Raw genomic sequence first — 57,671 nt, forward strand, 5'->3', positions numbered from 1 at the left:
GTTATGGTATTCGGCAACTGATTTGGCAGGGCGATACGCAGATATTAAGTTTGACGCCGGGCGCACAAGCCAATAGCGCGGAGGGCTGGACGCTGATCATGCCTGACTGGCAAAACGGGGAAGGGGCAAGCAATCGCTGGCGATTGTCTGTAGTGGTGGAAGATAACCAGGGGCAGCGTGTCTCCTCCAATGAGATCACGCTAACGCTTGTCGAACCGTTCGACGCATTGTCAAACGACGAACTGCGCTGGGAACCGTAATCAGAAAATGCGCTCCTGATGCACCCATACTGCTGCTTCCACGCGAGACTTGAGCTTCATTTTCTTCAGCATGTGCTTGACGTGCACTTTTACTGTGCTTTCGGTGATGTCCAGGCGGCGGGCAATCATCTTGTTCGGCAAACCCTGGGCAATCAGCTTGAGAATATCGCGCTCGCGTGGGGTTAACTGGTTAACATCGCGTTCAGTAGTGGCACGGTTAGCGCGCAAGCTGGCGGCCAGAACAGGCGTTAATGCTTCGCTTAATACCATTTCGCCAGCAGCTGCCTGATGCAATGCTTTCAGCAGATCTTCCGGTTCCATATCTTTTAACAGATAGCCATCCGCGCCGCGTTTCAGTGCGGTGACCACATCTTCTTCATGATTAGAGACGCTGAATACCACAATGCGCCCGGAGAGGGACTTTTCGCGCAGTTTATCCAGCGTTTCCAGACCGTTCATGCCGGGCATATTGAGATCTAACAGGATCAGATCGGGATCAAGAGACTCCGCCAGTTCAATACCCTGTTCGCCATTACTCGCTTCGCCAACCACGGTGATATCTGGTGCCATACTAATAAGCTGTTTTACGCCAGTTCGCAGCATCGGGTGATCGTCGATCAGCAGGATAGTAGCCGGTTCCTGATTACTCATGGGTATCTCCTTGGACGTCTGTGAAAGTTTTTTCGGGAATAAAGGTGACCACCACTTCGGTGCCACCTGATTCACGACGGCGGACGCGGCAATCGCCCCGTAAACTTTGCGCACGGTCGCGCATTATTATCATGCCGTAGTGATTGCTGCGGATGGCATTTTCAGGCACGCCGCAGCCGTTATCCTGGACGGTCAGTTTGACCTGATTATCGTTTTGCGCCACTGTCACCACGACCTCACTCGCTTGCGAATGTTTGAGGGCGTTACTTAATGCCTCACGGGCAATTTGCAACAGATGGATTGCCTGATGCGAAGGCACCAGACGAGGCGGCAATTGATAATCCAGCTTCACCGGGAAGCCAAACCTGGCGCTGTACTCTTCGCAACTCGCCTCCAGCGCCGGACGTAATCCAGGCTCGGTGAGCTGCAAGCGGAATGTGGTGAGCAATTCACGCAACTGCGCCCAGGATGCATTCAGTTCGTTACGGATCTGACTTAACAGTTCGCGGCTGCTTTCTGGCAGCGCATCGCCCTGCATCTGTAAACAACTCACCTGCATCTTCATGCAAGAGAGAGATTGGGCAATAGAATCATGCAGTTCGCGCGCAATGGTGGCACGCTCTTCCATCACGATCAACTGTTGCTGACGTTCCTGATGGCGATCCAGCGCAAGCGTGGCGGTGAGTTGTTCAACCAGGGTATCCACCAGTTGTTGTTGATCATGACTAAGATGACGCCCCTGCGGCAGGGTTGCCAGCAAAATACCGTACTGCGTATGAGAGTCAGCCAGCCGCCACTTCAGGGTTGTGCCGCGATCGCCAACGGGGAGTACACCGCGCGGGCAGAGCTGACAGCCTTTATCATCGCAGGTCATATCTGGCTGGCAGGTAAACTCCTGATGATTCTCTTCATCATCAGTGTCATACACCCGCAGTTCGATATCACGTAGCAGGGTTAAATTCTGTAAGCCGTTGAGTACAGGTGACAGGCGTTCACACAGCGGGGCGCGGGAATGCAAACGGCGGTTGGCCTGCCATAAAAAAGAGAGGATCTGATTTTTATGTTCCAGCCCGGCGGTTTTCTCCTGAACCCGCTGCTCAAGTACGGCGTAACTTTCCGCCAGTTCTGCAGACATATTGTTCAACGCAGTTCCAAGCATAGCCATTTCGTTGCGCCCGCTGATGTTCGCGCGTTGGGTAAAATCGCGATGGCTGACGGCACTCGCCATTGCCAACAACTGCCGCCACGGTTGTAGCAGTCGCGCCCGCAACCAGATAATAGTGAACACCAGTAACAGTGCCATAAATACCGCCATTACCCGATGGACCAGCACCACTGTCTCAATGCGCATTTCCGTGGTGCGGTCAAAACCAGATACCAGTTGATCAAGCCCCGCAACAAACTGGCTGACATCCGCTGACACCGTTTTGCGGTTTTGTGCACGCAGCAGCGCAGGGATCAGTTCATTACGCCAGTAATCTTGTAAACCCTGTAGTTGCGCCAGTTGTCCGTCTCGTTCTGCTGCTCGGGTTAACTCGGCGCTAAATGCCGTTTGTTCCATCTCTTTAATTAAGGGCTTGTCTTTCTCGCTTAATGGCACTGCCGCCAACAGACGGTAACTTTGCATGCGCAGCGATCCCGCTTTGTTGATCGCATGGGCGCTGCCCTGAACGCCTTGCACCAGCCAGCCAGAAACTGCCATCCCTGCCAGTCCAATAGCAGTAGAAAGCAACACAATAAGCGCAACCTGATTAACCAGGGTGAGCGGAGAGAGACAACGTTTAAGCATGCAAACCTCTTCCTTCAGGCTTTAAATGAGCAATAACCTTAATGAATGTGACGATACATTCTGGAATGGCAGTATTCTCGGCTATTGGCTGAAGTATACCCATACCCGGAAAGAGTTACTCCTTATTTGCCGCGTGGTAAGTCGCTTTACATCGGTAAGGGTAGGGATTTTACAGCACCGTGAAAAATCTCATAATTTTTATGAAATCACTGTACTCACTATGGGTAATGATAAATATCAATGATAGATAAAGTTATCTTATCGTTTGATTTACATCAAATTGCCTTTAGCTACAGACACTAAGGTGGCAGACATCGAAACGAGTATCAGAGGTGTCTATGAGTCACTCATCCGCCCCCGAAAGGGCTACTGGAGCTGTCATTACAGATTGGCGACCGGAAGATCCTGCGTTCTGGCAACAACGCGGTCAACGTATTGCCAGCCGCAACCTGTGGATTTCCGTTCCCTGTCTGCTGCTGGCGTTTTGCGTATGGATGTTATTCAGTGCTGTTGCGGTGAACTTACCGAAAGTCGGTTTTAATTTTACGACCGATCAGCTATTTATGTTGACGGCGCTGCCATCGGTTTCTGGCGCGTTGTTACGTGTTCCATACTCCTTTATGGTTCCTATCTTCGGTGGTCGTCGCTGGACGGCGTTCAGCACCGGTATTCTGATTATTCCTTGCGTCTGGCTGGGTTTTGCCGTGCAGGATACCTCCACGCCTTATAGCGTCTTCATCATCATCTCTCTGCTGTGCGGCTTTGCTGGCGCGAACTTCGCATCCAGTATGGCAAACATCAGCTTCTTCTTTCCGAAACAGAAGCAGGGTGGCGCGCTGGGTCTGAATGGTGGTCTGGGCAACATGGGCGTCAGCGTCATGCAGTTGGTTGCTCCGCTGGTGGTATCACTGTCGATTTTCGCAGTATTTGGTAGCCAGGGTGTCAAACAGCCGGATGGGACTGAGCTGTATCTGGCGAATGCGTCCTGGGTATGGGTGCCGTTCCTTGCCATCTTCACCATTGCGGCGTGGTTTGGCATGAACGATCTTGCTACCTCAAAAGCCTCCATCAAGGAGCAGTTGCCGGTACTCAAACGGGGTCATCTGTGGATTATGAGCCTGCTGTATCTGGCAACCTTCGGCTCCTTCATCGGCTTCTCCGCGGGCTTTGCGATGCTGTCAAAAACGCAGTTCCCGGATGTTCAGATTCTGCAATACGCTTTCTTCGGGCCGTTTATTGGTGCGCTGGCGCGTTCTGCAGGTGGTGCATTATCTGACCGTCTGGGCGGAACTCGTGTCACACTGGTGAACTTTATCCTGATGGCGATTTTCAGCGGCCTGCTGTTCCTGACCTTACCGACTGACGGACAGGGCGGAAGCTTTATGGCGTTCTTCGCAGTCTTCCTGGCGCTGTTCCTGACAGCTGGGCTGGGTAGTGGTTCCACTTTCCAGATGATTTCCGTGATCTTCCGTAAACTGACAATGGATCGCGTGAAAGCAGAAGGGGGTTCTGACGAACGTGCGATGCGTGAAGCGGCAACCGACACGGCGGCGGCGCTGGGTTTCATCTCTGCGATTGGCGCGATTGGTGGCTTCTTTATCCCGAAAGCGTTCGGTAGCTCGCTGGCATTAACGGGTTCGCCAGTCGGCGCAATGAAAGTATTTTTGATTTTCTATATCGCCTGCGTAGTGATTACCTGGGCGGTATATGGTCGGCATTCTAAAAAATAAATCTTAATATTTGATTATCCTTTGCGCGGCATGATGTCGCGCTTTTTTTATGCATCATTTAGTTACAACATACTAATGTTATATGGCTTATTTCGCCGGATTTCATTAAGAGCCATTAATATGTTACCCATGGGGAATACTCCTTAATACCCATCTGCATAAAATTCTTAATAGTTTAAATAACTACAGGTATAAAATGCCTTAATTTACAGTCTTTTATGCTGTAACTGTTAATTATCCTAAAGGGGTATCTTAGGAATTTACTTTATTTTTCATCCCCATCACTCTTGATCGTTATCAATTCCCACGCTGTTTCAGAGCGTTACCTTGCCCTTAAACATTAGCAATGTCGATTTATCAGAGGGCCGACAGGCTCCCACAGGAGAAAACCGATGAGTAAATTCCTGGACCGGTTTCGCTACTTCAAACAGAAGGGTGAAACCTTTGCCGATGGGCATGGCCAGCTTCTCAATACCAACCGTGACTGGGAGGATGGATATCGCCAGCGTTGGCAGCATGACAAAATCGTCCGCTCTACCCATGGGGTAAACTGCACCGGCTCCTGCAGCTGGAAAATCTACGTTAAAAACGGTCTGGTGACTTGGGAAACCCAGCAAACTGACTATCCGCGTACCCGTCCGGATCTGCCAAACCATGAACCTCGCGGCTGCCCGCGCGGTGCCAGCTACTCCTGGTATCTCTATAGCGCCAACCGTCTGAAATATCCGATGATGCGCAAACGCCTGATGAAAATGTGGCGTGAAGCGAAGGCGCAGCATAGCGATCCGGTTGAGGCATGGGCTTCTATCATTGAAGACGCCGATAAAGCGAAAAGCTTTAAGCAGGCGCGTGGACGCGGTGGTTTTGTTCGTTCTTCCTGGCAGGAAGTGAACGAACTGATCGCCGCCTCTAACGTATACACCATCAAAAACTACGGCCCGGACCGCGTCGCTGGCTTCTCGCCAATTCCGGCAATGTCGATGGTTTCTTACGCATCGGGTGCTCGCTATCTTTCGCTGATTGGCGGTACTTGCTTAAGCTTCTACGACTGGTACTGCGACCTGCCTCCTGCATCTCCACAAACCTGGGGTGAGCAGACTGACGTACCAGAATCCGCTGACTGGTACAACTCCAGCTACATCATCGCCTGGGGCTCTAACGTGCCGCAGACCCGTACCCCGGATGCTCACTTCTTTACTGAAGTGCGCTACAAAGGCACCAAAACCGTTGCCGTCACGCCGGACTACGCTGAAATCGCCAAACTGTGCGATCTGTGGCTGGCACCGAAACAGGGCACCGACGCAGCAATGGCGCTGGCGATGGGCCACGTGATGCTGCGTGAATTCCACCTCGACAACCCAAGCCAGTATTTCACCGACTATGTGCGTCGTTATACCGACATGCCAATGCTGGTGATGCTGGAAGAGCGCGACGGTTACTACGCTGCGGGTCGTATGCTGCGCGCTGCCGATCTGGTGGATGCGCTGGGCCAGGAAAACAATCCGGAATGGAAAACAGTCGCCTTTAATACCAATGGAGAAATGGTTGCACCGAACGGTTCTATTGGCTTCCGCTGGGGCGAGAAGGGCAAATGGAATCTTGAGCAGCGCGATGGCAAAACTGGCGAAGAAACCGAGCTGCAACTGAGCCTGCTGGGTAGCCAGGATGAGATCGCTGAGGTGGGCTTCCCATACTTTGGTGGCGACGGCACGGAACACTTCAACAAAGTGGAACTGGAAAACGTGCTGCTGCACAAGCTGCCGGTGAAACGCTTGCAACTGGCTGATGGCAGCACCGCACTGGTGACCACCGTTTATGATCTGACGCTGGCAAACTATGGTCTGGAGCGTGGCCTGAACGACGTTAACTGTGCAACCAGCTATGACGATGTGAAAGCTTACACCCCTGCGTGGGCCGAGCAGATTACCGGCGTTTCTCGCAGCCAGATTATTCGCATCGCCCGTGAATTTGCCGATAACGCTGATAAGACCCACGGTCGTTCAATGATCATCGTTGGTGCAGGTCTGAACCACTGGTATCACCTTGATATGAACTATCGCGGTCTGATCAACATGCTGATTTTCTGCGGCTGCGTCGGTCAGAGCGGTGGTGGCTGGGCGCACTATGTAGGTCAGGAAAAACTGCGTCCGCAAACCGGCTGGCAGCCGCTGGCGTTTGCTCTTGACTGGCAGCGTCCGGCGCGTCACATGAACAGCACCTCTTATTTCTATAACCACTCCAGCCAGTGGCGTTATGAAACCGTGACCGCAGAAGAGTTGTTGTCGCCGATGGCGGATAAATCCCGTTATACCGGACATCTGATCGACTTTAACGTCCGTGCAGAACGTATGGGCTGGCTGCCGTCTGCGCCGCAGTTAGGCACTAACCCGCTAACTATCGCTCGCGAAGCGGAAAAAGCGGGCATGAATCCGGTGGATTACACCGTGAAATCCCTGAAAGAGGGTTCTATCCGTTTTGCGGCAGAACAACCAGAAAACGGTAAAAACCACCCGCGTAACCTGTTCATCTGGCGTTCTAACCTGCTCGGTTCTTCCGGTAAAGGTCATGAGTTTATGCTCAAGTACCTGCTGGGGACGGAGCACGGTATCCAGGGTAAAGACCTGGGTCAGCAGGGCGGCGTGAAGCCGGAAGAAGTGGACTGGCAGGACAACGGTCTGGAAGGCAAGCTGGATCTGGTGGTGACGCTGGACTTCCGTCTGTCGAGCACCTGTCTCTATTCCGACATCATTTTGCCGACGGCGACATGGTACGAAAAAGACGACATGAATACTTCGGATATGCATCCGTTTATTCACCCGCTGTCTGCTGCGGTCGATCCGGCCTGGGAAGCGAAAAGCGACTGGGAAATCTACAAAGCCATCGCGAAGAAATTCTCCGAAGTGTGCGTTGGTCATCTGGGCAAAGAAACCGACATCGTTACGCTGCCGATCCAGCACGACTCTGCCGCTGAACTGGCGCAGCCGCTGGATGTGAAAGACTGGAAAAAAGGCGAATGCGACCTGATCCCAGGTAAAACTGCACCGCACATTATGGTCGTAGAGCGCGATTATCCGGCAACTTACGAACGCTTTACCTCTATCGGTCCGCTGATGGAGAAAATCGGTAACGGCGGTAAAGGGATTGCCTGGAACACCCAGAGCGAGATGGATCTGCTGCGTAAGCTCAACTACACCAAAGCGGAAGGTCCGGCAAAAGGCCAGCCGATGCTGAACACCGCAATTGATGCGGCAGAGATGATCCTGACGCTGGCACCGGAAACCAATGGTCAGGTAGCCGTGAAAGCCTGGGCTGCCCTGAGCGAGTTTACCGGTCGTGACCATACGCATCTGGCGCTGAATAAAGAAGACGAGAAGATCCGCTTCCGTGACATTCAGGCGCAGCCGCGCAAAATCATCTCCAGCCCGACCTGGTCTGGCCTTGAAGATGAACACGTTTCTTACAACGCCGGTTACACCAACGTTCACGAGCTGATCCCGTGGCGTACGCTCTCTGGCCGTCAGCAGCTGTATCAGGATCATCAGTGGATGCGTGATTTCGGTGAAAGCCTGCTGGTTTATCGTCCGCCGATCGACACCCGTTCGGTGAAAGAAGTGATGGGTCAGAAATCTAACGGTAATCCGGAAAAAGCGCTCAACTTCCTGACACCGCACCAGAAATGGGGTATCCACTCCACCTACAGCGACAACCTGCTGATGCTGACTTTAGGTCGCGGTGGTCCGGTGGTCTGGTTGAGTGAAGCCGATGCCAAAGAGCTGGGTATCGCCGATAACGACTGGATTGAAGTCTTCAACAGCAACGGTGCACTGACTGCCCGTGCAGTTGTCAGCCAGCGTGTTCCGGCAGGGATGACCATGATGTACCACGCGCAGGAACGTATCGTTAACCTGCCGGGTTCAGAAATCACCAGCCAGCGCGGTGGTATTCATAACTCGGTCACCCGTATCACGCCGAAACCGACGCATATGATCGGCGGCTATGCCCATCTGGCATACGGCTTTAACTACTACGGCACTGTAGGTTCTAACCGCGATGAATTTGTTGTAGTGCGTAAGATGAAGAACATTGACTGGTTAGATGGCGAAGGCAATGACCAGGTACAGGAGAGCGTAAAATGAAAATTCGTTCACAAGTCGGCATGGTGCTGAATCTGGATAAGTGCATCGGTTGCCACACCTGTTCAGTGACCTGTAAAAACGTCTGGACCAGCCGTGAAGGCGTGGAATACGCGTGGTTCAACAACGTGGAAACCAAGCCGGGCCAGGGCTTCCCGACAGACTGGGAAAACCAGGAAAAATACAAAGGCGGCTGGATCCGTAAAATCAATGGCAAACTGCAACCGCGCATGGGTAACCGCGCCATGCTGCTGGGTAAAATCTTCGCTAACCCGCATCTGCCGGGGATCGACGATTATTACGAGCCGTTCGATTTTGACTATCAGAACCTGCATACCGCGCCGGAAGGCAGCAAATCGCAGCCGATTGCCCGTCCACGTTCGCTGATTACCGGCGAACGGATGGCGAAAATCGAAAAAGGACCGAACTGGGAAGATGACCTGGGCGGTGAGTTTGACAAACTGGCGAAAGACAAGAACTTCGACAACATCCAGAAGGCGATGTATAGCCAGTTCGAGAACACCTTCATGATGTATTTGCCACGCCTGTGCGAACACTGCCTGAACCCGGCATGTGTGGCGACCTGTCCAAGCGGGGCTATCTACAAACGTGAAGAAGATGGCATCGTCCTGATCGACCAGGACAAATGCCGTGGCTGGCGTATGTGCATCACCGGATGCCCGTACAAAAAAATCTACTTCAACTGGAAGAGCGGTAAGTCTGAGAAGTGCATCTTCTGCTATCCGCGTATTGAAGCGGGTCAGCCGACAGTATGTTCAGAAACCTGTGTCGGCCGTATCCGTTATCTTGGCGTGCTGCTGTACGATGCCGACGCCATTGAACGTGCAGCCAGCACCGAGAACGAGAAAGATCTCTACCAGCGTCAGCTGGAAGTGTTCCTCGATCCGAACGATCCGAAGGTCATCGAGCAGGCGATTAAAGACGGTATTCCGCTGAGCGTTATTGAAGCCGCACAGCAGTCGCCGGTTTATAAAATGGCGATGGAATGGAAACTGGCGCTGCCGCTGCATCCGGAATATCGCACACTGCCGATGGTCTGGTACGTGCCGCCTCTGTCGCCGATTCAGTCTGCGGCAGATGCGGGCGAGCTGGGCAGCAACGGTATTTTGCCAGACGTCGAAAGCCTGCGTATCCCGGTACAGTATCTGGCGAATCTGCTGACCGCCGGTGATACCAAACCGGTACTGCGCGCGCTGAAACGTATGCTGGCGATGCGTCATTACAAACGTGCTGAAACCGTTGACGGTAAAGTTGATACCCGTGCGCTGGAAGAGGTCGGTCTGACCGAAGCTCAGGCACAGGAGATGTACCGTTATCTGGCGATTGCCAACTATGAAGATCGCTTTGTAGTGCCGAGCAGTCATCGTGAACTGGCGCGGGAAGCCTTCCCGGAGAAAAATGGCTGCGGCTTTACCTTTGGTGACGGCTGCCACGGTTCAGATACCAAATTCAATCTGTTCAACAGCCGCCGTATCGATGCCATCGACGTGACCAGTAAAACGGAGCCGCACCCATGATCGAACTTGTGATTGTATCGCGTCTCCTTGAATATCCGGATGCTGCCTTATGGCAGCATCAACAAGAGATGTTTGAGGCGATTGCTGCGTCGGAAAATCTGTCGAAAGAGGATGCCCATGCGCTGGGCATTTTCCTGCGCGATTTAACAGCGCTGGATCCGCTGGATGCTCAGGCCCAGTACAGCGAACTGTTCGACCGTGGTCGCGCCACGTCGTTGCTGCTGTTTGAGCATGTTCACGGTGAATCCCGCGATCGCGGCCAGGCAATGGTTGACTTGTTGGCACAGTATGAGCAGCACGGTTTGCAATTGAACAGCCGCGAATTACCGGATCATCTGCCGCTGTATCTGGAGTACCTGGCGCAGTTGCCGCAAAGCGAAGCCGTGGAAGGTTTGAAAGACATCGCGCCGATCCTGGCGTTGCTGAGCGCACGTCTGCAACAGCGTGAAAGCCGTTATGCCGTGCTGTTTGATCTGCTGCTGAAACTGGCGAATACCGCTATCGACAGCGACAAAGTGGCGGAAAAAATTGCCGACGAAGCGCGCGACGATACGCCACAGGCGCTGGATGCTGTCTGGGAAGAAGAGCAGGTTAAGTTCTTTGCTGACAAAGGTTGCGGTGATTCAGCAATCACTGCTCATCAGCGTCGCTTTGCCGGTGCCGTCGCGCCGCAATATCTGAATATCACCACCGGAGGACAGCACTAATGCAATTCCTGAATATGTTCTTCTTTGATATCTACCCGTACATAGCCGGGGCCGTCTTCCTGATTGGTAGCTGGCTGCGCTATGACTACGGGCAGTACACCTGGCGCGCGGCATCCAGCCAGATGCTGGATCGCAAAGGGATGAACCTGGCGTCGAACCTGTTCCATATCGGTATTCTGGGGATTTTTGTCGGCCACTTCTTCGGTATGCTGACGCCGCACTGGATGTATGAAGCGTGGTTGCCAATTGAAGTTAAACAGAAAATGGCGATGATTGCTGGTGGTGCCAGCGGCGTGCTGTGTCTGATTGGCGGCGTGCTGTTGCTAAAACGCCGCCTGTTCAGCCCGCGCGTGCGTGCAACGACTACCGGAGCGGACATCCTGATCCTGTCGCTGCTGGTTATCCAGTGCGCACTGGGCCTGCTGACCATTCCATTCTCCGCCCAGCATATGGACGGTAGCGAGATGATGAAACTGGTTGGCTGGGCGCAGTCGGTGGTGACCTTCCATGGTGGCGCTTCTCAACATCTTGATGGTGTGGCGTTTATCTTCCGTCTGCACCTGGTGCTGGGGATGACGTTATTCCTGCTGTTCCCGTTCTCGCGTCTGGTGCACATCTGGAGCGTACCAGTGGAGTATCTGACACGTAAGTATCAGCTGGTGCGCGCTCGCCACTAAGTGAATTTTAGTTCACACAGACCCTGCTTCGGCGGGGTTTTTTTATGGGTACGCTGCGGAGTGATTCGCTTATCTGACCTACAGGGGAGGATATTGTAGGTCCGGTAAACGCGGTGCCACGGGGCAAATTAGCTTGAAGTAACAGGTTTTGAGTATTTAAGGGTGTGATGGTGGTGGGGAAGGATTACTCAGCGCTGCGCGCTTCGCCCTACGGGTCGTTGCCTGCGGCAACGCTCTCTCGCTGGCGCTCGGGGCGAACCTTGGTCGAAGTTTCTCATCCTTCCCCGCATGGGCAGAATATTTAATTGTGGATTTGTTGGGGATTTCAGGAACTTTTGAAAGTGATGGTGGTGGGGGAAGGATTACTCAGCGCTGCGCGCTTCGCCCTACGGGTCGTTGCCTGCGGCAACGCTCTCTCGCTGGCGCTCGGGGCGAACCTTGGTCGAAGTTTCTCATCCTTCCCCGCATGGGCAGAATATTTAATTGTGGATTTGTTGGGGATTTCAGGAACTTTTGAAAGTGATGGTGGTGGGGGAAGGATTACTCAGCGCTGCGCGCTTCGCCCTACGGGTCGTTGCCTGCGGCAACGCTCTCTCGCTGGCGCTCGAGTCGAACCTTAGTCGAAGCTTCTCATCCTTCCCCGCATGGGCAGAATATTCAGTTACGGATTCGTTGGAGAATACAGGGGTTTTTGAAAGTGATGGTGGTGGGGGAAGGATTCGAACCTTCGAAGTCGATGACGGCAGATTTACAGTCTGCTCCCTTTGGCCGCTCGGGAACCCCACCACGGGGTAATGCTTTTTACTGGCCTGCTCCCTTGTGGGGAAGCGGGGCGCATCATATCAAATGACACGCCGCTGTAAAGGGTTACGTTGAGAAAAATGAACTGGTTGCGTAATTTTCATCCGTAACGGATTAAAGGCAACCAGTTCTATTTTGCTGGCGATTAAAGAATAATCGTCCGGTTACCGTAAACAAATACACGCTGCGCCAGCACTTTGTAAAGCGCGCGGCTTAAGACGTTTTTCTCGACATCACGACCTGCACGCATCATATCTTCAGCCGTGTATGTATGATCGACATGAATAACGTCCTGCATGATGATTGGGCCTTCATCCAGATTGTCATTCACATAGTGAGCGGTTGCACCAATAATCTTCACGCCACGCTCATAGGCCTGGTGATAGGGACGTGCACCGATAAACGCTGGCAGGAATGAATGGTGAATATTGATAATTTTATTCGGGAAGCGTGCTACGAACTCTGGCGTTAATACCCGCATATACTTCGCCAGCACCACGTAGTCAGGCTGATAAGCATCAATGGCATCCGCCATCTTTTGATCGTGCTCGTTGCGACTTAATCCTTCATGACTTACCAGCTCAAACGGAATATCAAAACGCTCAACCAGAGAACGTAAAGTATCGTGGTTACCAATAACTGCCGCGATTTCGACATCCAGGCCGCCGTAATTGGCTTTCATCAACAAATCGCCAAGGCAATGCGCCTCTTTAGTGACCAGAATCACTATCCGGCGACGACCGGCAGGATTCAGCTCACGTACGGAGCCTTCTGGCAATGCGCTGTCGAGATCCGCCAGCAGGGTGGAATCATTAAAAATTCCTTCCAGTTCCGTGCGCATAAAAAAGCGCCCGGTACGGTGATCAACAAATTCATTGTTCTGCACGATATTTAACTCGTGCTTGTAGCAAATATTAGTAATACGGGCGATCAGACCTTTTTGGTCCGGACAAATAGTACGCAGAACTTTACGTTGGAGTGAATGCATTGCTGGAAAAACCTTGTTGAGAGTGTTTGCTTAACCGTACCGTCAACCATTATTGGCCGCAGCACTTTTTAAATTTTTTACCTGAACCACAAGGGCAGGGATCGTTGCGGCCAAACTGCGGACGTGTACCGTCAATATAGTACCATTGACCGTTTTCTTTCAAAAATCGCGAACGTTCAATTATTGCACCTGTTTTGCCACCTTCGGTAAATCGAGCAACAAAACTGACAAATCCGATATTGTCGCCGTCCTGCCAACAATGTTCAAATACGGTCAATCCCAACCATTCAGTATGCGCAAATCCGGCAATCAATTCGGCACGTAACGCCGCCGCTCCACAAGATGGATGCCAGGTCTTTATTAAATAATCTGCGTCTTGCATCACAAAAGCGCAGTAACGCGAACGCATGAGATGTTCTGGATCAGGTGCAACCTTTTCACCAGACACATAAGGGTGGCAACATAGGCTATACTCGACAGCACTACCACAGGGACAAAGCTGAGACACAAATAATCTCCCTGGAAACAATAACGGCGTATTAACCGCCTGAGTAGCACTATGTTAACCGAGCAGTAGCGATGTTGCTACGATTGCATTCCAGGGGAATCTTGCGGGAATAATGAGAAAGATAAAAATAGGGCTGGCGCTGGGATCTGGCGCGGCGAGAGGTTGGTCGCATATTGGCGTTATTAATGCGCTAAAAAAAGTGGGTATTGAAATTGATATCGTTGCAGGATGCTCAATTGGTTCGCTGGTGGGCGCGGCCTATGCATGCGATCGATTATCTGCGCTGGAAGATTGGGTAACCTCTTTCAGTTATTGGGATGTTTTACGCCTGATGGATCTCTCCTGGCAGCGCGGTGGGTTACTGCGCGGCGAGCGTGTCTTCAATCAATATCGCGAAATAATGCCGGAAACAGAGATCGAAAATTGTTCCCGTCGCTTCGCGGCTGTTGCCACCAATTTAAGTACTGGGCGCGAATTATGGTTTACTGAAGGCGATCTCCATCTTGCTATTCGTGCATCATGCAGTATTCCAGGACTAATGGCACCCGTTGCGCATAACGGCTACTGGCTGGTTGATGGGGCAGTAGTTAACCCAATTCCTATTTCGCTCACGCGTGCATTGGGTGCTGATATTGTGATAGCGGTCGACCTGCAGCACGATGCTCATTTGATGCAACAAGATCTGCTCTCCTTTAATGTCAGTGAAGAAAATAGCGAGAATGGTGATTCTCTGCCGTGGCATGCGCGTCTGAAAGAAAGGTTGGGCAGCATAACGACACGTCGGGCGGTGACAGCGCCAACGGCAACAGAGATTATGACCACTTCTATCCAGGTGCTGGAGAACCGCCTTAAAAGGAACCGCATGGCAGGTGATCCGCCCGATATTCTGATTCAACCTGTTTGCCCGCAAATATCTACGCTTGATTTCCATCGCGCGCACGCTGCCATTGCGGCTGGGCAGCTGGCAGTGGAAAAGAAAATGGACGAACTTTTGCCGTTGGTACGCACCAACATTTGACCAGAATTTTTATCTACACTTAAGTTAATTCTGACAGGCGCAGGTGGCAATAGCATGCCACTATTGAGTAAAGCCAGTCAGGGGAGAGAACATGACGCAGCCATTGGTCGGAAAACAGATTCTCATTGTTGAAGATGAGCAGGTATTTCGCTCGCTTCTGGATTCGTGGTTTTCCTCATTGGGAGCGACAACGGTACTGGCGGCTGATGGGGTGGATGCCCTTGAGTTGCTGGGAGGTTTCACTCCAGACCTGATGATATGTGATATCGCGATGCCACGAATGAACGGGCTTAAACTGCTGGAACATATACGCAACAGAGGTGACCAGACACCGGTTCTGGTGATATCTGCCACTGAAAATATGGCAGATATTGCCAAAGCGTTACGTCTGGGCGTTGAAGATGTTTTGCTGAAACCAGTTAAAGATCTGAATCGCTTGCGCGAGATGGTTTTTGCCTGTCTCTATCCCAGCATGTTTAATTCCCGCGTTGAGGAAGAGGAGAGGCTTTTTCGCGACTGGGATGCAATGGTTGATAACCCTGCCGCAGCGGCGAAATTATTACAGGAATTGCAACCGCCGGTTCAGCAGGTGATTTCCCATTGCCGGGTTAATTATCGTCAATTGGTTGCCGCGGACAAACCCGGCCTGGTGCTTGATATTGCCGCACTTTCGGAAAACGATCTTGCATTTTATTGCCTTGATGTCACCAGAGCTGGACATAATGGCGTACTTGCTGCCTTGTTATTACGCGCATTGTTTAACGGATTATTACAGGAACAGCTTGCACATCAAAATCAACGGTTGCCAGAGTTGGGCGCGTTATTGAAGCAGGTAAACCATTTACTCCGTCAGGCCAATCTGCCGGGGCAGTTTCCGCTATTAGTTGGCTATTATCATCGCGAACTGAAAAATCTCATTCTGGTTTCTGCGGGTCTGAATGCGACGTTAAATACTGGCGAACACCAGGTGCAAATCAGTAATGGTGTTCCGTTAGGCACTTTAGGTAACGCTTATTTGAATCAATTGAGCCAGCGATGCGATGCCTGGCAATGCCAAATATGGGGAACCGGTGGTCGGCTTCGCTTGATGTTGTCTGCAGAATGAGCAAACGATAACGCGGGCTAAATTTGCATTACCTGCTAATGTCGGCTGGTGGTACTATCGTCGCCATTCGTATAAGTAATTGTCTTAATTATGCTAACTCGCCTCCTTTTCAGAACTTAGCCCCTTCGGGGTGCTGATATACTGGGATGCGATACAGAAATATGAACACGTTCAAAACACGAACAGTCCAGGAGAATTTAAATGGCTGCCATTAATACGAAAGTCAAAAAAGCCGTTATCCCCGTTGCGGGATTAGGAACCAGGATGTTGCCGGCGACGAAAGCCATCCCGAAAGAGATGCTGCCACTTGTCGATAAGCCATTAATTCAATACGTCGTGAATGAATGTATTGCGGCTGGCATTACTGAAATTGTGCTGGTTACTCACTCATCTAAAAACTCTATTGAAAACCACTTTGATACCAGTTTTGAACTGGAAGCAATGCTGGAAAAACGTGTAAAACGTCAACTTCTTGATGAAGTGCAGTCTATTTGTCCGCCGCACGTGACTATTATGCAAGTTCGTCAGGGGCTGGCGAAAGGCCTGGGACACGCGGTATTGTGTGCTCACCCGGTAGTGGGTGATGAACCTGTGGCTGTTATTTTGCCTGACGTTATTCTGGATGAATATGAATCCGATTTGTCACAGGATAACCTGGCAGAGATGATCCGCCGCTTTGATGAAACGGGTCATAGCCAGATCATGGTTGAACCGGTTGCTGATGTGACCGCATATGGCGTTGTGGATTGCAAAGGCGTTGAATTAGCGCCGGGTGAAAGCGTACCGATGGTTGGCGTGGTTGAAAAACCAAAAGCGGATGTTGCGCCGTCTAATCTCGCTATTGTGGGTCGTTACGTTCTTAGCGCGGATATTTGGCCGTTGCTGGCAAAAACCCCTCCGGGTGCTGGTGATGAAATTCAGCTCACCGACGCAATTGATATGCTGATCGAAAAAGAAACGGTGGAAGCCTATCATATGAAAGGGAAGAGCCATGACTGCGGTAATAAATTAGGTTACATGCAGGCCTTCGTTGAATACGGTATTCGTCATAACACCCTTGGCACGGAATTTAAAGCCTGGCTTGAAGAAGAGATGGGCATTAAGAAGTAACTTCCGTATCGGTGTTATCCACGAAACGGCGTTGAGCAATCGACGCCGTTTTTTTATAGCTTATTCTTATTAAATTGTCTTAAACCGGACAATAAAAAATCCCGCCAATGGCGGGATTTTAAGCAAGTGTCATCTACAAAAGATTATTGCTTGATCAGGAAATCGTCGAGGGATTTACCTTGCTCATCCATTGCTTTTTTGATTACAGCTGGAGTACGACCCTGGCCAGTCCAGGTTTTAGTTTCGCCGTTTTCGTCAACGTAGCTGTATTTTGCCGGACGCTGAGCGCGTTTAGCTTTGGTGCCAGATTTAACGGCAGCAAGGCTATTCAGCAGTTCGTTCGGGTCAATACCGTCAGCGATCAGCATTTCGCGATATTGTTGCAGTTTACGAGTGCGCTCTTCAACTTCAGCAGCAGCCGCGCTTTCTTCTTCGCGACGTTCGTTAACAACAACTTCTAATTTTTCCAGCATTTCTTCCAGCGTTTCAAGTGTACATTCTCTTGCCTGCGCACGAAGAGTACGGATGTTGTTCAGAATTTTAAGTGCTTCGCTCATTGTAGTAATCTCAAACTTATATTGGGGTGGTTTGTTGAGGTAATAATAGAGCCTTAAATTCAGTTGTGCAATAGCCAGGAATGTAAGGAATTCAAAATTGTTCTTTATTTTGTGCCGCCAATAAATATCTTTTCATAAAATTAGCCAGAAAAGACGCGGCATATAGCCCTATTTGCGCCGATGATTTCGCAGCACGTGAGGTTAAAACTTCCTGATTCATGTCACATTTTATGGGGAGATTATCGTAGGCTGACGACCTTTCAGTCTTCTGTATTAGTCGTGTTTACGAGAATTCCCTATTAAGCGAATGATGAAAAGTAGAACAGTCGCAATAAGAGCAGGGACTTAGTATTGCACTATCTCCAGGAGGTCAACAGAGGGCTATTACTTGCGCAACAGGTTAAAGATTGTGAATAGTTACCAGCAGTCATTTACCCGCTTATAACAAGCGAGGCAGTTGTAATGATAGCTCAGAAGGATTATGCAAGGCTTCGTAAGGGAGAACGCATATACCACTTCTATGCATACTGTTGAGCTGAAAAACTGACGAATTATGATAAACTCCAGCCAACTTTAATTCATATCATTGAGGGCCTGTGGCTGATGGCACAGCTATATTTCTACTATTCCGCAATGAATGCGGGTAAGTCTACAGCATTGTTGCAATCTTCATACAATTACCAGGAACGCGGCATGCGCACTGTCGTATATACGGCAGAAATTGATGATCGCTTTGGTGCCGGGAAAGTCAGCTCGCGTATAGGTTTGTCATCGCCTGCAAAATTATTTAACCAAAATTCATCATTATTTGATGAGATTCGTGCGGAACATGAACAGCAGGCAATTCATTGCGTACTGGTTGATGAATGCCAGTTTTTAACCAGACAACAAGTATATGAATTATCGGAGGTTGTAGATCAACTCGATATACCCGTACTTTGTTATGGTTTACGTACCGATTTTCGAGGTGAATTATTTATTGGCAGCCAATACTTACTGGCATGGTCCGACAAACTGGTTGAATTAAAAACCATCTGTTTTTGTGGCCGTAAAGCAAGCATGGTGCTGCGTCTTGATCAAGCAGGCAGACCTTATAACGAAGGTGAGCAGGTGGTTATTGGTGGTAATGAACGCTACGTTTCTGTATGCCGCAAACACTATAAAGAGGCGTTAGAAGTCGGCTCATTAACGGCTATTCAGGAAAGGCATCGCCACGATTAATAAGAATTTCTTTACTGACAGGGTGAGCAGGGCGCTTTTATCCTGTCAGTTCATTTTACGCACTTCATCCGGTGTATATACCCTTCTCGACAGTTCTTTAACGCCACTATACCCCTCACAGATCGCTTTTACAGTGACGTTGACTTGTGACCTGTAAAGTACAATATCGCTGTGTGTAGGCGTTATACATCGCCGTAAATATGATGAAGGCAAATGCTGTCGGTTTATGGGAAAGTTGCTTTGGGTAAAACAAAAAAACGGCCCCAGAAGGGACCGTTTATGTTGCCAGACAGCGCTACTTATTAAGCGGATTTCTTCGCTTTTTTCTCAGCTTTAGCCGGAGCGGCTTCTTTTTTCGCTGCAGTTTCACCTTCTACATAATCACGACCGTAGTAGGTATCCAGCAGAATCTGTTTCAGCTCGGAGATCAGTGGGTAACGCGGGTTAGCGCCGGTGCACTGGTCATCGAATGCATCTTCAGACAGTTTATCCACATTCGCCAGGAAGTCTGCTTCCTGAACGCCAGCTTCACGGATAGATTTCGGAATACCCAGTTCAGCTTTCAGCGTTTCCAGCCATGCCAGCAGTTTCTCGATCTTAGCAGCAGTACGGTCGCCCGGTGCGCTCAGACCCAGGTGGTCAGCAATTTCAGCATAACGACGGCGAGCCTGCGGACGGTCATACTGGCTGAATGCAGTCTGCTTGGTCGGGTTGTCATTCGCGTTGTAGCGAATAACGTTACAAATCAGCAGGGCGTTTGCCAGACCGTGCGGAATATGGAACTGGGAACCCAGTTTGTGCGCCATTGAGTGACATACACCCAGGAAGGCGTTCGCAAACGCGATACCCGCGATAGTTGCTGCACTGTGAACACGTTCACGCGCTACCGGATTTTTAGATCCTTCGTGGTAGGACGCTGGCAGATATTCTTTCAGCAGTTTCAGTGCCTGCAGTGCCTGACCATCAGAGAACTCAGATGCCAGTACAGAAACATAAGCTTCCATGGCGTGAGTTACTGCGTCCAGACCACCGAAAGCACACAGGGACTTCGGCATGTCCATAACCAGGTTGGCATCGACAATCGCCATATCCGGGGTCAGCGCATAGTCTGCCAGCGGATATTTCTGACCAGTAGCGTCGTCAGTTACAACCGCAAACGGAGTGACTTCAGAACCTGTACCAGAAGTGGTGGTGACAGCGATCATTTTCGCTTTCACGCCCATTTTCGGGAACTTGTAGATACGTTTACGGATATCCATAAAGCGCAGCGCCAGTTCTTCGAAGTGAGTTTCCGGATGTTCGTACATGACCCACATGATCTTCGCGGCGTCCATCGGGGAACCACCACCCAGCGCGATAATCACGTCTGGTTTGAAGGAGTTTGCCAGTTCTGCACCTTTACGAACGATGCTCAGGGTCGGGTCAGCTTCTACTTCGAAGAAGACTTCAGTTTCAACGCCTGCTGCTTTCAGTACGGAAGTGATCTGATCAGCATAACCATTGTTGAACAGGAAGCGGTCAGTCACGATGAGCGCACGTTTGTGGCCATCAGTAATCACTTCATCCAGCGCGATTGGCAGAGAGCCACGGCGGAAGTAGATAGATTTCGGAAGTTTGTGCCACAACATGTTTTCAGCTCGCTTAGCAACGGTTTTCTTGTTGATCAGGTGTTTCGGACCAACGTTTTCAGAGATGGAGTTACCACCCCAGGAACCACAACCCAGAGTCAGGGAAGGTGCGAGTTTGAAGTTATACAGGTCACCGATACCACCCTGAGACGCCGGGGTGTTGATCAGAATACGGGCCGTTTTCATTTTCTGACCGAAGTAGGCAACGCGAGCCGGTTGGTTATCCTGGTCAGTGTACAGGCAAGAGGTATGACCGATGCCGCCCATAGCAACCAGTTTCTCTGCTTTTTCTACCGCGTCTTCGAAATCTTTAGCACGGTACATTGCCAGAGTCGGGGACAGTTTTTCATGTGCGAACGGTTCGCTTTCATCAACAACGGTCACTTCACCGATCAGAATCTTGGTATTTTCTGGTACAGAGAAGCCTGCCAGTTCAGCAATTTTATAGGCTGGCTGACCAACGATAGCCGCGTTCAGCGCACCGTTTTTCAGGATAACATCCTGAACAGCTTTCAGCTCTTTACCCTGCAACAGATAGCCGCCGTGGGTTGCGAAACGTTCACGTACTGCGTCATAAACAGAGTCAACAACAACAACAGACTGTTCAGAAGCACAGATTACGCCGTTGTCGAAGGTTTTGGACATCAGTACAGATGCAACTGCACGTTTGATATCAGCAGTTTCATCGATAACAACTGGCGTGTTACCCGCGCCTACGCCGATAGCTGGTTTACCGGAGCTGTATGCGGCTTTAACCATGCCCGGACCACCGGTCGCGAGGATCAGGTTGATGTCTGGGTGGTGCATCAGTGCGTTAGACAGTTCAACCGAAGGTTGATCGATCCAGCCGATCAGATCTTTCGGAGCACCGGCAGCGATAGCAGCCTGCAGAACGATATCAGCTGCTTTGTTGGTTGCATCTTTTGCACGCGGGTGCGGGGAGAAGATAATGGCGTTACGGGTCTTCAGGCTGATCAGCGATTTGAAGATAGCAGTTGAAGTCGGGTTAGTGGTCGGAACGATACCGCAAATAATACCGATTGGTTCAGCGATAGTGATGGTACCAAAAGTGTCGTCTTCAGACAGAACACCACAGGTTTTTTCATCTTTATAGGCGTTGTAGATATATTCAGAAGCAAAGTGGTTTTTGATTACTTTATCTTCGACGATACCCATGCCGGATTCGGCAACGGCCATTTTCGCGAGTGGGATTCGAGCATCTGCAGCTGCCAGGGCGGCGGCGCGGAAGATTTTGTCTACTTGCTCTTGAGTGAAACTGGCATATTCACGCTGGGCTTTTTTTACACGCTCTACGAGTGCGTTAAGTTCAGCGACATTAGTAACAGCCATAATGCTCTCCTGATAATGTTAAACTTTTTTAGTAAATCATCTGCTCGAATACGAGAGTATAGTCAGTGCGGTGATGATTTGCTTAACCGATGAAAATCAAAAGCTTACTCGCGCTCACACTCACTGTGATTTACTAAAAGAGTTTAAACATTAGAGCTATTTATCTCTAATGCGTCACTTCCAGGTGGCGTAAGCAAGATTACTCACTTCTGGGTACTGATTACGTGATCCAAATCAAATTTTTGCGAAGCTGACACCTTTCAGCATCGCTTTTCGCCATTATAGCTAACAGTTAATAAATTGTAGTATGGTTTGTTGGTTACATTAGCATGTTTTGTACAACTAGATAACAATAACGAATGATAGCAATTTTAAGTAGTTAGGAGGTGAAAAATGCGGTTAAAAGGCGTATTGTCAGCGCGTCTTTTTAACCTTTTTATGGCTAACATTATCCGGCTTTTGCTTCGGAGCTAACCGTGATTCAGACCCTTTTTGATTTTCCCGTTTACTTCAAATTTTTCATCGGGTTATTTGCGCTGGTCAACCCGGTAGGGATTATTCCCGTCTTTATCAGCATGACCAGTTATCAGACAGCGGCAGCGCGAAACAAAACGAACCTTACAGCCAACCTGTCTGTGGCCATTATCTTGTGGATCTCGCTTTTTCTCGGCGACACGATTCTGCAACTTTTTGGTATATCAATTGATTCATTCCGTATCGCCGGTGGCATCCTGGTGGTGACAATAGCGATGTCGATGATCAGCGGCAAGCTTGGCGAGGATAAACAGAACAAGCAAGAAAAATCAGAAACCGCGGTACGTGAAAGCATTGGTGTGGTGCCGTTGGCGTTGCCGTTGATGGCGGGGCCAGGGGCGATCAGTTCTACCATCGTCTGGGGTACGCGTTATCACAGCATTAGCTATCTGTTTGGTTTCTTTGTGGCTATTGCTTTGTTCGCTTTATGTTGCTGGGGATTGTTCCGCATGGCACCGTGGCTGGTACGGGTTTTACGCCAGACCGGCATCAACGTGATTACGCGTATTATGGGGCTATTGCTGATGGCATTGGGGATTGAATTTATCGTTACTGGTATTAAGGGGATTTTCCCCGGCCTGCTTAATTAATTCCTTTCAAATGAAACGGAGCTGCCATGCTCCGTTTACTTCGTCATTATTTTTACTTTGTTCCCGCGCAGTTATCAAAAGCAAAAGGAATGGGTAAAAATATTCTTCTCAAATTACAGTTAGTTATAAGGATTTCCTTAACTGCTTCTCCTCACCATCATGTTATTTTCGCCACATCATAATCCTGGGCTTGCTGAAGAATAATTGAAATGATATTAGTAATTCCACTGCCTTTGGTAGAGGAAAGTGCTAAATAATAATCAATTGTTAAATTATTGTGCATTTCACTACTGGAACTGTAATCAGAAAAGATAGACATGCTTAACCAATCTCTATTTGATTGAATTGAAAGATGTTTGTTAAGACATGGATGCAAACTATAGATTCTGATACGGTCAATAAAAGAGAATTGCTTAACAATTTTGCAAAATGTATTGGCGAGTAAGAAGCGCATTTGGTACTTTCCGGGCAACCGCCAGACAATTTTTATTGGTAATGAGAATAATTAACAATTAAAGAGCGTCGCGAAAGAATAATGTGTCTCGACAGGGGAGACACAGTACGAATCGACATAAGGTGATCGTCTGAATCACCAGAATAAATAAAGTCAGTGATAGCAATCCGTAACGATAAAGTAACCTGACAGCAGAAAGTCTCCGAGCCTGTGCAGGGTCCCAATCCGGGATTACACATGCTGGTTAATACCAGTAATTATAATGAGGGAGTCCAAAAAACAATGACCAACATCACCAAGAGAAGTTTAGTAGCAGCTGGCGTTCTGGCTGCGCTTATGGCAGGGAATGTCGCGCTGGCAGCTGATGTACCCGCAGGCGTCACACTGGCGGAAAAACAAACGCTGGTACGTAACAATGGTTCAGAAGTTCAGTCATTAGATCCGCATAAAATTGAAGGTGTTCCGGAGTCTAATATCAGCCGAGACCTGTTTGAAGGCTTACTGGTCAGCGATCTTGACGGTCATCCGGCACCTGGCGTCGCTGAATCCTGGGATAATAAAGACGCGAAAGTCTGGACCTTCCATTTGCGTAAAGATGCGAAATGGTCTGATGGCACGCCAGTCACAGCACAAGACTTTGTGTATAGCTGGCAACGTTCTGTTGATCCAAACACCGCTTCTCCGTATGCCAGTTATCTGCAATATGGGCATATCGCCGGTATTGATGAAATTCTTGAAGGGAAAAAACCGATTACCGATCTCGGCGTGAAAGCTATTGATGATCACACATTAGAAGTCACCTTAAGTGAACCTGTTCCGTACTTCTATAAATTACTTGTTCACCCATCAACTTCACCGGTGCCAAAAGCCGCTATCGAGAAATTCGGCGAAAAATGGACCCAGCCTGGTAATATCATCACCAACGGTGCCTATACCTTAAAAGATTGGGTCGTAAACGAACGAATCGTTCTTGAACGCAGCCCAACCTACTGGAACAACGCGAAAACCGTTATTAACCAGGTAACCTATTTGCCTATTGCTTCTGAAGTTACCGATGTCAACCGCTACCGTAGTGGTGAAATCGACATGACTTATAACAACATGCCGATCGAATTGTTCCAGAAGCTGAAAAAAGAGATCCCGGACGAAGTTCACGTTGATCCATACCTGTGCACTTATTATTACGAAATTAACAACCAGAAACCGCCATTCAACGATGTACGTGTGCGTACCGCACTGAAACTGGGTATGGACCGCGATATCATTGTTAATAAAGTGAAAGCGCAGGGCGACATGCCCGCCTATGGTTACACTCCACCGTATACTGATGGCGCAAAATTGACTCAGCCGGAATGGTTTGGCTGGAGCCAGGAAAAACGTAACGAAGAAGCGAAAAAACTGCTGGCTGAAGCGGGTTATACCGCAGACAAACCGTTGACCATCAACCTGTTGTATAACACCTCCGATCTCCATAAAAAGCTGGCGATTGCTGCCTCTTCATTGTGGAAGAAAAACATTGGTGTAAACGTCAAACTGGTTAACCAGGAGTGGAAAACGTTCCTCGACACCCGTCACCAGGGCACTTTTGATGTGGCCCGTGCAGGCTGGTGTGCAGACTACAACGAACCAACTTCCTTCCTGAACACCATGCTGTCGAACAGCTCGATGAATACCGCGCATTATAAGAGCCCGGCCTTTGACAGCATTATGGCGGAAACGCTGAAAGCGACTGACGAGGCGCAGCGCACAGCTCTGTACACTAAAGCAGAACAACAGCTGGATAAGGATTCGGCCATTGTTCCTGTTTATTACTACGTGAATGCGCGTCTGGTGAAACCGTGGGTTGGTGGCTATACCGGCAAAGATCCGCTGGATAATACCTACACCCGGAATATGTACATTGTGAAGCACTAATGGCAATACGTGGGGCAGGAGTGTCCTGCTCCACGGTGTCTGATTTTTATCGCATTACAGAAGGCACAGGCCAGAAGGTAGGGCAATGTTAAAATTTATTCTACGTCGCTGTCTGGAAGCGATTCCGACGCTATTTATTCTTATTACTATTTCGTTCTTCATGATGCGCCTCGCGCCGGGAAGCCCTTTTACCGGCGAACGTACTTTACCGCCAGAAGTGATGGCCAATATCGAAGCGAAATATCATCTTAATGATCCGATCATGACTCAGTATTTCAGTTACCTGAAACAACTGGCGCATGGCGATTTCGGTCCGTCTTTTAAATATAAAGATTATTCGGTCAATGACCTGGTAGCCTCCAGCTTTCCGGTTTCAGCAAAACTGGGAGCCGCTGCATTTTTCCTTGCGGTAGTACTGGGCGTTAGTGCTGGCGTTATTGCTGCATTAAAACAAAACACCAAATGGGACTATACAGTGATGGGGCTGGCAATGACCGGGGTGGTTATCCCCAGTTTTGTGGTTGCGCCATTATTAGTCATGATATTTGCGATCATTTTGCATTGGCTACCGGGCGGTGGCTGGAATGGCGGGGCGCTTAAATTCATGATACTGCCAATGGTGGCGTTGTCACTCGCCTATATCGCCAGTATCGCGCGTATTACCCGTGGCTCTATGATTGAGGTTTTACACTCCAACTTTATTCGTACCGCCAGGGCGAAAGGGTTACCTATGCGGCGGATCATTTTACGCCACGCACTAAAACCTGCTCTGTTACCCGTGCTCTCCTATATGGGCCCTGCATTTGTCGGCATTATTACCGGTTCTATGGTCATCGAAACCATTTATGGTTTACCGGGGATTGGGCAATTGTTCGTTAATGGCGCATTGAATCGTGACTATTCCTTAGTGTTAAGTCTGACCATTCTGGTTGGCGCGTTAACCATTTTGTTTAATGCCATTGTCGATGTGCTATATGCGGTTATCGACCCGAAAATCCGTTACTGATACTGGAGCTCGCGATGATGTTAAGTAAGAAAAACAGCGAGACGCTGGAAAATTTCAGTGAAAAGCTGGAGGTCGAAGGGCGCAGCTTGTGGCAGGACGCACGTCGACGTTTTATGCATAACCGTGCGGCGGTTGCCAGTCTGATAGTGCTGGTGCTAATCGCGTTATTTGTAATCCTGGCACCGATGCTTTCGCAGTTTGCCTATGACGATACTGACTGGGCGATGATGTCCAGCGCCCCAGATATGGAGTCCGGTCACTACTTTGGTACTGACTCATCCGGTCGCGACCTGCTTGTGCGTGTTGCGATTGGCGGGCGTATCTCACTCATGGTCGGTGTTGCTGCGGCACTGGTGGCAGTGGTCGTGGGGACACTTTATGGTTCGCTTTCCGGTTATCTGGGCGGTAAAGTGGATTCGGTAATGATGCGTCTGCTGGAAATCCTCAACTCCTTCCCATTCATGTTCTTCGTCATTTTGCTGGTGACCTTTTTCGGTCAAAACATCCTGCTGATTTTCGTGGCGATTGGCATGGTTTCCTGGCTGGATATGGCTCGTATTGTGCGTGGGCAAACCCTGAGTCTGAAGCGTAAAGAGTTTATTGAGGCGGCACAAGTTGGCGGTGTATCGACGCCGGGCATTGTTATTCGCCACATTGTACCGAACGTACTCGGTGTGGTGGTGGTCTACGCATCGCTACTGGTGCCCAGCATGATCCTCTTTGAATCTTTCCTTAGCTTCCTGGGGTTGGGGACGCAAGAGCCGTTAAGCAGCTGGGGCGCATTGCTGAGTGATGGCGCGAACTCGATGGAAGTCTCTCCATGGTTACTGTTGTTCCCAGCGGGATTCCTCGTGGTGACGCTATTTTGTTTCAACTTTATCGGCGATGGCTTGCGTGATGCCCTCGACCCGAAAGATCGTTAAGGAGTGCAGCCATGAGCGTAATTGAAACTGCAACTGTGCCGCTCGCACAACAACAGGCTGACGCACTGCTGAACGTGAAAGATTTGCGTGTCACCTTTAGTACCCCGGATGGCGACGTCACGGCGGTCAATGATTTGAATTTTTCTCTACGTGCCGGAGAAACGCTGGGCATTGTAGGTGAGTCTGGTTCGGGTAAATCGCAAACTGCATTTGCGTTGATGGGCCTGCTGGCTGCCAACGGAAGTATTGGCGGATCGGCAACCTTCAATGGGCGTGAAATCCTCAATTTGCCAGAGCGTGAACTCAATAAACTGCGTGCTGAACAAATCTCAATGATTTTTCAGGATCCGATGACTTCGTTGAATCCCTATATGCGCGTCGGTGAGCAGTTGATGGAAGTGCTGATGTTGCATAAGAACATGAGCAAAGCTGAGGCGTTTGAAGAGTCGGTGCGGATGCTCGATGCGGTAAAAATGCCGGAAGCACGTAAACGCATGAAAATGTACCCGCATGAATTTTCTGGTGGCATGCGTCAGCGAGTCATGATTGCGATGGCATTGCTATGTCGACCTAAGCTACTGATTGCTGATGAACCCACTACTGCGCTGGACGTCACCGTACAGGCGCAGATCATGACGCTATTGAATGAACTGAAGCGGGAATTTAATACCGCCATCATTATGATCACCCACGATCTTGGCGTGGTGGCAGGGATCTGCGACAAAGTGCTGGTAATGTACGCCGGGCGCACGATGGAATATGGCAACGCGCGCGATGTCTTTTATCAACCCGTTCATCCTTATTCTATCGGTTTACTCAACGCGGTGCCGCGTCTCGATGCGGAAGGTGAAACAATGTTGACCATCCCGGGTAATCCGCCAAACCTGTTGCGATTACCGAAAGGTTGCCCGTTCCAGCCACGTTGTCCGCATGCGATGGAAATTTGTAGTAGCGCACCGCCGCTGGAAGAGTTTACGCCTGGCCGTCTGCGTGCTTGCTTTAAACCGGTGGAGGAACTGTTATGAATGCTGTAACCGAAGGAAGAAAAGTCCTCCTCGAAATCGCCGATCTGAAAGTGCACTTTGAAATCAAAGATGGCAAACAGTGGTTCTGGCAACCGCCGAAAACGCTCAAAGCCGTAGATGGTGTAACTCTTCGCCTGTATGAAGGGGAAACATTAGGTGTGGTAGGGGAGTCGGGATGCGGTAAGTCCACCTTTGCTCGCGCCATCATTGGCCTGGTTAAAGCGACCGACGGTCATGTTGCCTGGTTAGGTAAAGAGTTGCTGGGCATGAAGCCCGATGAATGGCGTGCCGTTCGCAGTGATATTCAGATGATTTTCCAGGATCCATTGGCATCGCTTAACCCGCGTATGACCATCGGCGAGATCATCGCTGAACCACTGCGTACTTATCATCCGAAAATGTCACGCCAGGAAGTTCGCGAGCGCGTGAAGGCGATGATGCTGAAAGTCGGGTTATTGCCTAACCTGATTAACCGCTATCCGCATGAGTTCTCTGGTGGGCAGTGCCAGCGTATCGGGATTGCTCGTGCTCTTATTCTTGAACCGAAGCTGATTATCTGTGATGAGCCGGTGTCGGCGCTGGACGTGTCAATTCAGGCGCAGGTGGTCAACCTGCTCCAGCAGCTGCAACGCGAGATGGGATTGTCATTAATTTTTATCGCTCACGACCTGGCCGTGGTAAAACACATTTCCGATCGTGTGCTGGTGATGTATCTCGGCCATGCGGTAGAACTGGGGACCTATGATGAGGTCTACCACAATCCGCTACATCCTTACACCAGGGCATTGATGTCGGCAGTCCCCATACCTGATCCGGATCTGGAGAAGAACAAAACTATCCAGTTACTGGAAGGAGAATTACCGTCGCCGATCAACCCGCCTTCCGGTTGTGTTTTCCGTACCCGTTGCCCGATTGCCGGTCCAGAGTGTGCCAAAACACGTCCTGTGCTGGAGGGGAGTTTCAGACACGCCGTGTCTTGCCTGAAAGTCGATCCGCTTTAAACAAAATAAGGGCTGACAGTTGTCAGCCCTTTTTCACGCCGAAAGCGATTATTTATTCCCGCCAGATGATATGGCACAGTTTGTGATCTTTTTCGCGGCATAACAGAATGCGGGCGAAAACATCGTTGATTTCACCATCTTCACTGTCCGCCAGACCAATCACCACTTCGGCAAAAAAGTCCGGGTTCAAATCGAAATCAACATGTTCCTGCCAGTCTTCTGCCGGATCGAATAACTCCGCGCCGCCGCGCTCTTCAAACTGAAGATTGAACAGCAGAACATCAGCTGGATCGAGATTGTCGGCAGCCAGTTCGAGAAAAATATCGTAGGCCTGCTCAAGCGTTTCATCTTCAGTCAAGCGATTGTTTAGATCCATATCCATAGTCACTACCTGTTTAACCTCTGTTGGCGACGTTTTACAGCAACGGGCTGAAGAAGTAAAACAGTCGCTCGGCGACACGTTGCCATAATGGGCGTTTTAGCCATAAACGGGCATCGAGCAGACGAGAACGCGAAATATAATCGTCCTGAACGGCGGCGAGGTCAGCACCAAACCCTTTATCGTCGATTGCCAGGGTAATCTCGAAATTCAGCCACAGACTACGCATATCAAGGTTAACGGTACCAACCAGACTTAATTCGCCATCGACCAGCACGCTCTTGGTATGCAATAACCCGCCTTCAAACTGATAAATTTTAACCCCAGCAGCCAGCAGTTCCGTAAAGAACGCGCGACTGGCCCAGCCAACCAGCATTGAATCATTTTTTCGCGGAAGGATAATACTGACATCCACCCCGCGCTGCGCCGCCGTGCAAATCGCATGAAGTAAATCATCGCTGGGCACAAAGTAGGGCGTTGTCATGATCAAATATTCACGTGCCGAATAAGCCGCAGTCAGTAATGCCTGGTGAATGAGATCTTCCGGAAAGCCGGGGCCAGAAGCAATTGTGTGAATGGTGTGACCGCTGGCCTGCTCAAACGGCATAATATTGACATCTGGTGGTGGCGGCAGAATACGTTTCCCGGTTTCAATCTCCCAGTCGCAGGAATATATAATCCCCATCGCGGTGGCGATCGGACCTTCCATACGCGCCATCAGATCAATCCATTGCCCTACACCCGCATCCTGTTTGAAGTAGCGAGGGTCGACCATATTCATGCTGCCGGTGTACGCGATGTAATTATCGATCATGATCATCTTGCGATGTTGGCGCAGATCCATACGGCGTAAAAACACACGCATCAGATTGACCTTTAATGCTTCGACCACTTCAATGCCGGCATTACGCATTAGCTCTGGCCACGGGCTGCGGAAAAAAGCCACACTTCCGGCGGAGTCGAGCATTAGTCGGCAATGAATACCACGACGTGCAGCGGCCATTAAAGATTCTGCCACCTGGTCCGCCATGCCGCCGGGTTGCCAGATATAAAACACCATCTCAATATTATGGCGAGCGAGCTGGATGTCGCGGATTAACGCCTGCATCACATCATCTGACTCGGTCATCAGTTGCAGCTGATTCCCTTTGACCCCAGCGATCCCCTGACGACGCTCACAAAGCTTGAATAATGGCGCTGCGACACTGCTGTTTTCTTCGGCGAAGATATGCTTACAGGCTTTAAGGTCGTTAAGCCATTTTGCGGTGGAAGGCCACATCGCTCTGGCGCGCTCAGCGCGGCGTTTGCCTAAATGGAGCTCGCCAACGGCAAGATAGGCAATAATTCCGACTAAGGGCAGAATGTAAATGATCAACAGCCAGGCCATCGCGGAGGGAACTGCGCGTCGTTTCATTAGAATGCGTAAAGTTACGCCTGCAATGAGCAACCAGTATCCCAGAATGGCCAACCAACTCACCAACGTATAAACGGTTGTCATAGATTAGAAATCCTTTTGAAAGCGCATTGTTATGAGTTTACGCATATGGATTCATCTGGCAAATAAAAACGCGGGAAAAGCACTGGTCAGCGTCGGGGTCGGGGGTATAATGACCATTCTGTTATTGCATAGAGTAGTTAACATGAAGCGGAGTAGAACGGAAGTGGGGCGCTGGCGCATGCAGCGTCAGGCTAGCCGACGTAAATCGCGTTGGCTTGAGGGGCAGTCGCGCCGAAATATGCGTATCCACAGCATCAGGAAGTGCATTCTAAACAAACAGCGTAACTCGTTATTGTTTGCGATCTACAATATCTAAATGTTCTGGGCACCATTGCGGTGCCCAATAAGTTTGCCCTTTCGTCTTCAAACTCTATTTTTGCGCCGATTCTTTATTGTCAGCTTTCGTTTCTTGTTCATCGTTATCGCTGAAAATACCATGACCGGAGTTCAACAACATTGAAACGAGCATATCATTATTAATCTCTTCACCATTTAAAACTCGTGCCAGAATTTCGCTGCCAAACAGTTGCGGCGAGAGAATGATATCCGGATGTACCATCTTAATCTTATTCAGGTTTTTGCTATCACTGACGGCGAGAACTGTTTTGACATCACTGCTCATATCTTTTGCCGATAGTACAACAAACGCGTTATCAGCATCGTTATCACTCAGCGCCAGAATGGCCCGGCATCGATCGATTCCTGCTTTCTTTAATACTGAACTGTCATTACTGTCACCGGGGATAACATCAGCGTTATCACCTAAGCGTTGCTCAAGTTGCTTGATATCATCTTCAGGCAAGTTGCTGATAACCGTTACATTTTGTCCGCGTTGATTCAGTTGCAGAATCGTATTGATGGCGAGAATCGAATGCCCGCAAACAATAAAATGATCTTTACGATGCATTGTATGATTTTTTCCTTTTACAAGTTTGTTGAATCCCCCGCGGATAAGCGGACCAAAAATTGAAGTCATGGAGGTGGCAAAAACGGTAATGCCGGAAATAATGACCGAAATAGTGAATAATCGTGCTGATTCAGAAACAGGGACAATATCGCCATAGCCGACGGTTGACATGGTTTCTATCGAAAAATAGAACGCGGTCATCAAACTTTCTATTCGCGGATTAAAACCTTCGCTTAAATAAAGCGCACCGTAGGTGGAGTAAAACAGTAACGTCGTGAAACTAATAAATGCGAAAATTGTCCCGGCTGCGGCGCTACTGTGGGAGAAGTCTTTGCGCAGTATCAGCAAAAACACCAGCGTAAAAATGCAAAATCCAATACTAAATTTCAGCCAGGGATAAAAATGCAGGGTGTAAATTAGCGCTATCAACAACAAAATGATACTGATTGCCCATGCGAGCTTTGCCCGGAACAGTAAGCCAATGGAGTTCAGGACAAGAAAGACGCCGAGCATAAAGAGTGGGGCATTTGCCAGCAAGGAGAGATCTAATTCTGAAAAGGCTTTGATATGGAAAATATCAAGCAAATTGACCGACATACCATAGATTGTTTTAAAAATAAGCAATCCATTTAAAAAGACGGCCAGCGCGAGAATGTCGTGCCGTAGGGTCACCCATAAATTTGTTGCTGTTTGTTTGAATGTAGTCCAGTGACTCACTGATACCTCTGTAACCACAATTTTGTTTAATTATCTCAACGTGCACATTTTCTGAACATACATGCAGCACGTGAATGTGTTAAACAATAGTAGATGACTTTATCTGAAGTAATCAAAGGTTTTGAGTGAGCAACTCTGCGTCAGGAAAGGGCATTTTTCCTGAATATGCTCACATCATATAAAGAAATACAGATAAAGTTATTATCTGCTTGTGGGGGTGAATGCACTGACAGACCTATAAGGAAAGGCCAAACTAGAACACGGTTGCTAAAACCGTGCCCTTAAATATTGAATCTCTATTCAGAACACTTTCTTAAATGGTTTCACTGAAACGTGTTCATAGACTCCTGCCGCCACGTACGGGTCAGCATCGGCCCAGGCCTGAGCTGCTTCCAGCGATTCAAATTCAGCAATAACGGTTGAGCCAGTAAATCCCGCAGCCCCTGGATCGTTACTGTCTACTGCTGGCATTGGACCGGCGGTCAACAATCGACCTTCATCATGCAGTAACTGTAAACGTGCTAAATGTGCCGGACGAACGGAAAGGCGTTTTTCGAGGCTATCAGCTTTGTCTTGAGCGTAAATAACATACAACACGGGCACAACTCCTTGTTCGGGAAAGTTGTAAAGTACGTTATTTGAAAGGGCGAAGATCTGCAACGGAAAGATGATGTCTTTGTTAAGACCATGCATAAAGTAAGGTCAATTACGCCAAAAATGACATTTTCACTGATCCTGATCGTCTTGCCTTATTGAATATGATTGCTATTTGCATTTAAAATCGAGGCCTGGTTTTTCTACTGAAATGATTATGACTTCAATGACCCTTGATTTACCTCGCCGCTTCCCCTGGCCGACGTTACTTTCGGTCTGCATTCATGGTGCTGTTGTGGCGGGTCTGCTCTATACCTCGGTACATCAGGTTATTGAACTACCTGCGCCTGCGCAGCCAATTTCTGTCACGATGGTTGCGCCTGCGGATCTCGAACCGCCACAAGCCGTTCAGCCGCCACCGGAGCCGGTGGTAGAGCCAGAACCGGAACCTGAGCCGATCCCTGAACCGCCAAAAGAAGCACCGGTGGTCATTGAAAAGCCTAAGCCGAAACCTAAGCCAAAACCGAAGCCGGTGAAAAAGGTACAGGAGCAGCCAAAACGCGATGTCAAACCCGTAGAGTCGCGTCCGGCATCACCGTTTGAAAATACGGCACCCGCGCGCCCGACATCAAGTACGGCGACGGCTGCAACCAGCAAGCCGGTTACAAGTGTGGCTTCAGGACCACGCGCATTAAGTCGCAATCAGCCGCAGTATCCGGCACGAGCACAGGCATTGCGCATTGAAGGGCAGGTTAAAGTTAAATTTGATGTCACGCCGGATGGTCGCGTGGATAACGTGCAAATCCTCTCAGCCAAGCCTGCGAACATGTTTGAGCGTGAGGTGAAAAATGCGATGCGCAGATGGCGTTATGAGCCGGGTAAGCCAGGCAGTGGGATTGTGGTGAATATCCTGTTTAAAATTAACGGCACCACCGAAATTCAGTAAGCAGAAAGTCAAAAGCCTCCGACCGGAGGCTTTTGACTATTACTCAACAGGTAAGGCGCGAGGTTTTCCTTCAGGATCAACCGCGACATACTTAAATAATGCTTCTGTCGCTTTATAGCGTTGCCCGATGGGTTCAGACGCGACTTTTTTCACCCACACTTCAATATTAATGCTGACCGATGTCGTCCCTTTCTGGACACAGCGTGCATAGCAGCACACCACATCGCCGACCGCAACCGGTCGTAAGAAAGTCATTCCTTCAACCCGCACGGTCACTACGCGACCGTGCGCAATTTCTTTCGCCAGAATAGCGCCGCCAATATCCATTTGTGACATTAACCAACCACCAAAGATGTCACCATTGGCATTGGTATCGGCGGGCATGGCTAAAGTACGTAAAACAAGATCGCCCTGAGGGACGTTATGTGTTGTAGACATGGTAAAACCGACTTAAAAGGAAAATCACAGGCGCGATGCTACTATGATTTTCCTGAGGAGAACAGAGGAGATACAGTGCCAGCCCCGAAGGACTGGCAGTCTGGTTAGGATTTATCTTCCTGCGGCATGTGGCGGTAGATATAGATACCGCTTAACAATGTGAAGATTAAGGTAAGAGCGGTCAGGCCAAACACTTTAAAGTTGACCCAAATATTTTGCGGCAGCCAGAATGCGATGTAGATGTTTGCCAGACCGCAAAGGATAAAGAAAACAGCCCAGGCCAGATTCAGCTTCGACCATACCGGTTGCGGCAGCGTGAGTTCTTTACCCAGCATCCGCTGAATTAGCGGCTTTTTCATCACCCATTGGCTGACTAACAGGGCACCTGCAAACAGGGCATAAATGACAGTAACCTTCCATTTAATAAACTCATCATTGTGGAAGAACAGCGTCAAGCCACCGAAGACGACCACCAGAACAAAAGTGATCAGGGCCATCTTCTCAACTTTACGAAAGCGAACCCAGCTATATATAAGCACAATCGCCGTGGCGACGATCAGCGCCGCAGTAGCCGCATAGATGTCATAAATCTTGTAAAACGCGAAAAAGACAACCAGCGGTAAAAAATCAAGAAACTGCTTCATTTTACGATTCCGTAATCAAATGCTTAAGGTTATTGGCGAATCAACATATACAGGCGGAACAGATAGATGAGCAGTACGGCTGAAATCATGTTGCTCAAAGTGTTCGCCAGTACGGCACCAATTTCCGGGGTTAATGCGGCAAAAGAAGAGGCAAAAAGCAGCAACAGTGTTTTTGCCAGCAACCAGCTCAGTACTGCGGGTGCCACCAGACGCATATTCGCCCATGTCAGCCGCATACTGCTACGCATCGAGGCAAAAATGCCCATTTTGTCCTGTACCAACATCACCGGTGCCAGAGCCAGTAAAATGGCCATGATAATTCCCGGAACGACCACCAGCATGATGCCAATCTGTACTAAAAGGGTAGTCAGAAAAATCAGAATAAATAACTTTGGCAATATCGGCGCACTGGCACCAATAGCTCGAAGCGCACTGACTCTCTGACCCGCAGACACCAGCTGGATAATTAATATTACGCCTCCGGCGAGAATGGCGTTACCGATTAATCCTGAAAAAGTGGACGCCGCTGAAGCCTGCAGCAAAATTTGTTGCTGTTCAGGTGACATATTCTGAACCAGGTCGAACAACCCACTACTGCCGCTAACGGGCACGCCGTCATTGAGCTGAGCAAGCTGTGCATCACTGGGTGAGAAAACATGCCCTAACACCACTGTGATAAACGCACATAGCAACGATACCAACAGAATGGTCATAAATTGATTACGGAAGAAATTTCCGGTGTCACGGTATACGGACTGCGCCGTGATAGACATGCACTCTCCTTGAGTTTTATGCAGGTGTTAATTAGCGGGCAATTGTACCCTGGTTAAGCCTCGGGTGGCAGCATCAGGTCTTGTATGGAAAAGCATATCTTTGTAAAGCGGAGGTAATTGCGGGTCTAAGCTATGGGCAAACCGCAGCAAGTGGCGAGCGAGTTAATGTTTGCGTAGTGAAATATATAGGAATTGATTTAAATCACATTAACCAGGATTCACAGTGCAACTTCTAAATTAATCCAGATCAATAAAGGGTGAATTATCATATATAATGTGATCTGTGTAGGATCATTTGTTACTCCAATGTGGGTATATTCGTCACGTTTTTATAACCATAACGACGGAGCGGATATGAAAAAGTTAACAGTGGCGGCTTTGGCAGTAACAACTCTTCTTTCTGGCAGTGCCTTTGCGCATGAAGCAGGCGAGTTTTTTATGCGTGCAGGTTCTGCAACTGTACGTCCAACAGAAGGTGCTGGTGGTACATTAGGAAGTCTGGGTGGATTTAGCGTGACCAATAACACTCAACTGGGTCTGACGTTTACTTATATGGCGACCGACAATATTGGTGTGGAATTACTGGCAGCGACGCCGTTCCGCCATAAAATCGGTACCCGGGCGACCGGTGATATTGCAACCGTTCATCATCTGCCGCCAACACTGATGGCGCAGTGGTATTTTGGCGATGCCAGCAGCAAATTCCGTCCTTACGTTGGTGCAGGTATCAACTACACCACATTCTTTGATAATGGATTTAACGATCATGGCAAAGAAGCGGGGCTATCCGATCTCAGTCTGAAAGATTCCTGGGGAGCTGCCGGGCAGGTGGGGGTTGATTATCTGATTAACCGTGACTGGTTGGTGAACATGTCAGTCTGGTACATGGATATTGACACCACCGCAAATTATAAGCTGGGTGGTGCACAGCAACACGATAGCGTACGCCTCGATCCGTGGGTGTTTATGTTCTCAGCTGGATATCGTTTTTAATTCCGCACAAAAATGACCCCGTGATTACGGGGTCAAGAAGGACATGGCATAAAGGGTATTATTTCTTCGCTTCTACGCCATCAGTTTCGGAGCGAATTAAAAATTTCTCCGTTGTTTGCGGAATATGCTGAATCAGCCAGTCGGCCATTTGCTTTTCCTCATTTAAAATCGCTTCGATAATCGGAATTGAGGCTGTATCACCGGCATTTTTTGCTGCTGCTAAGAGTGAGGTATAACAGGCGATTTCAAATTGCTCGAAGACATATCCGCTAATAGAGCCTTTGACTATTTCATCAGAAGGGAATATACCACCGATTGACTGCCCAAGTGCAGCCATTTTACTCATAGAATCTTTAATGACTGAGCGTGAAATGTCATTACGATCAAGAATAGTTTCCAGTTGTACAATCTGGTTTTTGGTTTCACTAACATGTTGTTCAATACGAGCGCGTAGCTCAGGATAATTATCTATGCGGCTGGCCATGGATTCAAGCATAGATTCTGCTTGCTTTTCCATTGCGTGGGCGTCACGTAACCAGTCGTGATAATGTTCAATACGATTCATGAAAATGTCCTCTTTATAAAATGACTAAAAGTTAAAGTTCATATTTCAGGCTTTATTTTCTGCTTTCTTATTTACGTTATTAAGGGCCAGATCAGTTAGTTTCATGTCGGTGGCCTTTTCTTCTTCCAGAGTTTCTTTCAGAAGCTTCGCTGCTTTACGATAACCTAATTGCTCAGCCAGTGTCGCTAATGTCCCATAACTGGCGATCTCATAGTGCTCAACTTTCTGTGCAGCGGCAATCAGTGCGGCATCACGTACTTCGTTTTTCTCGGTACTTTCGATGACCTCATTAGCTTCTTCAATGAGACCTTCCATTGCCACACATTTCATGCGCTTAATTTTCAGATTCGGTTCAGATTCCACAACTTGATCAATACGTTCAATCTGTCCATGAGTTTCCTCGAGGTGTGCATGAAAAGCCTGACTTAATTTTTCGTTAGATGTTGCTCTGGCGAGTTTTGCTAGTGCCCGTGTTAATTGTTTTTCTGCACTGTAGGTGTCTGAAAGCAGGTGAATAAATACATCTTCAATGGACTTCATATTCATATTTTTCTCCAGTGAAATCACTGCGAGCCATACGGCCCGCAGAGGCAATTATCTTTATCAACGTCAGCTGATATTAATAATTAACGGCGGATCAGGATTTTCCTGATTTATTTCCACCGCTGTGCTGACCGCCTTTTTTACCCGCTTCGGATGCGCGTTGCGGATCATTTTTAAAATTACCGCCGCTGTGTTGACCGCCTTTACGGCCAGCGTCGGATGCCTTCTCACGATCTTCGGCGAAATTTCCTGAACCACCACGATGTTCGGCCATGTTATTTCTCCCGTTGCGTTGCATTGTTTCATTAATATGAGTGTTGTGTGTCGACACTCATTAAAATTAGTCGGTAATGAGAATTAGTCAAATTGAGCAAAGTGAGAAGGAATGTGAAAAATATATTTTGAAAAAGACTTTCGATATATTCATAAATACCCAAGAAATAAGTGGGTTAGAGAAAATTATTGATTTTAGTAGTGTTTTGTTGCGGGATTAATTTGTTTGATTATATTACTTTTGGGCGGAAAAATGACGTAAGTTGACGTACGTCAGGGGTAAGCGAAACGGTAAAAAGATAAATAATAAATGAATTTAGGATTTTTCCTGCTTCATTAAAGATAGTTAAAATGCCGCCAGCGGAACTGGCGGCTGTGGGATTAACTGCGCGTCGCTGTTTTCATCGGTTGTACAAAAGCTTTCAGTACCGCCAGCATTTTCTCTGGCTCATTAATATGTTGCTCGATGATTTTAACAATTGCCGAACCAGAAATCGCGCCCGCCGCTCCTGCATCAATCGCTGCTTTTACCTGATCCGGGGCGGAAATACCAAATCCTTGCAATGGAGGCGCCGCGTTGTACTCCTTCAGCTTCGCAACCAGATGATTGAGAGGTAACGCGGCGCGGTTTTCAGCTCCGGTCACGCCCGCACGCGACAATAAATAGGTGTAACCACGGCCATAAGACGCAATCTGGCGCAGTAAATCCTCGTCGGCATTCGGCGGGCAAATAAAGATAGGTGCGACATTATGGCGCAACGCGGCCTGGCGGAAGGGCGCAGACTCTTCCACGGGCACATCGGCAACCAGCACCGAATCGACGCCGACTTTTTCGCACTGGGCATAAAACTCATCAATGCCTTTGTTAAACACCAGGTTGGCATACATCAAAAGGCCGATCGGAATGGTCGGGTACTTCTGGCGAATGAGTGCCAGCATCTCAAAGCACTGCGCCGGGGTCACACCTGCCGCAAAGGCACGCAGTGTGGCGTTTTGAATCGTCGGGCCATCTGCCAGTGGGTCGGAGAAGGGGATACCTAACTCCAGCGCGTCAGCACCGGCTTCAATTAGCGTATCGATAATTTTCAGCGACTGCTCAATGCCCGGATCACCGAGGGTGACGAAAGGAACGAATGCGCCTTCTTTGCGCTCCTTCAGTTGGGCAAACAGAGATTCATAGCGTTCCATCAGATTTCCCCTCGTGCTTTCAAAATATCGTGAACGGTGAAGATGTCTTTATCGCCGCGACCGGAAAGGTTAACCACCAGTAGCTGCTCTTTTTCCGGGTTTTCGCGCATCATTTTCAGTGCGTGGGCCAGCGCGTGGGAGGATTCCAGCGCCGGGATAATCCCTTCGTGCAGGCACAGCGTTTTAAAGGCTTCCAGTGCTTCATCATCGGTAATCGACACGTAATTAGCACGACCTATGCTGTTGAGATACGCATGCTGTGGGCCAACGGACGGGAAATCCAGCCCGGCAGAAATCGAGTAAGACTCTTCAATCTGCCCGTCTTCGGTTTGCATCATTGGCGCTTTCATACCGAAATAGATGCCCACGCGACCATGTTTTAACGGTGCGCCGTGCTCGCCAGTTTCGATACCGTGACCACCAGGCTCCACGCCGATCAGGCCGACGTCGGTTTCGTTGATGAAATCTGCAAACATGCCGATGGCATTCGAACCGCCGCCAACACAGGCAATAACGGCATCCGGCAGACGACCTTCTCTTTCCAGAATTTGCGCTTTCGTTTCTTCGCCAATCATCCGCTGAAACTCACGCACAATGGTCGGGTAAGGATGCGGGCCAGCTGCAGTGCCCAGCATATAGTGCGCGGTTTCATAACTGCCGGACCAGTCGCGTAGCGCCTCATTACAGGCATCTTTCAGCGTCGCGGAACCGCTATGCACCGGGATCACTTCCGCACCCATTAAGCGCATACGAAAAACGTTAGGCGACTGGCGTTCAACGTCTTTGGCACCCATATAAATACGGCATTTCAGGCCGAGCAGGGCGCTGGCAAGCGCAGAAGCCACGCCATGCTGACCAGCACCGGTTTCGGCGATGATTTCGGTTTTACCCATCCGCTTCGCCAGCAAAGCCTGGCCCAGAACCTGGTTAGTTTTATGTGCGCCGCCGTGCAGCAAATCTTCACGCTTCAGATACAGCGTGGTGTTAGTGCCGGCTGTAATGTTCTGACATTTGGTCAGCGCGGTTGGGCGCCCGGCATAGTTTTTCAGCAGGTCGTTGAACTGGGCCTGAAATTCAGGATCTTTTTGCGCGCTGACAAAAGCTTCTTCCAGCTGGCGCAGAGCAGGCATCAGGATTTGTGGCACGTACATGCCGCCAAACTCACCAAAATACGGGTTAAGTAATGTTGTCATTGTTCCTTTCCTTAATATGCGCGCAGCGTCTGGAAAACCGAGGCCAAAAGACGTGCGTCTTTGATGCCCGGTTGCGACTCTACAGCAGAATTAAAATCAAGCCCGGCGCAGCCGGTTTGTGCCGCTTCCACGCAGTTATCTGCGCCTAAGCCACCCGCCAGCAGAACGTTGCCAAGCGATTGACCGTTTAACAGTGACCAGTCGAAACGTTGTCCGCTCCCGCCCTGACCGTTGTCGAATACATATTTATCGATGTGCTGAAAATCGCGCGCGGGAAGAGTTTCACCGACACTTAAAGCCTTCCAGATGGCGACGTTTGCTGGCAGAACCTCACGCAGAGTGTCGATATACAGCTGATCTTCATTACCATGCAGTTGCACTGCCGCCAGCGATAACACCTTAGCTTTGTCCACCACATCGGCAATATCGTGATTGCGGAACACGCCAACGTATTGCAACGGTGCCGCAGCCATCACTTCCTGCGCCTGTTCAACGCTGACGCAACGGGGTGACGTTGTAACAAATATCAATCCACCGTAAATCGCGCCCGCGTCATGAGCTGCTTTAGCATCTTGCCCACGCGTCAGACCACACACTTTATTCTCACCCAGCAACACCCGGCGCACGGCGGCGTTCAAATCATCATGGGCCATTAGCGCCGAACCAATCAGAAAGCCGTTAGCGAAGTGGCTTAACTCACGCACCTGGGCGTAAGTATTGATGCCGGATTCGCTGATTACCGTCACGTTGTGCCCCAGTTTCGGCGCAAGCTCGCGGGTACGGTTAAGATCAATCGACAAGTCACGCAGATCGCGGTTGTTGATGCCAACGACTTTTGCTCCCAATGCAATGGCGCGCTCCAGCTCCTCTTCATTACTGACTTCGCTCAGCACGCCCATCTCCAGACTGTGGGCTACAGCAGCGAGCTGGCGATACTGATCGTCGTCCAGCACCGACAGCATTAATAAACAGGCATCGGCCTGGTAATAGCGCGCCAGATAGATCTGGTAAGGGTCGATAATAAAGTCTTTACACAAAATCGGCTGCGGGGCGATTTGGCTGACGATGGGGAGGAAATCAAAGCTCCCCTGAAAATATTTCTCATCAGTCAGCACCGAAATTGCCGAAGCGTAATGTTTATAAATGGCGGCAATGCGTGCCGGATCGAAATCATCACGGATCACGCCTTTTGACGGCGACGCTTTTTTGCATTCCAGAATAAACGCCGTGCGTGCGCCTTGCAGTGCATCATAAAAATGTCGCGTGCTCGGCTGAACCTCATTCTGAAAACTGGCCAGCGGTTGCTGCTGTTTGCGGGCTTCTACCCAAATCGCCTTGTCTGCGACGATTTTCGCTAAAACGGTTTGCATCATTTACCCTCGTGCCGCCAGTGCGGTGACTCTGTCGTAAGCGGAACCACTGCGCAGTACCTCAAGAACGGTTTGCGCATTGGCTTGCAGATCTTCATGGCCATGCAGGCGCATTAACATGGCGACATTCGCCGCGACGGCTGCTTCATGGGCGGCGTCGCCTTTACCTTGTAACAAGCGTGTTAAAATGTCACGGTTTTCTTCCGGTGTTCCGCCTGCCAGTTGCTCCTGATGGTAGGGTGTCAGGCCAAAATCTTCAGCGGTCAACTGATAGCTCTTAATTTCGCCGTCATGCAGTTCGGCAACGATTGTCGGCGCGTGTAATGAAACTTCATCCATCCCCCCGCTGTGCACCACCGCTGCGCGTTGATACCCCAGCACGCGCAAGGTTTCGGCAATTGGCAGCACCAGTTCCGGGCTGTAGACACCAATTAGCGCCAGCGGCGGATGCGCCGGGTTAATCAGTGGCCCCAGCACGTTGAACAGGGTGCGGGTTTTCAGTTGCTGGCGAACCGGCATCGCATGGCGAAATCCGGTGTGATATTTCGGCGCAAAGAGGAAACAGACGCCTAACTCATCCAGCGCCTGGCGCGATTTATCGGCGTTCATATCAAGATTAATACCGAATGCCGCCAGCAGATCCGACGAGCCGGATTTACTGGAGACGCTGCGGTTACCGTGTTTCGCCACTTTCAGCCCACAGGCCGCGGCGACAAACGCACTGGCGGTAGAAATATTGATACTGTTGCTGCCGTCACCGCCGGTGCCGACGATATCGGCAAACAGATAATCAGGGCGTGGGAACGGCGCAGCATTTTCCAGAAGGGCAGTTGCTGCCCCGGCGATTTCGTTCGGGTGCTCGCCGCGAATTTTCATGCTGACCAATGCAGCCGCCAGTTGTTCCGGTTTCAGCTCGCCACGCACCACCGCTGAAAACAGCTGGTGGCTTTCTTGTTGGCTAAGCGTCTGCGCCTGATACAGTTTTTCCAGAATTGGTTGCAGTGTGTTGGTCGGCTCCAGCTTCTGTTGCGCCCAGGCCAGCGTTTGTTCCAGCAGGCGAGCGCCCTGGGTGGTGAGAATGGATTCCGGATGGAACTGGAATCCACAAACGCGATCCGCATCATGACGCACCGCCATCACCATGCCATTAAAATGGGCGTTGATGGTTAAACCTGCCGGAATATTACTGCCAACCAGCGAGTGATAACGCGCCACCGGCAATGGGTTTGTCAATCCGGCAAACATCGCCTGACCGTCATGTTCAATGCTCGACGCTTTACCGTGAAGAATTTCGCCCGCCTGACCGACATAGCCCCCGTAAGCTTCGACAATCGCCTGATGTCCGAGGCAAATGCCAATAATTGGCAGCTTGCCACGCAAACGGGTGAGGAGTTCCGGCATACAACCTGCTTCACTCGGCACTCCGGGGCCAGGAGAAAGCATCAGCACCGGATTGCTCATGGTCGCAAGACGTTCAATTAAGGTTTGCGCCGGAATATGGTTGCGGTAAATCACCACGTTATGCCCATTGCTGCGCAACTGATCTGCCAGGTTATAAGTAAAAGAGTCGATATTATCGAGCAGCAGAATGTCAGCCATCAGAAAGTCTCCTGTGCATGATGCGCGGTGGCGATAGCGCGCAGTACAGCGCGGGCTTTATTACGGGTTTCGTCGGCTTCCGACTGCGGAACAGAATCAAGGACTACGCCAGCACCGGCTTGCACGGTGGCGATACCGTTTTCCACCAGCGCCGAACGGATGACAATGCAGGTGTCCAGATCTCCATGTGCGGTGAAATAACCTACCGCGCCGCCGTAGCTGCCGCGTCGACGACCTTCCGCTTCGGCAATTAACTGCATGGCGCGCACTTTCGGGGCACCGCTTAACGTGCCCATATTCATACAGGCGCGGTAAGCGTGCAGGGCGTCAAGATCGTGGCGCAGCTCACCGACCACGCGGGAGACGAGATGCATCACGTAAGAGTAACGGTCAACTTTGGTGAGATCGGCTACGTAGCGGCTGCCAGGAGTGCAAATGCGTGCCAGATCATTACGGGCGAGATCCACCAGCATCAGATGTTCAGAAAGCTCTTTATGGTCGGTACGCATCTCCAGTTCAATGCGGCTGTCCAGGTCTCTGTCCAGTGAACCATCGGCGCGACGTCCTCGTGGGCGTGTTCCGGCAATCGGGTAGATCTCAATCTGGCGGCTGGAGGCGTCATACTTGAGCGAACTTTCCGGCGACGCGCCGAACAGGGTGAAATCATTATCATGCATAAAAAACATGTACGGGCTGGGATTACTCTTTTTCAGCACGTAATAGGCCGCCAGCGATGACGGGCAGGGCAGTGAGAAACGGCGAGATGGCACGACCTGGAAAATTTCTCCGGCGCGAATCGCTTTTTGCAACGAACGCACTACGCCACCGAACTCTTCATCGCTCTGATTACATTCACAATGCATATGCGGCACGGAAACTACCGGCAGCGGTGGCGCGGTTTCGGTCAGTTGCTGGCGAAGTTCGTTCAGGCGAGCAGTGAGACGTTGTTTTTCTTCTTCATTTTGACCAAACAGGCTGGCCTGAATACGGGTACTTTTTTTCTGATGATCGATAACCATCAGCGTTTCAGCGAGATAAAAACAGAAATCAGGGCAGTTATTTTCCGCTGCCAGTTGCGGTAAATCTTCAAACCCCGCCACAAGGTCATAAGAGAACAGGCCGCCAAAGAACATCGCTTCCCGTTCTTCCTTCGGTACATTCAACAGATTCTGTAATAAGCGGAAAGCGTCAAAAACCGAAAGGGAGCATAAGCGGGCGTCTTCATCCAACAGTGGACTGACCGGGGGGAAGCGCAGTACGCGGCATTGTGGCGATTGCTCATTATCGACCCCAGCGGGCAGGGCGTTATCCAGTAGTGTCAGCAGGGCTTCGCCATTGCCGGAGAGCGCCTTAATTGTGACAGTGTCACCTAATGCTGTAATGCGCAGCGCACTGTCCACCAGCAGCAGGCTTTTTAAATCATCCTTGCTGTCGATATCTGCGGATTCCAGCAGCAGCGTTGCCGGACGATCCCCACACAACTGATGAAAAAGCGCGGTCGGATTATCGCGATAAGCACCTTCGCAGGTTAACAGTTCGAGAGTCGGTTTTTGTGTTTGCATTGTTATTCTCTAATTTTGTTCAAAAAAAAGCCCGCTCATTAGGCGGGCTGGGTATCTGATTGCTTTACGCATGGTGAATACACTGCCCGTTTCAGGAAGTGCGCCACCAACCTTTCAGTACGAAAATCGCTTTCATTGTCGATACCCTTTTTACGTGAACTTGCGTACTAGTTAACTAGTTCGATGATTAATTGTCAACAGCTCATTTCAGAATATTTGCCAGAACCGTTATGATGTCGGCGCAAAAACATTATCCAAAATGGGAGTGCGCCTTGAGCGACACGAATTACGCAGTGATTTATGACCTGCACAGCCATACCACAGCTTCCGATGGCTGCCTGACGCCAGAAGCATTGGTGCACCGTGCAGTCGAGATGCGCGTCGGCACCCTGGCGATCACCGACCATGACACCACAGCGGCAATCGCGCCAGCAAGAGAAGAAATTTCACGTTCAGGACTGGCACTGAATCTTATTCCTGGCGTGGAAATATCCACCGTCTGGGAAAATCATGAAATTCATATTGTCGGGCTGAATATTGATATTACTCATCCGTTAATGTGTGAGTTTCTCGCGCAGCAGACAGAACGGCGCAATCAGCGGGCGAAGTTAATTGCCGAAAGACTTGAAAAAGCGCAAATACCTGGAGCGCTGGAAGGCGCGCAACGACTGGCGCAGGGCGGTGCGGTGACGCGCGGTCATTTTGCTCGTTTCTTGGTTGAATGTGGCAAAGCCAGTTCAATGGCGGATATCTTTAAAAAATATCTGGCGCGCGGGAAAACCGGATACGTTCCGCCACAGTGGTGTACAATAGAACAAGCTATTGATGTCATTCATCATTCTGGCGGTAAGGCGGTGCTTGCTCATCCTGGGCGGTACAATCTTAGTGCTAAATGGCTGAAAAGATTGGTTGCGCATTTTGCCGAACACCACGGCGACGCGATGGAAGTCGCGCAGTGCCAGCAATCGCCCAATGAACGCACCCAACTGGCGACGCTTGCCCGCCAGCACCATTTATGGGCATCACAAGGATCTGATTTTCATCAGCCATGCCCGTGGATCGAACTGGGTCGTAAACTCTGGCTGCCCGCAGGCGTTGAAGGCGTCTGGCAGCTATGGGAACAGCCGCAGAACACCACAGAGAGGGAATTATGAGCCAGTTTTTTTATATTCATCCTGATAACCCGCAGCAACGTCTGATCAACCAGGCGGTGGAGATCGTGCGTAAAGGCGGGGTGATTGTTTATCCAACTGATTCCGGCTATGCGCTCGGCTGTAAAATTGAAGATAAAAACGCCATGGAGCGTATTTGTCGTATTCGCCAGCTGCCGGACGGTCACAACTTTACCCTGATGTGTCGCGATCTTTCTGAACTCTCGACCTATTCATTTGTCGATAACGTTGCGTTTCGTTTGATGAAAAACAATACGCCGGGTAACTACACTTTCATCCTGAAGGGGACGAAGGAAGTGCCACGCCGTCTGTTGCAGGAAAAACGCAAAACCATCGGTATGCGTGTGCCTTCTAACCCAATTGCGCAGGCGTTGCTTGAAGCATTGGGCGAACCGATGCTTTCCACTTCGCTAATGCTGCCAGGCAGTGAATTTACCGAATCCGATCCGGAAGAAATTAAAGACCGTCTGGAAAAACAGGTGGATTTGATTATTCACGGCGGCTATCTCGGGCAGAAACCGACAACGGTTATTGATCTCACCGATGATACGCCAGTCGTATTGCGTGAAGGCGTAGGTGATGTGAAGCCTTTTTTATAAGTGCTTAACTCTGTATACTACGCGGCCTTAAAATGGCGCTCTACTGCGCCATTGATTCTCCTGTTCGACGCCTGGGAAGGCGACACCAAAAGGAAGCTCTATGAGCGAAAAGCTACAGAAAGTGCTGGCGCGTGCCGGCCACGGTTCTCGCCGTGAAATCGAATCTATTATTGAAGCCGGTCGTGTGAGTGTTGATGGCAAAATTGCTAAACTCGGCGATCGTGTTGAAATTACCCCTGGATTGAAAATCCGTATCGATGGTCACCTGATTTCGGTACGTGAGTCCGCTGAACAAATTTGTCGCGTTCTGGCCTATTACAAACCGGAAGGTGAGTTGTGTACCCGTAACGATCCGGAAGGGCGTCCAACGGTATTTGACCGTCTGCCAAAGCTGCGTGGCGCACGCTGGATTGCCGTAGGTCGTCTGGACGTTAACACCTGTGGTCTGCTGCTGTTCACCACCGATGGTGAACTGGCAAACCGTTTAATGCATCCAAGCCGTGAAGTTGAACGTGAATATGCCGTGCGTGTATTTGGTCAGGTTGACGACGCGAAACTGCGTGATTTGAGTCGTGGCGTGCAGCTGGAAGATGGTCCGGCAGCCTTTAAAACCATTAAGTTCAGCGGCGGCGAAGGGATCAACCAGTGGTACAACGTTACTCTGACCGAAGGCCGTAACCGTGAAGTTCGTCGTCTTTGGGAAGCTGTTGGTGTGCAGGTGAGCCGTCTGATCCGCGTGCGTTACGGTGATATCCCACTGCCGAAAGGTCTGCCACGCGGTGGCTGGACTGAGCTGGATCTTGCCCAGACTAACTATCTGCGTGAGCTGGTGGAACTACCGCCAGAAACCAGCTCTAAAGTTGCTGTAGAAAAAGACCGTCGTCGTATGAAGGCGAATCAAATTCGTCGTGCGGTGAAACGTCACAGCCAGGTCAGCGGCGGTCGTCGTTCTGGTGGACGTAATAATAACGGTTAATTTAAGTTAAGTATTAAATAAAGGCCCTGCGGGGCCTTTTCTTCATTTGAAGCATGATAAATAGTCGCAGTATTTTAATTTAATTTCATACTTGCTTATGAATAATGCCAGGGAATAGCCACATTACTATTTAATTATCTGAGATAAACTCAACGTCAAGAGGTGGGTTATGATTAGATATAGTGGATTATTTCTATCGCTGTTAATGCTTTCAGGTTGTGCAACCGAAGCATTGAAGAATGAACAAGCTGAAACTGTTATTACTGCGGGTAACAAGGCGGTTGCGGCGAATGCAAGTTTCTTTAAACAATACTATGCTTCTCGTGAAAACTTTCTTGTTAATTTTTATGCGACTAATCCGGATTGTGCATTGCGACCTGATTATACCATTGATGTTGCGAACGATGGTCAGGGTGGGAAATTATGCAGGCCCCCTGAAGAAAAAACAGATAAAGTACAATTAGTCCCATTCGAAAAAGAGAAACTACTGGCTTCAATGGAAGTCATTAATAGCATGAGTGCTTATGTAGAGCTCTTGACTGAAGACATAAAAACTACAGAAAGTCAGCAAGTGACATTACTTAAACAGGCTCTGGATCACGCAAACAACGCGCAAACACTACTTGATGTTTCACATAGCAAAGATTTAGCTGAATCGGCAGCGGCGGTTAAAGATTTAGTAAGTTATTTCAATGAGTTATATATAATAAAGGTCAATGCCGGGAAAATAGGTAAAACGGCGGATAAAAATTGGGTAAGACTTATAAAAAACATGACTGTTTTGCGTAATGATATTTATACAAAAGGCGATAAGATTGAAAATTATACCTTTGCGAATGTACATAATAATATGCTTTATTATAATGCGGTATCTAAAAACTCTAAGAATACAGAGTTTAACACTCTGAAAAACAGGAAGGAGTTTCTAAGTTCAGTAATCAATGTGAATGAAACCAGACTACAGGCATCGGCTGCTGCAATGCCCGCGATTGAAGCTTTAAATGCCTTTATAGATAAGGGTGATTATCTAAAAGGTTTATACACTAATAAAACACGCACGGCAGCTGAACAAAAAAGATTAAATGAAATATTACGCGCACAGGTCATTAGTGGGTTAAAGGCGTCTGAGGGGCTGGCGAAATTACTTATTGCCAGCGGAATAATGTTATAGGAGGGGCTTTTTATGAACGATGTACAAAACCGTAGAATACTGGCATTACTTGATATGCTGTATAATACTCTGGGCAACAAAACCACATGCAAGGTTTGTCATAAATATTTTATCCTTATCCTCACGGTGATGAACAATCTGACGATTAACTACGGTACTGAAACTTCGCCAGAGTTAAGCGGAATCAGTTATGAAGATGCCAATGCGTTAATTACTGAACTGATATTATTTATTGAAGATGTTGACGCTGAGAATCATGAAGCATATCCGGGACATTTGAATGAGATTAAACGGATTCTGAGTTTTGCTATTGCCGCTTGAATATAATTATGATTAAAGCACCTCAAGAGGCGAACTTTTGAGGTGCTTTCACTTAATAATCAATCCCGATTTGCGCCTTAACACCGGCATCAAACGCATGTTTGACGGGGCGTAATTCACTTACCGTATCCGCCAGTTCAAGAATATCCCGATGACAACCACGACCCGTGATAATCACCGTCTGTTGATGTGGACGTTCATTTAACGCCTGCACCACTTCATCCAGTGGTAAATAGTCATACGCCACCATATACGTCAGCTCATCGAGCAAAACCATATCCAGTGAAGGATCGGCCAGCATTCGTTTGGCATGTTGCCAGACTTCACGGCAGGCCGCGGTATCAGATTCGCGGTTTTGCGTATCCCAGGTAAAGCCCGTTGCCATCACCTGAAATTCAACGCCGTGTGGTTCCAGCAGATTTCGTTCGCCATTAGGCCAGGTGCCTTTAATAAACTGCACGACGCCCACTTTTTTTCCGTGACCAACTGCGCGTGTTGCCGTACCAAATGCTGCGGTGGTTTTGCCTTTTCCATTGCCGGTAAAGACGATGATAATACCGCGTTCATCCTGGGCCTGGGCCACACGGGCATCCACTTTATCTTTTACACGCTGCTGACGCTGTTGGTAGCGTTCATCACTCATTGGGATATTCCTGGTTTACGGCCCGGTTGGGCGTCAAAGGTCATGCCGGTTTTACGGCGGCTGTCATCGCCCATCAGCCAGAGGTAGAGCGGCATGATATCAGCGGGTGTTTTAAGTTTCTGTGGATCTTCGGTCGGGAAGGCGCTTGCGCGCATTGCGGTGCGCGTACCACCTGGGTTAATGCAGTTGACGCGCAGGCGCTGCTGATATTCATCGGCCAGTACCTGCATCATCCCTTCGGTGGCAAATTTCGACGCTGCATAAGCGCCCCAGTTTGCACGCCCCTGACGTCCAACGCTTGATGAAGTAAAGACCAGTGAACCGGCGTCCGATTTGAGTAATAAAGGAAGCAGTGCCTGGGTGAGCATAAAGGTGGCATTAACGTTGACCTGCATGACGTCCTGCCAGACCTGCGGGTTTTGCTCGCTCATTGGGCAAACATCGCCGAGCAATCCGGCATTATGCAAAACACCATCCAGACGCGGATAATTAACGGCAATGCGCTGTGCCAGTTGTTGGCAATCTTCGGACGTGCAGGTCAGCAAATCGAGAATAAACCACTGTGGCTGACGCCCAGTTTCTTCGTTTATGTGGCTGGCTACCTGACGTAATTTTTCTTCATTACGGCCCAACAGAATCACTGTCGCACCATAGCGTGCATACGTCATCGCGGCTTCACGACCAATACCATTGCTGGCTCCCGTCACCAGGATAATGCGATCATTGAGTAAATCTTGTTTTGGCTGGTAATGCATGGCTACTCCTCAACGACGTTGTCTGTCGCGCTGCCAGTGTACTTTAAGACTTTGGGGCTTTATGCCTGAAACAGAAGGGCATTTCAATCAGCCTGGGGCGATAACACCGCAAAATGGATACTTTGTCATACTTTCGCTGCAATAACATCTCTGCGAGACGGCTTAACATGCCTGTTGTAAACTGTGAGCCAAAGCGTTGTTTAACCAAGGTGGGGACTCGTGGAATTGTTGTCTGAATATGGTTTGTTTTTGGCGAAAATCGTTACCGTTGTGCTAGCGATTGCGGCGATTGCCGCCATTATTGTCAATGTTGCTCAACGTAATAAACGCCAGCGTGGCGAGTTACGGGTCAACAATCTCAGCGAACAGTATAAGGAGATGAAAGAAGAACTGGCCGCGGCGCTGATGGACTCACATCAGCAAAAACAGTGGCACAAAGCGCAGAAGAAAAAGCACAAGCAAGAAGCGAAAGCCGCAAAAGCGAAAGCCAAACTGGGCGAGGTGGCAACTGACAGTAAACCTCGCGTCTGGGTGCTGGATTTTAAAGGCAGCATGGACGCCCATGAAGTGAACTCGCTACGTGAAGAGATAACGGCGGTACTCGCAGCATTTAAACCGCAGGATCAGGTTGTGCTACGTCTGGAAAGCCCTGGTGGCATGGTGCATGGTTACGGGCTGGCGGCTTCGCAGCTGCAGCGTCTGCGTGATAAAAACATTCCTTTAACTGTTACGGTAGACAAAGTTGCTGCCAGCGGCGGTTACATGATGGCCTGTGTGGCGGACAAAATTGTTTCCGCACCGTTTGCTATTGTGGGTTCCATTGGGGTGGTGGCGCAAATGCCCAACTTTAACCGCTTCCTGAAAAGCAAAGATATTGATATCGAACTGCACACCGCCGGGCAGTATAAGCGCACGCTGACCTTGCTGGGTGAAAACACCGAAGAAGGGCGGGAGAAATTCCGCGAAGAGCTGAACGAAACGCATCAGTTATTTAAAGATTTTGTGAAGCGTATGCGTCCGTCTCTGGATATTGAACAGGTGGCAACGGGTGAACACTGGTACGGACAACAGGCGGTAGAGAAAGGCCTGGTTGATGAAATCAACACCAGTGATGAAGTTATTCTTAGCCTGATGGAAGGCCGTGAAGTGGTCAATGTACGCTATATGCAGCGTAAAAGACTCATTGACCGATTCACCGGCAGCGCGGCAGAGAGCGCCGATCGATTGTTGCTACGCTGGTGGCAGCGGGGGCAAAAGCCATTGATGTAAAAGACAAACGCGAGGGTAAGACCTCGCGTTTTGCTTTAATCAACCAGGTGATATTTTTCTGAAAGCACATGGGCCAGGTGTTTGAACATATTAAACACCGCGGTGCTTTTGGCTGTTGGCAATCCTTGTTCATCTAAAAAGTAGTCGCCGGTAAAGACCAGCACGCCATTACGCTGCGAGACGCCGGTGGCTTCAATCCCTGCGAGCGTATCCTCATGCTCACGAATGATTTTATTGGCCTCTTTCAACAGCGTTTCGCGGTCGATGGGTTGTGTCTCTTTGTTCATTATTTACTCCTTAAACAAGGACATTAGTCTACGCCAGGCATGGCTTGCAGACAAATATACCACGCTGGTGGCAAGAGCGCCTTACTGGCAACTTTGGATTTTGCATGCTAATAAAGTTGCGTATCGGATTTTATCAGGTACAGTGTGACGCTTTCGTCAATCTGGCAATAGATTTGCTTGACATTCGACCAAAATTCCGTCGTGCTATAGCGCCTGTAGGCCAAGACCTGTTAACTCAGTCACCTGAATTTTCGTGAACAGAGTCACGACAAGGGGTTGATATCCGCAGAGAACGAGTCCATATCGGTAACTCGTTGCCAGTGGAAGGTTTATCAACGTGCGACGCATTCCTGGAAGAATCAAATTAGGTAAGGTGAATATGGGTAAAGCTCTTGTCATCGTTGAGTCCCCGGCAAAAGCCAAAACGATCAACAAGTATCTGGGTAGTGACTACGTGGTGAAATCCAGCGTCGGTCACATCCGCGATTTGCCGACCAGTGGCTCAGCTGCCAAAAAGAGTGCCGACTCTACCTCCACCAAGACGGCTAAAAAGCCTAAAAAGGATGAACGTGGCGCTCTCGTCAACCGTATGGGGGTTGACCCGTGGCACAATTGGGAGGCGCACTATGAAGTGCTGCCTGGTAAAGAGAAGGTCGTTTCTGAACTGAAACAACTGGCTGAAAAAGCAGACCACATCTATCTCGCAACCGACCTTGACCGCGAAGGGGAAGCCATTGCATGGCACCTGCGGGAAGTGATTGGTGGTGATGATGCGCGCTATAGCCGAGTGGTGTTTAACGAAATTACTAAAAACGCGATCCGCCAGGCATTTAACAAACCGGGTGAGCTGAATATTGATCGTGTTAATGCCCAGCAGGCGCGTCGCTTTATGGACCGCGTGGTGGGATATATGGTTTCGCCGCTGCTGTGGAAAAAGATCGCTCGTGGTCTGTCTGCAGGTCGTGTGCAGTCGGTGGCGGTCCGCCTGGTGGTCGAGCGTGAGCGTGAAATTAAAGCGTTCGTACCGGAAGAGTTCTGGGAAGTCGATGCCAGCACGACCACGCCATCTGGTGATGCGTTGGCGTTGCAGGTGACTCATCAGAACGACAAACCGTTCCGCCCGGTCAACAAAGAACAAACTCAGGCTGCGGTAAGTCTGCTGGAAAAAGCGCGCTACAGCGTGCTGGAACGTGAAGACAAACCGACAACCAGTAAACCTGGCGCTCCTTTTATTACCTCTACGCTGCAACAAGCTGCCAGCACCCGTCTTGGTTTTGGCGTGAAAAAAACCATGATGATGGCGCAGCGTTTGTATGAAGCAGGCTATATCACTTACATGCGTACCGACTCCACCAACCTGAGTCAGGACGCAGTAAATATGGTTCGCGGTTATATCAGCGATAATTTTGGTAAGAAATATCTGCCGGAAAGTCCGAATCAGTACGCTAGCAAAGAAAACTCACAGGAAGCGCACGAAGCGATTCGTCCTTCTGACGTCAATGTGATGGCGGAATCGCTGAAGGATATGGAAGCAGATGCGCAGAAACTGTACCAGTTAATCTGGCGTCAGTTCGTTGCCTGCCAGATGACCCCAGCGAAATATGACTCCACGACGCTGACCGTTGGTGCGGGCGATTTCCGCCTGAAAGCACGCGGTCGTATTTTGCGCTTTGATGGCTGGACGAAAGTGATGCCTGCGCTGCGTAAAGGCGATGAAGATCGTATCTTACCGGCAGTCGATAAAGGCGATGCTCTGACGCTCGTTGAACTGACACCAGCCCAGCACTTTACCAAGCCGCCAGCCCGTTTCAGTGAAGCATCGCTGGTTAAAGAGCTGGAAAAACGCGGTATCGGTCGTCCGTCTACCTACGCGTCGATCATTTCGACCATTCAGGATCGTGGCTATGTGCGAGTAGAAAATCGTCGTTTCTATGCGGAAAAAATGGGCGAAATCGTCACCGATCGCCTGGAAGAGAATTTCCGTGAGTTAATGAACTACGACTTCACCGCACAGATGGAAAACAGCCTCGACCAGGTGGCAAATCACGAAGCAGAGTGGAAAGCTGTACTGGATCACTTCTTCTCGGATTTCACCCAGCAGTTAGATAAAGCTGAAAAAGATCCCGAAGAGGGGGGTATGCGCCCGAACCAGATGGTTCTGACCAGCATCGACTGCCCGACCTGTGGTCGCAAAATGGGTATTCGCACAGCGAGCACCGGGGTATTCCTTGGCTGTTCCGGCTACGCTCTGCCACCGAAAGAGCGTTGCAAAACCACCATCAACCTGGTGCCGGAAAACGAAGTGCTGAACGTGCTGGAAGGTGAAGACGCTGAAACCAACGCGCTGCGCGCAAAACGTCGTTGCCCGAAATGCGGCACGGCGATGGACAGCTATCTCATCGATCCGAAACGTAAGTTGCATGTCTGTGGTAATAACCCAACCTGCGACGGTTACGAGATCGAAGAGGGCGAATTCCGCATTAAAGGTTATGACGGCCCGATCGTTGAGTGTGAAAAATGTGGATCTGAAATGCACCTGAAAATGGGGCGTTTCGGTAAATACATGGCCTGCACTAACGAAGAGTGTAAAAACACACGTAAGATTTTACGTAACGGCGAAGTGGCACCACCGAAGGAAGATCCGGTGCCATTACCGGAGCTGCCGTGCGAAAAATCAGATGCTTATTTCGTGCTGCGTGACGGTGCTGCCGGTGTGTTCCTGGCGGCCAATACCTTCCCGAAATCGCGTGAAACACGTGCGCCACTGGTGGAAGAGCTTTATCGCTTCCGCGACCGTCTGCCGGAAAAACTGCGTTATCTGGCCGATGCGCCACAGCAGGATCCGGAAGGTAATAAGACCATGGTTCGCTTTAGCCGTAAAACCAAACAGCAATATGTCTCTTCGGAAAAAGACGGAAAGGCGACTGGCTGGTCAGCATTTTATGTTGATGGCAAATGGGTTGAAGGGAAAAAATAACCTTTAATTCTGTCAGGTTATTATAAACAAAGGGTCGCGAAAGCGGCCCTTTTTTATTGCATATTATTTTTTCTTCACACCTATACACTAAGGCTATAAATGATATAGTGGTTATAGTTAGCACCTTTTTTATTATTAAATCGTATTAGTCACCCGCCAGGTGTGACGAAAAAACGATGTTCTGATGGCGTCTAAGTGGATGGTTTAACATGAAATTACAACAACTTCGCTATATTGTTGAGGTGGTCAATCATAACCTGAATGTCTCATCAACGGCGGAAGGACTTTACACATCACAACCCGGGATCAGTAAACAAGTCAGAATGCTGGAAGACGAGCTAGGCATTCAAATTTTTTCCCGAAGCGGCAAGCACCTGACGCAGGTAACGCCAGCAGGACAAGAAATAATTCGTATCGCTCGTGAAGTCCTGTCGAAAGTCGATGCTATAAAATCGGTCGCCGGAGAGCACACCTGGCCGGATAAAGGCTCGCTGTATATCGCCACCACGCATACCCAGGCACGCTATGCGTTACCAAACGTCATCAAAGGCTTTATTGAGCGTTATCCTCGCGTTTCTTTGCATATGCACCAGGGCTCGCCGACACAAATTGCTGATGCTGTCTCTAAAGGCAATGCCGATTTCGCTATCGCCACAGAAGCGCTGCATCTGTATGAAGATTTAGTGATGTTACCGTGCTACCACTGGAATCGGGCTATTGTAGTCACTCCGGATCACCCGCTGGCAGGCAAAAAAGCCATTACCATTGAAGAACTGGCGCAATATCCGTTGGTGACATATACCTTCGGCTTTACCGGACGCTCAGAACTGGATACTGCCTTTAACCGCGCAGGGTTAACGCCGCGTATCGTCTTCACGGCAACGGATGCTGACGTCATTAAAACTTACGTCCGGTTAGGGTTGGGGGTAGGGGTTATTGCCAGCATGGCGGTGGATCCGGTCGCCGATCCCGACCTGGTGCGCGTTGATGCTCACGATATCTTCAGCCACAGTACAACCAAAATTGGTTTTCGCCGTAGTACTTTTTTGCGCAGTTATATGTATGATTTCATTCAGCGTTTTGCACCGCATTTAACGCGTGATGTCGTTGATGCGGCTGTCGCATTGCGCTCTAATGAAGAAATTGAGGTCATGTTTAAAGATATAAAACTGCCGGAAAAATAATTTCTTGCGTTATTTTCGGCACCTTTTATGTAGCGAAGGTGCCGGAATATATTCTCTTTTGTTGCTTATTTGTATACCGTGCACAATATTTTTATCCCTCATATTTATAGGGTAAATTACCTGTAAAGTAGTGTCTAATTACCCGCCTCGCAAACTCCAGTTTTCAAATATCTATTTCAGGTCAAAAGATTGAATTATTCACTGGAGACGATTCGTAAATTCGCTGGATTTTTGACTAAAGTTTCTTTAGGATTTGTCTCATCGTATGATTAATTACACCAATCGTTCAACGTCTTGCTGATAAGTGATGGCGATTATATGAGGTTAGCAATGCCTTCTGGAAATCAGGAACCCCGCCGGGACCCTGAATTAAAACGCAAAGCCTGGCTGGCGGTATTTCTTGGTTCTGCACTCTTCTGGGTGGTTGTCGCACTGCTGATTTGGAAAGTGTGGGGATAACTATGGTCGGTCAGGAGCAACTGGAGTCGTCACCATTATGTCAGCATAGTGACAATGAACCAGTAACGAAACGGGAATGTTCCGTCGTTATTCCAGACGACTGGCAACTAACAACGCAGCAGCAAGCCTTTATAGAACTGTTTGCTGAAGATGATCAGCCGAAACAATAATTATCATCATTCTTATTACCCATTTTTAATGAATTAAAGGGCTTTTAATACACCGCAGCAATAACAGGTTGAGTTATCTCAACACAAAGTAATAACCGTTAAGGGTGTAGCCTATGATCAACACAAATATGAAATATTGGTCCTGGATGGGCGCATTTTCTCTGTCGATGCTCTTCTGGGCCGAACTCCTCTGGATCATTACTCACTGATCCCTGACCCCGCTGCGGCGGGGTTTTCATTTTCTTTGCCACAAGGTTTCTCCTCTTTTATCAATTTGGGTTGTTATCA

General features: G+C 49.4%; 56 protein-coding genes, 1 tRNA gene, 3 other RNA genes, 1 pseudogene and 1 other annotated feature (1 of these 62 only partly in view). Of the genes and pseudogenes, 30 read left to right on the top strand and 31 right to left on the bottom strand.

Features of this window, described 5'->3' with window-relative positions:
* Positions 1-260: the 3' portion of an inverse autotransporter invasin YchO gene (gene ychO / locus BGE37_RS11230; RefSeq protein WP_105277415.1), read on the top strand. It extends 1,135 nt beyond the left edge of the window; the window shows 260 of its 1,395 coding nt (coding positions 1,136-1,395); its start codon lies beyond the left edge, outside the window; it ends in the stop codon at positions 258-260.
* Here the strand turns inward: ychO and narL are convergent, their stop codons facing one another.
* Both narL and narX read right to left on the bottom strand, forming a co-directional pair.
* Positions 261-911 carry a two-component system response regulator NarL gene (gene narL, locus BGE37_RS11235; protein WP_000070491.1) on the bottom strand — a complete coding sequence of 217 codons (651 nt, stop codon included), beginning with the start codon at positions 909-911 and terminating at the stop codon, positions 261-263. It lies immediately after the preceding gene.
* Positions 904-2,700 carry a nitrate/nitrite two-component system sensor histidine kinase NarX gene (gene narX, locus BGE37_RS11240; RefSeq protein ID WP_000918048.1) on the bottom strand — a complete coding sequence of 599 codons (1,797 nt, stop codon included), beginning with the start codon at positions 2,698-2,700 and terminating at the stop codon, positions 904-906. Before narX ends, narL begins: the two co-directional genes overlap by 8 nt.
* A gap of 338 nt (positions 2,701-3,038) precedes the next feature.
* On the opposite strand from narX, the gene narK reads away from it, so the two are divergent.
* The 5 genes from narK to narI all read left to right on the top strand — a co-directional run bounded on the left by narK (position 3,039) and on the right by narI (position 11,485).
* Positions 3,039-4,430 carry a nitrate transporter NarK gene (gene narK / locus BGE37_RS11250; RefSeq protein WP_000019836.1) on the top strand — a complete coding sequence of 464 codons (1,392 nt, stop codon included), beginning with the start codon at positions 3,039-3,041 and terminating at the stop codon, positions 4,428-4,430.
* A gap of 392 nt (positions 4,431-4,822) precedes the next feature.
* Positions 4,823-8,566, top strand: a complete 3,744-nt coding sequence (locus BGE37_RS11255) for a nitrate reductase subunit alpha (protein WP_000032985.1) — start codon at positions 4,823-4,825, stop codon at positions 8,564-8,566.
* Positions 8,563-10,101, top strand: a complete 1,539-nt coding sequence (narH, locus tag BGE37_RS11260; RefSeq protein WP_000702660.1) for a nitrate reductase subunit beta — start codon at positions 8,563-8,565, stop codon at positions 10,099-10,101. Before BGE37_RS11255 ends, narH begins: the two co-directional genes overlap by 4 nt.
* Positions 10,098-10,808, top strand: a complete 711-nt coding sequence (gene narJ / locus BGE37_RS11265; RefSeq protein ID WP_000571676.1) for a nitrate reductase molybdenum cofactor assembly chaperone — start codon at positions 10,098-10,100, stop codon at positions 10,806-10,808. The genes narH and narJ overlap by 4 nt, the downstream gene beginning before the upstream one ends.
* Complete coding sequence (narI, locus tag BGE37_RS11270; protein WP_001160117.1) at positions 10,808-11,485, top strand: respiratory nitrate reductase subunit gamma; 678 nt, start codon at positions 10,808-10,810, stop codon at positions 11,483-11,485. Before narJ ends, narI begins: the two co-directional genes overlap by 1 nt.
* Positions 11,486-11,653: 168 nt before the next feature.
* Here the strand turns inward: narI and BGE37_RS11275 are convergent.
* The 6 genes from BGE37_RS11275 to BGE37_RS11300 all read right to left on the bottom strand — a co-directional run bounded on the left by BGE37_RS11275 (position 11,654) and on the right by BGE37_RS11300 (position 13,782).
* Positions 11,654-11,784: non-coding RNA, RtT sRNA (locus BGE37_RS11275), on the bottom strand.
* A 46-nt stretch (positions 11,785-11,830) separates the two neighbouring features.
* A non-coding RNA gene (locus BGE37_RS11280) (RtT sRNA) lies at positions 11,831-11,962 on the bottom strand.
* Positions 11,963-12,008: 46 nt separating this feature from the next.
* Positions 12,009-12,140: non-coding RNA, RtT sRNA (locus BGE37_RS11285), on the bottom strand.
* Between the two features lie 46 nt (positions 12,141-12,186).
* Positions 12,187-12,271, bottom strand: a tRNA-Tyr gene (locus BGE37_RS11290).
* A 160-nt stretch (positions 12,272-12,431) separates the two neighbouring features.
* Positions 12,432-13,274, bottom strand: a complete 843-nt coding sequence (gene purU, locus BGE37_RS11295) for a formyltetrahydrofolate deformylase (protein ID WP_000555849.1) — start codon at positions 13,272-13,274, stop codon at positions 12,432-12,434.
* Between the two features lie 49 nt (positions 13,275-13,323).
* Positions 13,324-13,782, bottom strand: a complete 459-nt coding sequence (locus tag BGE37_RS11300; RefSeq protein WP_001602321.1) for a YchJ family protein — start codon at positions 13,780-13,782, stop codon at positions 13,324-13,326.
* Positions 13,783-13,894: 112 nt separating this feature from the next.
* Between BGE37_RS11300 and rssA the strand changes: the two genes are divergently transcribed.
* The 3 genes from rssA to galU all read left to right on the top strand — a co-directional run bounded on the left by rssA (position 13,895) and on the right by galU (position 17,015).
* Positions 13,895-14,800, top strand: a complete 906-nt coding sequence (gene rssA / locus BGE37_RS11305; protein ID WP_001226476.1) for a patatin-like phospholipase RssA — start codon at positions 13,895-13,897, stop codon at positions 14,798-14,800.
* A 91-nt stretch (positions 14,801-14,891) separates the two neighbouring features.
* Entirely contained in the window at positions 14,892-15,905 is a 1,014-nt protein-coding gene (gene rssB / locus BGE37_RS11310; protein ID WP_000193447.1) for a two-component system response regulator RssB, read from the top strand.
* A 201-nt stretch (positions 15,906-16,106) separates the two neighbouring features.
* Positions 16,107-17,015, top strand: coding sequence for a UTP--glucose-1-phosphate uridylyltransferase GalU (galU, locus tag BGE37_RS11315; RefSeq protein WP_000718995.1), 909 nt, complete (start codon positions 16,107-16,109; stop codon positions 17,013-17,015).
* Positions 17,016-17,158: 143 nt separating this feature from the next.
* Here galU and hns read toward each other — a convergent pair whose 3' ends face one another.
* Entirely contained in the window at positions 17,159-17,572 is a 414-nt protein-coding gene (gene hns, locus BGE37_RS11320) for a histone-like nucleoid-structuring protein H-NS (protein WP_001287378.1), read from the bottom strand.
* Between the two features lie 603 nt (positions 17,573-18,175).
* Here hns and tdk point away from each other — a divergent pair.
* A complete protein-coding gene (gene tdk, locus BGE37_RS11325; protein WP_000068076.1) occupies positions 18,176-18,793 on the top strand; it encodes a thymidine kinase in 618 nt (205 codons plus the stop codon).
* Between the two features lie 302 nt (positions 18,794-19,095).
* Here tdk and adhE read toward each other — a convergent pair whose 3' ends face one another.
* Complete coding sequence (adhE, locus tag BGE37_RS11330; protein WP_000301643.1) at positions 19,096-21,771, bottom strand: bifunctional acetaldehyde-CoA/alcohol dehydrogenase; 2,676 nt, start codon at positions 21,769-21,771, stop codon at positions 19,096-19,098.
* A 476-nt stretch (positions 21,772-22,247) separates the two neighbouring features.
* On the opposite strand from adhE, the gene ychE reads away from it, so the two are divergent.
* Positions 22,248-22,895 carry an NAAT family transporter YchE gene (gene ychE, locus BGE37_RS11335; protein WP_000616773.1) on the top strand — a complete coding sequence of 216 codons (648 nt, stop codon included), beginning with the start codon at positions 22,248-22,250 and terminating at the stop codon, positions 22,893-22,895.
* A gap of 157 nt (positions 22,896-23,052) precedes the next feature.
* Here the strand turns inward: ychE and BGE37_RS25335 are convergent, their stop codons facing one another.
* Positions 23,053-23,349 (bottom strand): hypothetical protein, encoded by a 297-nt coding sequence (locus BGE37_RS25335; protein ID WP_001211521.1) that lies wholly within the window; start codon positions 23,347-23,349, stop codon positions 23,053-23,055.
* Positions 23,350-23,631: 282 nt separating this feature from the next.
* On the opposite strand from BGE37_RS25335, the gene oppA reads away from it, so the two are divergent.
* From oppA to oppF, 5 genes are all read left to right on the top strand, one after another.
* Entirely contained in the window at positions 23,632-25,263 is a 1,632-nt protein-coding gene (oppA, locus tag BGE37_RS11345) for an oligopeptide ABC transporter substrate-binding protein OppA (RefSeq protein ID WP_001317786.1), read from the top strand.
* Between the two features lie 85 nt (positions 25,264-25,348).
* Entirely contained in the window at positions 25,349-26,269 is a 921-nt protein-coding gene (gene oppB, locus BGE37_RS11350) for an oligopeptide ABC transporter permease OppB (RefSeq protein WP_000911114.1), read from the top strand.
* Positions 26,270-26,283: 14 nt separating this feature from the next.
* On the top strand, positions 26,284-27,192 hold the full coding sequence (oppC, locus tag BGE37_RS11355; protein WP_000979659.1) for an oligopeptide ABC transporter permease OppC: 909 nt from the start codon (positions 26,284-26,286) through the stop codon (positions 27,190-27,192).
* Positions 27,193-27,203: 11 nt separating this feature from the next.
* Positions 27,204-28,217: a murein tripeptide/oligopeptide ABC transporter ATP-binding protein OppD gene (gene oppD, locus BGE37_RS11360; protein WP_105288037.1), complete on the top strand. Its 1,014-nt coding sequence runs from the start codon at positions 27,204-27,206 to the stop codon at positions 28,215-28,217.
* On the top strand, positions 28,214-29,218 hold the full coding sequence (gene oppF, locus BGE37_RS11365) for a murein tripeptide/oligopeptide ABC transporter ATP-binding protein OppF (RefSeq protein ID WP_000994905.1): 1,005 nt from the start codon (positions 28,214-28,216) through the stop codon (positions 29,216-29,218). The genes oppD and oppF overlap by 4 nt, the downstream gene beginning before the upstream one ends.
* A gap of 52 nt (positions 29,219-29,270) precedes the next feature.
* Here oppF and BGE37_RS11370 read toward each other — a convergent pair whose 3' ends face one another.
* Both BGE37_RS11370 and cls read right to left on the bottom strand, forming a co-directional pair.
* Positions 29,271-29,600, bottom strand: coding sequence for an HI1450 family dsDNA-mimic protein (locus BGE37_RS11370; protein ID WP_000366959.1), 330 nt, complete (start codon positions 29,598-29,600; stop codon positions 29,271-29,273).
* A gap of 34 nt (positions 29,601-29,634) precedes the next feature.
* On the bottom strand, positions 29,635-31,095 hold the full coding sequence (gene cls / locus BGE37_RS11375) for a cardiolipin synthase (RefSeq protein ID WP_000214516.1): 1,461 nt from the start codon (positions 31,093-31,095) through the stop codon (positions 29,635-29,637).
* 142 nt (positions 31,096-31,237) lie between these two features.
* On the opposite strand from cls, the gene BGE37_RS25150 reads away from it, so the two are divergent.
* Positions 31,238-31,411 carry a YciY family protein gene (locus tag BGE37_RS25150; RefSeq protein WP_001309467.1) on the top strand — a complete coding sequence of 58 codons (174 nt, stop codon included), beginning with the start codon at positions 31,238-31,240 and terminating at the stop codon, positions 31,409-31,411.
* Between the two features lie 54 nt (positions 31,412-31,465).
* Here BGE37_RS25150 and kch read toward each other — a convergent pair whose 3' ends face one another.
* Together kch and BGE37_RS11390 are read right to left on the bottom strand one after the other, a co-directional pair.
* Entirely contained in the window at positions 31,466-32,719 is a 1,254-nt protein-coding gene (gene kch / locus BGE37_RS11385) for a voltage-gated potassium channel protein (protein WP_032302922.1), read from the bottom strand.
* Between the two features lie 300 nt (positions 32,720-33,019).
* Positions 33,020-33,316 (bottom strand): YciI family protein, encoded by a 297-nt coding sequence (locus BGE37_RS11390; protein ID WP_000967595.1) that lies wholly within the window; start codon positions 33,314-33,316, stop codon positions 33,020-33,022.
* Positions 33,317-33,539: 223 nt separating this feature from the next.
* Here BGE37_RS11390 and tonB point away from each other — a divergent pair, with 223 nt between their 5' ends.
* Positions 33,540-34,259, top strand: a complete 720-nt coding sequence (gene tonB / locus BGE37_RS11395) for a TonB system transport protein TonB (protein ID WP_000171276.1) — start codon at positions 33,540-33,542, stop codon at positions 34,257-34,259.
* Positions 34,260-34,298: 39 nt separating this feature from the next.
* Here the strand turns inward: tonB and yciA are convergent, their stop codons facing one another.
* From yciA to BGE37_RS11415, 4 genes and pseudogenes are all read right to left on the bottom strand, one after another.
* Positions 34,299-34,697, bottom strand: coding sequence for an acyl-CoA thioester hydrolase YciA (yciA, locus tag BGE37_RS11400; protein WP_000108160.1), 399 nt, complete (start codon positions 34,695-34,697; stop codon positions 34,299-34,301).
* 104 nt (positions 34,698-34,801) lie between these two features.
* Positions 34,802-35,341: a septation protein A gene (locus BGE37_RS11405; RefSeq protein ID WP_000808667.1), complete on the bottom strand. Its 540-nt coding sequence runs from the start codon at positions 35,339-35,341 to the stop codon at positions 34,802-34,804.
* Positions 35,342-35,370: 29 nt separating this feature from the next.
* Positions 35,371-36,114: a YciC family protein gene (locus BGE37_RS11410; protein ID WP_000028542.1), complete on the bottom strand. Its 744-nt coding sequence runs from the start codon at positions 36,112-36,114 to the stop codon at positions 35,371-35,373.
* A gap of 27 nt (positions 36,115-36,141) precedes the next feature.
* Positions 36,142-36,231, bottom strand: a pseudogene (locus BGE37_RS11415) (YkgJ family cysteine cluster protein); the annotation flags it as partial.
* A gap of 237 nt (positions 36,232-36,468) precedes the next feature.
* Between BGE37_RS11415 and ompW the strand changes: the two are divergent.
* Positions 36,469-37,107, top strand: a complete 639-nt coding sequence (ompW, locus tag BGE37_RS11420) for an outer membrane protein OmpW (protein WP_000737226.1) — start codon at positions 36,469-36,471, stop codon at positions 37,105-37,107.
* Positions 37,108-37,165: 58 nt separating this feature from the next.
* On the opposite strand, the gene BGE37_RS11425 is transcribed toward ompW, so the two are convergent.
* From BGE37_RS11425 to trpL, 9 genes are all read right to left on the bottom strand, one after another.
* Positions 37,166-37,672 (bottom strand): ferritin-like domain-containing protein, encoded by a 507-nt coding sequence (locus BGE37_RS11425; protein ID WP_001079516.1) that lies wholly within the window; start codon positions 37,670-37,672, stop codon positions 37,166-37,168.
* A 45-nt stretch (positions 37,673-37,717) separates the two neighbouring features.
* Entirely contained in the window at positions 37,718-38,218 is a 501-nt protein-coding gene (locus BGE37_RS11430; RefSeq protein WP_001056440.1) for a YciE/YciF ferroxidase family protein, read from the bottom strand.
* A 91-nt stretch (positions 38,219-38,309) separates the two neighbouring features.
* Positions 38,310-38,489: a general stress protein gene (locus BGE37_RS11435; RefSeq protein WP_000807647.1), complete on the bottom strand. Its 180-nt coding sequence runs from the start codon at positions 38,487-38,489 to the stop codon at positions 38,310-38,312.
* A 380-nt stretch (positions 38,490-38,869) separates the two neighbouring features.
* Positions 38,870-39,676 carry a tryptophan synthase subunit alpha gene (gene trpA / locus BGE37_RS11440; protein ID WP_103253883.1) on the bottom strand — a complete coding sequence of 269 codons (807 nt, stop codon included), beginning with the start codon at positions 39,674-39,676 and terminating at the stop codon, positions 38,870-38,872.
* Entirely contained in the window at positions 39,676-40,869 is a 1,194-nt protein-coding gene (gene trpB, locus BGE37_RS11445; RefSeq protein WP_000209510.1) for a tryptophan synthase subunit beta, read from the bottom strand. Before trpB ends, trpA begins: the two co-directional genes overlap by 1 nt.
* Positions 40,870-40,880: 11 nt before the next feature.
* On the bottom strand, positions 40,881-42,242 hold the full coding sequence (trpCF, locus tag BGE37_RS11450) for a bifunctional indole-3-glycerol-phosphate synthase TrpC/phosphoribosylanthranilate isomerase TrpF (RefSeq protein ID WP_170881843.1): 1,362 nt from the start codon (positions 42,240-42,242) through the stop codon (positions 40,881-40,883).
* The gene (trpD, locus tag BGE37_RS11455; RefSeq protein WP_000763524.1) at positions 42,243-43,838 is read right to left on the bottom strand and encodes a bifunctional anthranilate synthase glutamate amidotransferase component TrpG/anthranilate phosphoribosyltransferase TrpD; all 1,596 of its coding nucleotides are present in this window, start codon (positions 43,836-43,838) and stop codon (positions 42,243-42,245) included.
* Positions 43,838-45,400 (bottom strand): anthranilate synthase component I, encoded by a 1,563-nt coding sequence (gene trpE, locus BGE37_RS11460; RefSeq protein ID WP_105277386.1) that lies wholly within the window; start codon positions 45,398-45,400, stop codon positions 43,838-43,840. Before trpE ends, trpD begins: the two co-directional genes overlap by 1 nt.
* 21 nt (positions 45,401-45,421) lie before the next feature.
* Positions 45,422-45,515: a sequence feature (Trp leader region), on the bottom strand.
* Positions 45,492-45,536 carry a trp operon leader peptide gene (gene trpL / locus BGE37_RS11465; RefSeq protein ID WP_001700591.1) on the bottom strand — a complete coding sequence of 15 codons (45 nt, stop codon included), beginning with the start codon at positions 45,534-45,536 and terminating at the stop codon, positions 45,492-45,494. Its footprint overlaps the feature before it by 24 nt.
* Positions 45,537-45,672: 136 nt before the next feature.
* Between trpL and rnm the strand changes: the two genes are divergently transcribed.
* The 5 genes from rnm to BGE37_RS11490 all read left to right on the top strand — a co-directional run bounded on the left by rnm (position 45,673) and on the right by BGE37_RS11490 (position 49,639).
* Positions 45,673-46,554 (top strand): RNase RNM, encoded by an 882-nt coding sequence (gene rnm, locus BGE37_RS11470; RefSeq protein WP_032184177.1) that lies wholly within the window; start codon positions 45,673-45,675, stop codon positions 46,552-46,554.
* Positions 46,551-47,171, top strand: a complete 621-nt coding sequence (locus tag BGE37_RS11475; protein ID WP_001353240.1) for an L-threonylcarbamoyladenylate synthase — start codon at positions 46,551-46,553, stop codon at positions 47,169-47,171. Before rnm ends, BGE37_RS11475 begins: the two co-directional genes overlap by 4 nt.
* A 100-nt stretch (positions 47,172-47,271) precedes the next feature.
* On the top strand, positions 47,272-48,147 hold the full coding sequence (gene rluB, locus BGE37_RS11480; RefSeq protein ID WP_001291206.1) for a 23S rRNA pseudouridine(2605) synthase RluB: 876 nt from the start codon (positions 47,272-47,274) through the stop codon (positions 48,145-48,147).
* A 169-nt stretch (positions 48,148-48,316) separates the two neighbouring features.
* A complete protein-coding gene (locus BGE37_RS11485) occupies positions 48,317-49,318 on the top strand; it encodes a hypothetical protein (protein ID WP_032184017.1) in 1,002 nt (333 codons plus the stop codon).
* Between the two features lie 12 nt (positions 49,319-49,330).
* Complete coding sequence (locus BGE37_RS11490) at positions 49,331-49,639, top strand: hypothetical protein (protein WP_001000709.1); 309 nt, start codon at positions 49,331-49,333, stop codon at positions 49,637-49,639.
* Between the two features lie 52 nt (positions 49,640-49,691).
* On the opposite strand, the gene cobO is transcribed toward BGE37_RS11490, so the two are convergent.
* Both cobO and BGE37_RS11500 read right to left on the bottom strand, forming a co-directional pair.
* Positions 49,692-50,282, bottom strand: a complete 591-nt coding sequence (cobO, locus tag BGE37_RS11495; protein WP_001278876.1) for a cob(I)yrinic acid a,c-diamide adenosyltransferase — start codon at positions 50,280-50,282, stop codon at positions 49,692-49,694.
* Positions 50,279-51,037, bottom strand: a complete 759-nt coding sequence (locus BGE37_RS11500; protein WP_000559303.1) for a YciK family oxidoreductase — start codon at positions 51,035-51,037, stop codon at positions 50,279-50,281. The genes cobO and BGE37_RS11500 overlap by 4 nt, the downstream gene beginning before the upstream one ends.
* Positions 51,038-51,256: 219 nt before the next feature.
* Here BGE37_RS11500 and sohB point away from each other — a divergent pair, with 219 nt between their 5' ends.
* On the top strand, positions 51,257-52,306 hold the full coding sequence (sohB, locus tag BGE37_RS11505) for a protease SohB (protein ID WP_000422045.1): 1,050 nt from the start codon (positions 51,257-51,259) through the stop codon (positions 52,304-52,306).
* 35 nt (positions 52,307-52,341) lie between these two features.
* Here the strand turns inward: sohB and BGE37_RS11510 are convergent, their stop codons facing one another.
* Positions 52,342-52,593 carry a YciN family protein gene (locus BGE37_RS11510; protein ID WP_001031527.1) on the bottom strand — a complete coding sequence of 84 codons (252 nt, stop codon included), beginning with the start codon at positions 52,591-52,593 and terminating at the stop codon, positions 52,342-52,344.
* Between the two features lie 379 nt (positions 52,594-52,972).
* Between BGE37_RS11510 and topA the strand changes: the two genes are divergently transcribed.
* From topA to ymiC, 5 genes are all read left to right on the top strand, one after another.
* Positions 52,973-55,570, top strand: a complete 2,598-nt coding sequence (gene topA, locus BGE37_RS11520; protein WP_001309471.1) for a type I DNA topoisomerase — start codon at positions 52,973-52,975, stop codon at positions 55,568-55,570.
* A 209-nt stretch (positions 55,571-55,779) separates the two neighbouring features.
* Complete coding sequence (cysB, locus tag BGE37_RS11530) at positions 55,780-56,754, top strand: HTH-type transcriptional regulator CysB (protein WP_000776253.1); 975 nt, start codon at positions 55,780-55,782, stop codon at positions 56,752-56,754.
* 318 nt (positions 56,755-57,072) lie between these two features.
* The gene (locus BGE37_RS11535) at positions 57,073-57,213 is read left to right on the top strand and encodes a YmiA family putative membrane protein (protein WP_001300896.1); all 141 of its coding nucleotides are present in this window, start codon (positions 57,073-57,075) and stop codon (positions 57,211-57,213) included.
* A gap of 2 nt (positions 57,214-57,215) precedes the next feature.
* Positions 57,216-57,383 carry a protein YciX gene (yciX, locus tag BGE37_RS11540; RefSeq protein ID WP_001353237.1) on the top strand — a complete coding sequence of 56 codons (168 nt, stop codon included), beginning with the start codon at positions 57,216-57,218 and terminating at the stop codon, positions 57,381-57,383.
* Positions 57,384-57,496: 113 nt separating this feature from the next.
* Positions 57,497-57,592: a small membrane protein YmiC gene (gene ymiC, locus BGE37_RS25155; protein WP_001310756.1), complete on the top strand. Its 96-nt coding sequence runs from the start codon at positions 57,497-57,499 to the stop codon at positions 57,590-57,592.
* The last annotated feature ends 79 nt before the right edge of the window (positions 57,593-57,671 follow it).

Source organism: Escherichia sp. MOD1-EC6300 (assembly GCF_002965045.1).
Classification (GTDB): domain Bacteria; phylum Pseudomonadota; class Gammaproteobacteria; order Enterobacterales; family Enterobacteriaceae; genus Escherichia; species Escherichia coli_F.

Coding starts and splice junctions, on each gene's coding strand:
- narL (WP_000070491.1), bottom strand. CDS start 911: ATGAGTAATCAGGAACCGGCTACTATCCTGCTGATCGACGATCACCCG.
- narX (WP_000918048.1), bottom strand. CDS start 2,700: ATGCTTAAACGTTGTCTCTCTCCGCTCACCCTGGTTAATCAGGTTGCG.
- narK (WP_000019836.1), top strand. CDS start 3,039: ATGAGTCACTCATCCGCCCCCGAAAGGGCTACTGGAGCTGTCATTACA.
- BGE37_RS11255 (WP_000032985.1), top strand. CDS start 4,823: ATGAGTAAATTCCTGGACCGGTTTCGCTACTTCAAACAGAAGGGTGAA.
- narH (WP_000702660.1), top strand. CDS start 8,563: ATGAAAATTCGTTCACAAGTCGGCATGGTGCTGAATCTGGATAAGTGC.
- narJ (WP_000571676.1), top strand. CDS start 10,098: ATGATCGAACTTGTGATTGTATCGCGTCTCCTTGAATATCCGGATGCT.
- narI (WP_001160117.1), top strand. CDS start 10,808: ATGCAATTCCTGAATATGTTCTTCTTTGATATCTACCCGTACATAGCC.
- purU (WP_000555849.1), bottom strand. CDS start 13,274: ATGCATTCACTCCAACGTAAAGTTCTGCGTACTATTTGTCCGGACCAA.
- rssA (WP_001226476.1), top strand. CDS start 13,895: ATGAGAAAGATAAAAATAGGGCTGGCGCTGGGATCTGGCGCGGCGAGA.
- rssB (WP_000193447.1), top strand. CDS start 14,892: ATGACGCAGCCATTGGTCGGAAAACAGATTCTCATTGTTGAAGATGAG.
- galU (WP_000718995.1), top strand. CDS start 16,107: ATGGCTGCCATTAATACGAAAGTCAAAAAAGCCGTTATCCCCGTTGCG.
- hns (WP_001287378.1), bottom strand. CDS start 17,572: ATGAGCGAAGCACTTAAAATTCTGAACAACATCCGTACTCTTCGTGCG.
- tdk (WP_000068076.1), top strand. CDS start 18,176: ATGGCACAGCTATATTTCTACTATTCCGCAATGAATGCGGGTAAGTCT.
- adhE (WP_000301643.1), bottom strand. CDS start 21,771: ATGGCTGTTACTAATGTCGCTGAACTTAACGCACTCGTAGAGCGTGTA.
- BGE37_RS25335 (WP_001211521.1), bottom strand. CDS start 23,349: ATGCGCTTCTTACTCGCCAATACATTTTGCAAAATTGTTAAGCAATTC.
- oppA (WP_001317786.1), top strand. CDS start 23,632: ATGACCAACATCACCAAGAGAAGTTTAGTAGCAGCTGGCGTTCTGGCT.
- oppB (WP_000911114.1), top strand. CDS start 25,349: ATGTTAAAATTTATTCTACGTCGCTGTCTGGAAGCGATTCCGACGCTA.
- oppC (WP_000979659.1), top strand. CDS start 26,284: ATGATGTTAAGTAAGAAAAACAGCGAGACGCTGGAAAATTTCAGTGAA.
- oppD (WP_105288037.1), top strand. CDS start 27,204: ATGAGCGTAATTGAAACTGCAACTGTGCCGCTCGCACAACAACAGGCT.
- oppF (WP_000994905.1), top strand. CDS start 28,214: ATGAATGCTGTAACCGAAGGAAGAAAAGTCCTCCTCGAAATCGCCGAT.
- BGE37_RS11370 (WP_000366959.1), bottom strand. CDS start 29,600: ATGGATATGGATCTAAACAATCGCTTGACTGAAGATGAAACGCTTGAG.
- cls (WP_000214516.1), bottom strand. CDS start 31,095: ATGACAACCGTTTATACGTTGGTGAGTTGGTTGGCCATTCTGGGATAC.
- BGE37_RS25150 (WP_001309467.1), top strand. CDS start 31,238: ATGAAGCGGAGTAGAACGGAAGTGGGGCGCTGGCGCATGCAGCGTCAG.
- tonB (WP_000171276.1), top strand. CDS start 33,540: ATGACCCTTGATTTACCTCGCCGCTTCCCCTGGCCGACGTTACTTTCG.
- yciA (WP_000108160.1), bottom strand. CDS start 34,697: ATGTCTACAACACATAACGTCCCTCAGGGCGATCTTGTTTTACGTACT.
- BGE37_RS11405 (WP_000808667.1), bottom strand. CDS start 35,341: ATGAAGCAGTTTCTTGATTTTTTACCGCTGGTTGTCTTTTTCGCGTTT.
- BGE37_RS11410 (WP_000028542.1), bottom strand. CDS start 36,114: ATGTCTATCACGGCGCAGTCCGTATACCGTGACACCGGAAATTTCTTC.
- ompW (WP_000737226.1), top strand. CDS start 36,469: ATGAAAAAGTTAACAGTGGCGGCTTTGGCAGTAACAACTCTTCTTTCT.
- BGE37_RS11425 (WP_001079516.1), bottom strand. CDS start 37,672: ATGAATCGTATTGAACATTATCACGACTGGTTACGTGACGCCCACGCA.
- BGE37_RS11430 (WP_001056440.1), bottom strand. CDS start 38,218: ATGAATATGAAGTCCATTGAAGATGTATTTATTCACCTGCTTTCAGAC.
- BGE37_RS11435 (WP_000807647.1), bottom strand. CDS start 38,489: ATGGCCGAACATCGTGGTGGTTCAGGAAATTTCGCCGAAGATCGTGAG.
- trpA (WP_103253883.1), bottom strand. CDS start 39,676: ATGGAACGCTATGAATCTCTGTTTGCCCAACTGAAGGAGCGCAAAGAA.
- trpB (WP_000209510.1), bottom strand. CDS start 40,869: ATGACAACATTACTTAACCCGTATTTTGGTGAGTTTGGCGGCATGTAC.
- trpCF (WP_170881843.1), bottom strand. CDS start 42,242: ATGATGCAAACCGTTTTAGCGAAAATCGTCGCAGACAAGGCGATTTGG.
- trpD (WP_000763524.1), bottom strand. CDS start 43,838: ATGGCTGACATTCTGCTGCTCGATAATATCGACTCTTTTACTTATAAC.
- trpE (WP_105277386.1), bottom strand. CDS start 45,400: ATGCAAACACAAAAACCGACTCTCGAACTGTTAACCTGCGAAGGTGCT.
- BGE37_RS11475 (WP_001353240.1), top strand. CDS start 46,551: ATGAGCCAGTTTTTTTATATTCATCCTGATAACCCGCAGCAACGTCTG.
- rluB (WP_001291206.1), top strand. CDS start 47,272: ATGAGCGAAAAGCTACAGAAAGTGCTGGCGCGTGCCGGCCACGGTTCT.
- BGE37_RS11485 (WP_032184017.1), top strand. CDS start 48,317: ATGATTAGATATAGTGGATTATTTCTATCGCTGTTAATGCTTTCAGGT.
- BGE37_RS11490 (WP_001000709.1), top strand. CDS start 49,331: ATGAACGATGTACAAAACCGTAGAATACTGGCATTACTTGATATGCTG.
- cobO (WP_001278876.1), bottom strand. CDS start 50,282: ATGAGTGATGAACGCTACCAACAGCGTCAGCAGCGTGTAAAAGATAAA.
- BGE37_RS11500 (WP_000559303.1), bottom strand. CDS start 51,037: ATGCATTACCAGCCAAAACAAGATTTACTCAATGATCGCATTATCCTG.
- BGE37_RS11510 (WP_001031527.1), bottom strand. CDS start 52,593: ATGAACAAAGAGACACAACCCATCGACCGCGAAACGCTGTTGAAAGAG.
- topA (WP_001309471.1), top strand. CDS start 52,973: ATGGGTAAAGCTCTTGTCATCGTTGAGTCCCCGGCAAAAGCCAAAACG.
- cysB (WP_000776253.1), top strand. CDS start 55,780: ATGAAATTACAACAACTTCGCTATATTGTTGAGGTGGTCAATCATAAC.
- BGE37_RS11535 (WP_001300896.1), top strand. CDS start 57,073: ATGAGGTTAGCAATGCCTTCTGGAAATCAGGAACCCCGCCGGGACCCT.
- yciX (WP_001353237.1), top strand. CDS start 57,216: ATGGTCGGTCAGGAGCAACTGGAGTCGTCACCATTATGTCAGCATAGT.
- ymiC (WP_001310756.1), top strand. CDS start 57,497: ATGATCAACACAAATATGAAATATTGGTCCTGGATGGGCGCATTTTCT.